General features: G+C 60.2%; 53 protein-coding genes and 2 pseudogenes (1 of these 55 running past the window's edge). 17 read left to right on the top strand and 38 right to left on the bottom strand.

What is annotated here, in order from left to right:
- The 3 genes in view from WG29040_RS14130 to WG29040_RS14120 are tightly spaced (at most 1 nt apart) and all read left to right on the top strand, a layout consistent with a single transcriptional unit that may run on beyond the window.
- Window positions 1-429, top strand: the 3' end of a protein-coding gene (locus tag WG29040_RS14130; protein WP_003442359.1) for an ABC transporter permease. 489 nt of this gene lie to the left of the window's left edge; only the last 429 of its 918 coding nucleotides appear in the window; the start codon falls outside the window, past its left edge; the stop codon is at window positions 427-429.
- Between the two features lies 1 nt (window position 430).
- A complete protein-coding gene (locus WG29040_RS14125; protein WP_003442357.1) occupies window positions 431-1,258 on the top strand; it encodes an ABC transporter permease in 828 nt (275 codons plus the stop codon).
- Window positions 1,251-2,723: an aldehyde dehydrogenase family protein gene (locus tag WG29040_RS14120; protein WP_060781804.1), complete on the top strand. Its 1,473-nt coding sequence runs from the start codon at window positions 1,251-1,253 to the stop codon at window positions 2,721-2,723. The genes WG29040_RS14125 and WG29040_RS14120 overlap by 8 nt, the downstream gene beginning before the upstream one ends.
- A gap of 43 nt (window positions 2,724-2,766) precedes the next feature.
- Here WG29040_RS14120 and WG29040_RS14115 read toward each other — a convergent pair whose 3' ends face one another.
- A complete protein-coding gene (locus tag WG29040_RS14115) occupies window positions 2,767-3,594 on the bottom strand; it encodes an aminoglycoside phosphotransferase family protein (RefSeq protein WP_127196358.1) in 828 nt (275 codons plus the stop codon).
- Window positions 3,595-3,609: 15 nt separating this feature from the next.
- Window positions 3,610-4,299, bottom strand: a complete 690-nt coding sequence (locus WG29040_RS14110) for an HAD-IA family hydrolase (protein WP_127196357.1) — start codon at window positions 4,297-4,299, stop codon at window positions 3,610-3,612.
- A gap of 170 nt (window positions 4,300-4,469) precedes the next feature.
- On the opposite strand from WG29040_RS14110, the gene WG29040_RS14105 reads away from it, so the two are divergent.
- Window positions 4,470-4,823 (top strand): hypothetical protein, encoded by a 354-nt coding sequence (locus tag WG29040_RS14105; protein ID WP_256681552.1) that lies wholly within the window; start codon window positions 4,470-4,472, stop codon window positions 4,821-4,823.
- A gap of 64 nt (window positions 4,824-4,887) precedes the next feature.
- Here WG29040_RS14105 and WG29040_RS14100 read toward each other — a convergent pair whose 3' ends face one another.
- The 25 genes and pseudogenes from WG29040_RS14100 to WG29040_RS13980 all read right to left on the bottom strand — a co-directional run bounded on the left by WG29040_RS14100 (window position 4,888) and on the right by WG29040_RS13980 (window position 34,875).
- Window positions 4,888-6,012, bottom strand: a complete 1,125-nt coding sequence (locus WG29040_RS14100; protein WP_127196356.1) for an OmpA family protein — start codon at window positions 6,010-6,012, stop codon at window positions 4,888-4,890.
- Window positions 6,013-6,033: 21 nt separating this feature from the next.
- Window positions 6,034-6,474 carry a type VI secretion system baseplate subunit TssE gene (tssE, locus tag WG29040_RS14095; RefSeq protein ID WP_127196355.1) on the bottom strand — a complete coding sequence of 147 codons (441 nt, stop codon included), beginning with the start codon at window positions 6,472-6,474 and terminating at the stop codon, window positions 6,034-6,036.
- Between the two features lie 3 nt (window positions 6,475-6,477).
- Window positions 6,478-7,014: a type VI secretion system lipoprotein TssJ gene (gene tssJ / locus WG29040_RS14090; RefSeq protein WP_127196354.1), complete on the bottom strand. Its 537-nt coding sequence runs from the start codon at window positions 7,012-7,014 to the stop codon at window positions 6,478-6,480.
- Entirely contained in the window at window positions 6,995-8,086 is a 1,092-nt protein-coding gene (gene tssG / locus WG29040_RS14085) for a type VI secretion system baseplate subunit TssG (protein WP_127196353.1), read from the bottom strand. Before tssG ends, tssJ begins: the two co-directional genes overlap by 20 nt.
- Window positions 8,050-9,816 (bottom strand): type VI secretion system baseplate subunit TssF, encoded by a 1,767-nt coding sequence (tssF, locus tag WG29040_RS14080; RefSeq protein ID WP_127196352.1) that lies wholly within the window; start codon window positions 9,814-9,816, stop codon window positions 8,050-8,052. Before tssF ends, tssG begins: the two co-directional genes overlap by 37 nt.
- A gap of 56 nt (window positions 9,817-9,872) precedes the next feature.
- Entirely contained in the window at window positions 9,873-11,465 is a 1,593-nt protein-coding gene (gene tssA, locus WG29040_RS14075; protein ID WP_127196351.1) for a type VI secretion system protein TssA, read from the bottom strand.
- A 50-nt stretch (window positions 11,466-11,515) separates the two neighbouring features.
- Window positions 11,516-14,848 carry an ImcF-related family protein gene (locus tag WG29040_RS14070; protein WP_256681551.1) on the bottom strand — a complete coding sequence of 1,111 codons (3,333 nt, stop codon included), beginning with the start codon at window positions 14,846-14,848 and terminating at the stop codon, window positions 11,516-11,518.
- Complete coding sequence (locus tag WG29040_RS14065; protein ID WP_127196350.1) at window positions 14,832-15,965, bottom strand: hypothetical protein; 1,134 nt, start codon at window positions 15,963-15,965, stop codon at window positions 14,832-14,834. Before WG29040_RS14065 ends, WG29040_RS14070 begins: the two co-directional genes overlap by 17 nt.
- Window positions 15,962-16,219 carry a PAAR domain-containing protein gene (locus tag WG29040_RS14060; protein ID WP_060693285.1) on the bottom strand — a complete coding sequence of 86 codons (258 nt, stop codon included), beginning with the start codon at window positions 16,217-16,219 and terminating at the stop codon, window positions 15,962-15,964. Before WG29040_RS14060 ends, WG29040_RS14065 begins: the two co-directional genes overlap by 4 nt.
- Before the next feature lie 28 nt (window positions 16,220-16,247).
- On the bottom strand, window positions 16,248-16,763 hold the full coding sequence (locus WG29040_RS14055; protein WP_127196349.1) for a DUF3304 domain-containing protein: 516 nt from the start codon (window positions 16,761-16,763) through the stop codon (window positions 16,248-16,250).
- Window positions 16,751-17,266 carry a DUF3304 domain-containing protein gene (locus WG29040_RS14050; RefSeq protein ID WP_127196348.1) on the bottom strand — a complete coding sequence of 172 codons (516 nt, stop codon included), beginning with the start codon at window positions 17,264-17,266 and terminating at the stop codon, window positions 16,751-16,753. Before WG29040_RS14050 ends, WG29040_RS14055 begins: the two co-directional genes overlap by 13 nt.
- Window positions 17,254-17,769 (bottom strand): DUF3304 domain-containing protein, encoded by a 516-nt coding sequence (locus WG29040_RS14045; RefSeq protein ID WP_165878360.1) that lies wholly within the window; start codon window positions 17,767-17,769, stop codon window positions 17,254-17,256. Before WG29040_RS14045 ends, WG29040_RS14050 begins: the two co-directional genes overlap by 13 nt.
- A gap of 37 nt (window positions 17,770-17,806) precedes the next feature.
- On the bottom strand, window positions 17,807-20,098 hold the full coding sequence (locus tag WG29040_RS14040; RefSeq protein WP_127196347.1) for a DUF2235 domain-containing protein: 2,292 nt from the start codon (window positions 20,096-20,098) through the stop codon (window positions 17,807-17,809).
- Complete coding sequence (locus WG29040_RS14035; protein ID WP_127196346.1) at window positions 20,086-20,601, bottom strand: DUF3304 domain-containing protein; 516 nt, start codon at window positions 20,599-20,601, stop codon at window positions 20,086-20,088. The genes WG29040_RS14040 and WG29040_RS14035 overlap by 13 nt, the downstream gene beginning before the upstream one ends.
- Entirely contained in the window at window positions 20,589-21,110 is a 522-nt protein-coding gene (locus WG29040_RS14030) for a DUF3304 domain-containing protein (protein ID WP_127196345.1), read from the bottom strand. Before WG29040_RS14030 ends, WG29040_RS14035 begins: the two co-directional genes overlap by 13 nt.
- A gap of 5 nt (window positions 21,111-21,115) precedes the next feature.
- Complete coding sequence (locus tag WG29040_RS14025) at window positions 21,116-21,916, bottom strand: DUF4123 domain-containing protein (protein ID WP_127196344.1); 801 nt, start codon at window positions 21,914-21,916, stop codon at window positions 21,116-21,118.
- Window positions 21,913-24,315, bottom strand: coding sequence for a type VI secretion system Vgr family protein (locus tag WG29040_RS14020; RefSeq protein WP_127196343.1), 2,403 nt, complete (start codon window positions 24,313-24,315; stop codon window positions 21,913-21,915). The genes WG29040_RS14025 and WG29040_RS14020 overlap by 4 nt, the downstream gene beginning before the upstream one ends.
- A gap of 2 nt (window positions 24,316-24,317) precedes the next feature.
- Entirely contained in the window at window positions 24,318-26,966 is a 2,649-nt protein-coding gene (gene tssH / locus WG29040_RS14015; protein WP_127196342.1) for a type VI secretion system ATPase TssH, read from the bottom strand.
- 144 nt (window positions 26,967-27,110) lie between these two features.
- Window positions 27,111-27,602: an Hcp family type VI secretion system effector gene (locus tag WG29040_RS14010; RefSeq protein ID WP_127196373.1), complete on the bottom strand. Its 492-nt coding sequence runs from the start codon at window positions 27,600-27,602 to the stop codon at window positions 27,111-27,113.
- Between the two features lie 177 nt (window positions 27,603-27,779).
- Window positions 27,780-28,184 (bottom strand): annotated as a pseudogene (locus WG29040_RS24555) (OmpA family protein); the annotation flags it as partial.
- A 1,163-nt stretch (window positions 28,185-29,347) separates the two neighbouring features.
- Entirely contained in the window at window positions 29,348-30,028 is a 681-nt protein-coding gene (gene tssL / locus WG29040_RS14000) for a type VI secretion system protein TssL, short form (RefSeq protein WP_127196341.1), read from the bottom strand.
- Window positions 30,025-31,380: a type VI secretion system baseplate subunit TssK gene (gene tssK, locus WG29040_RS13995; RefSeq protein WP_127196340.1), complete on the bottom strand. Its 1,356-nt coding sequence runs from the start codon at window positions 31,378-31,380 to the stop codon at window positions 30,025-30,027. The genes tssL and tssK overlap by 4 nt, the downstream gene beginning before the upstream one ends.
- Window positions 31,381-31,404: 24 nt before the next feature.
- Complete coding sequence (gene tssC, locus WG29040_RS13990; RefSeq protein WP_165878359.1) at window positions 31,405-32,946, bottom strand: type VI secretion system contractile sheath large subunit; 1,542 nt, start codon at window positions 32,944-32,946, stop codon at window positions 31,405-31,407.
- A gap of 35 nt (window positions 32,947-32,981) precedes the next feature.
- Window positions 32,982-33,485 (bottom strand): type VI secretion system contractile sheath small subunit, encoded by a 504-nt coding sequence (tssB, locus tag WG29040_RS13985; RefSeq protein WP_127196338.1) that lies wholly within the window; start codon window positions 33,483-33,485, stop codon window positions 32,982-32,984.
- A 604-nt stretch (window positions 33,486-34,089) separates the two neighbouring features.
- Window positions 34,090-34,875: an enoyl-CoA hydratase gene (locus WG29040_RS13980; protein WP_127196337.1), complete on the bottom strand. Its 786-nt coding sequence runs from the start codon at window positions 34,873-34,875 to the stop codon at window positions 34,090-34,092.
- 196 nt (window positions 34,876-35,071) lie between these two features.
- Here WG29040_RS13980 and WG29040_RS24550 point away from each other — a divergent pair, with 196 nt between their 5' ends.
- Window positions 35,072-35,206, top strand: coding sequence for a hypothetical protein (locus WG29040_RS24550; RefSeq protein WP_256681550.1), 135 nt, complete (start codon window positions 35,072-35,074; stop codon window positions 35,204-35,206).
- Between the two features lie 63 nt (window positions 35,207-35,269).
- Here the strand turns inward: WG29040_RS24550 and catA are convergent, their stop codons facing one another.
- The 3 genes and pseudogenes from catA to WG29040_RS13965 form a co-directional block, all read right to left on the bottom strand.
- Complete coding sequence (gene catA, locus WG29040_RS13975) at window positions 35,270-36,199, bottom strand: catechol 1,2-dioxygenase (RefSeq protein ID WP_003442346.1); 930 nt, start codon at window positions 36,197-36,199, stop codon at window positions 35,270-35,272.
- 51 nt (window positions 36,200-36,250) lie between these two features.
- On the bottom strand, window positions 36,251-36,541 hold the full coding sequence (gene catC / locus WG29040_RS13970; RefSeq protein ID WP_003442344.1) for a muconolactone Delta-isomerase: 291 nt from the start codon (window positions 36,539-36,541) through the stop codon (window positions 36,251-36,253).
- Window positions 36,542-36,551: 10 nt separating this feature from the next.
- Window positions 36,552-37,698 (bottom strand): annotated as a pseudogene (locus WG29040_RS13965) (muconate cycloisomerase family protein).
- A gap of 122 nt (window positions 37,699-37,820) precedes the next feature.
- Between WG29040_RS13965 and WG29040_RS13960 the strand changes: the two are divergent.
- Together WG29040_RS13960 and WG29040_RS13955 are read left to right on the top strand one after the other, a co-directional pair.
- Window positions 37,821-38,705, top strand: a complete 885-nt coding sequence (locus WG29040_RS13960; RefSeq protein WP_003442340.1) for a LysR family transcriptional regulator — start codon at window positions 37,821-37,823, stop codon at window positions 38,703-38,705.
- Between the two features lie 189 nt (window positions 38,706-38,894).
- Complete coding sequence (locus WG29040_RS13955; RefSeq protein WP_127196336.1) at window positions 38,895-39,131, top strand: hypothetical protein; 237 nt, start codon at window positions 38,895-38,897, stop codon at window positions 39,129-39,131.
- Window positions 39,132-39,217: 86 nt separating this feature from the next.
- Here the strand turns inward: WG29040_RS13955 and WG29040_RS13950 are convergent, their stop codons facing one another.
- On the bottom strand, window positions 39,218-39,790 hold the full coding sequence (locus WG29040_RS13950) for a chorismate mutase (protein ID WP_127196335.1): 573 nt from the start codon (window positions 39,788-39,790) through the stop codon (window positions 39,218-39,220).
- Between the two features lie 259 nt (window positions 39,791-40,049).
- On the opposite strand from WG29040_RS13950, the gene WG29040_RS13945 reads away from it, so the two are divergent.
- The 3 genes from WG29040_RS13945 (at window position 40,050) to WG29040_RS13940 (ending at window position 41,586) form a co-directional block, all read left to right on the top strand.
- Window positions 40,050-40,595 (top strand): DUF4410 domain-containing protein, encoded by a 546-nt coding sequence (locus tag WG29040_RS13945; protein ID WP_003442335.1) that lies wholly within the window; start codon window positions 40,050-40,052, stop codon window positions 40,593-40,595.
- 114 nt (window positions 40,596-40,709) lie between these two features.
- Complete coding sequence (locus WG29040_RS24335) at window positions 40,710-40,886, top strand: hypothetical protein (protein WP_165878358.1); 177 nt, start codon at window positions 40,710-40,712, stop codon at window positions 40,884-40,886.
- 67 nt (window positions 40,887-40,953) lie between these two features.
- A complete protein-coding gene (locus WG29040_RS13940; RefSeq protein WP_127196334.1) occupies window positions 40,954-41,586 on the top strand; it encodes a hypothetical protein in 633 nt (210 codons plus the stop codon).
- A 249-nt stretch (window positions 41,587-41,835) separates the two neighbouring features.
- On the opposite strand, the gene rclC is transcribed toward WG29040_RS13940, so the two are convergent.
- Both rclC and WG29040_RS13930 read right to left on the bottom strand, forming a co-directional pair.
- Window positions 41,836-42,411 (bottom strand): reactive chlorine resistance membrane protein RclC, encoded by a 576-nt coding sequence (rclC, locus tag WG29040_RS13935; RefSeq protein ID WP_003442333.1) that lies wholly within the window; start codon window positions 42,409-42,411, stop codon window positions 41,836-41,838.
- Window positions 42,412-42,589: 178 nt separating this feature from the next.
- A complete protein-coding gene (locus WG29040_RS13930) occupies window positions 42,590-42,931 on the bottom strand; it encodes a carboxymuconolactone decarboxylase family protein (RefSeq protein WP_003442331.1) in 342 nt (113 codons plus the stop codon).
- A gap of 109 nt (window positions 42,932-43,040) precedes the next feature.
- Here WG29040_RS13930 and WG29040_RS13925 point away from each other — a divergent pair, with 109 nt between their 5' ends.
- Window positions 43,041-43,946, top strand: coding sequence for an AraC family transcriptional regulator (locus WG29040_RS13925; protein WP_127196333.1), 906 nt, complete (start codon window positions 43,041-43,043; stop codon window positions 43,944-43,946).
- A gap of 174 nt (window positions 43,947-44,120) precedes the next feature.
- Here the strand turns inward: WG29040_RS13925 and WG29040_RS13920 are convergent, their stop codons facing one another.
- Window positions 44,121-44,708 (bottom strand): TetR/AcrR family transcriptional regulator, encoded by a 588-nt coding sequence (locus tag WG29040_RS13920; RefSeq protein ID WP_177412979.1) that lies wholly within the window; start codon window positions 44,706-44,708, stop codon window positions 44,121-44,123.
- Window positions 44,709-44,857: 149 nt separating this feature from the next.
- Between WG29040_RS13920 and WG29040_RS13915 the strand changes: the two genes are divergently transcribed.
- From WG29040_RS13915 to WG29040_RS13895, 5 genes are all read left to right on the top strand, one after another.
- Complete coding sequence (locus tag WG29040_RS13915) at window positions 44,858-45,958, top strand: alkene reductase (protein WP_127196332.1); 1,101 nt, start codon at window positions 44,858-44,860, stop codon at window positions 45,956-45,958.
- 39 nt (window positions 45,959-45,997) lie between these two features.
- Window positions 45,998-46,786, top strand: coding sequence for an SDR family oxidoreductase (locus WG29040_RS13910; protein WP_127196331.1), 789 nt, complete (start codon window positions 45,998-46,000; stop codon window positions 46,784-46,786).
- Between the two features lie 82 nt (window positions 46,787-46,868).
- Window positions 46,869-47,738 carry an alpha/beta fold hydrolase gene (locus WG29040_RS13905; RefSeq protein ID WP_127196330.1) on the top strand — a complete coding sequence of 290 codons (870 nt, stop codon included), beginning with the start codon at window positions 46,869-46,871 and terminating at the stop codon, window positions 47,736-47,738.
- A 46-nt stretch (window positions 47,739-47,784) separates the two neighbouring features.
- Window positions 47,785-48,783, top strand: a complete 999-nt coding sequence (locus WG29040_RS13900) for an NADP-dependent oxidoreductase (protein ID WP_127196329.1) — start codon at window positions 47,785-47,787, stop codon at window positions 48,781-48,783.
- Between the two features lie 274 nt (window positions 48,784-49,057).
- Complete coding sequence (locus tag WG29040_RS13895; protein ID WP_127196328.1) at window positions 49,058-49,957, top strand: alpha/beta fold hydrolase; 900 nt, start codon at window positions 49,058-49,060, stop codon at window positions 49,955-49,957.
- Between the two features lie 214 nt (window positions 49,958-50,171).
- Here WG29040_RS13895 and WG29040_RS13890 read toward each other — a convergent pair whose 3' ends face one another.
- Together WG29040_RS13890 and WG29040_RS13885 are read right to left on the bottom strand one after the other, a co-directional pair.
- Complete coding sequence (locus WG29040_RS13890; RefSeq protein ID WP_003442316.1) at window positions 50,172-50,546, bottom strand: tautomerase family protein; 375 nt, start codon at window positions 50,544-50,546, stop codon at window positions 50,172-50,174.
- A gap of 6 nt (window positions 50,547-50,552) precedes the next feature.
- Window positions 50,553-50,888 (bottom strand): carboxymuconolactone decarboxylase family protein, encoded by a 336-nt coding sequence (locus WG29040_RS13885; RefSeq protein WP_003442314.1) that lies wholly within the window; start codon window positions 50,886-50,888, stop codon window positions 50,553-50,555.
- 107 nt (window positions 50,889-50,995) lie between these two features.
- On the opposite strand from WG29040_RS13885, the gene WG29040_RS13880 reads away from it, so the two are divergent.
- Window positions 50,996-51,880: a LysR substrate-binding domain-containing protein gene (locus WG29040_RS13880; RefSeq protein WP_127196327.1), complete on the top strand. Its 885-nt coding sequence runs from the start codon at window positions 50,996-50,998 to the stop codon at window positions 51,878-51,880.
- A 105-nt stretch (window positions 51,881-51,985) separates the two neighbouring features.
- Here WG29040_RS13880 and WG29040_RS13875 read toward each other — a convergent pair whose 3' ends face one another.
- Both WG29040_RS13875 and WG29040_RS13870 read right to left on the bottom strand, forming a co-directional pair.
- Window positions 51,986-53,617 carry a sensor domain-containing diguanylate cyclase gene (locus WG29040_RS13875; protein ID WP_127196326.1) on the bottom strand — a complete coding sequence of 544 codons (1,632 nt, stop codon included), beginning with the start codon at window positions 53,615-53,617 and terminating at the stop codon, window positions 51,986-51,988.
- 358 nt (window positions 53,618-53,975) lie between these two features.
- A complete protein-coding gene (locus WG29040_RS13870) occupies window positions 53,976-56,375 on the bottom strand; it encodes a membrane-bound PQQ-dependent dehydrogenase, glucose/quinate/shikimate family (RefSeq protein WP_127196325.1) in 2,400 nt (799 codons plus the stop codon).
- Window positions 56,376-56,474: the final 99 nt, after the last annotated feature.

The raw sequence follows: 56,474 nt of genomic DNA, 5'->3' as shown, positions 1-56,474 counted from the left end.
CTGATCAACACCCCGTGGGCGGTGCTGATCGGCATCGTTTACGGCTACTTGCCGCTCATGGTGTTTCCGATCTATGTCAGCCTGGAAAAACTCGACAAGCGCCTGCTGGAAGCCTCCGCCGACCTGGGTGCCAGTGCCTTTGAAAGCTTTCGGCGCATCACCCTGCCACTGAGCGCACCGGGGGTGATTACCGGGGTGATGCTGGTGTTTATCCTGCTGATGGGCGAGTTCCTGATCCCGGCCATTCTCGGCGGCGGCAAAGTGTTCTTTCTCGGCAACGCGCTGGTCGACCTGTTCCTGCAATCGCGCAATTGGCCATTTGGCAGTGCGCTGGCAATGACTCTGGTGGCGATGATGCTGGTGATCATCGGTGTGTATCTGAAACTGGTGGCGCGCTATGGCGGCCGTCCTGTCGACTCGGGGGTGTGACATGTGGCTGCGCAGCTATTCGACATCGTTGTATCTGTTTCTCTACGCGCCGATTGCCCTGATCGTACTGTTCAGCTTTAACGCCGGGCGCAGCGGCCTGGCATTCGAATGCTGCTCGGTGCAATGGTTCGGTCGCGCCTTCGGCAACCCGTTCATCATGGAGGCGCTGGCCCATAGCGCATTCATTGCCTTGACCAGCGCGGTAATAGCCACCCTGTTCGGTACCCTGGCGGTATTCGGCCTGCAACGGGCCGGGCCCAGGGTGCGGCTGATGTTCGATGCCCTGACCTATTGCGCGATCATCGTACCCGGGATCGTCATCGGCATCTCGACCCTGATTGCCTTCATCAGCCTGTTCGACTTCATCAACCCGTTGCTGGCCAGCTGGATACCTGCCGCGCCGCGCCTGAACATGGGCTTTGCCACGGTCATTGCGGCGCACTCATTGTTCACCATGGCGCTGGTCATGGTGATTGTGCGCAGTCGCGTCGACTCCCTGGACAAAGCCTTGCTGGAGGCCTCGGCCGACCTGTATGCGCCGCCGATGCAGACGTTCTGGCGGGTCACGCTGCCGCAGATCAGCCCGGCGATCATGGCCGGGTTCCTGCTGGCATTCACCTTCAGCTTCGACGATTTCATCATCGCCTTCTTTGTCGCCGGCTCCGAAACCACCTTGCCGATTTACATCTTTTCCTCCATTCGCCGCGGCGTGACGCCGGAGATAAACGCTGTCTCGACCGTCATTATTTGCCTGTCACTGTTGCTGCTGTTCACTTCCCGTCATCTGCAAAGCCGCCGTACCAACAGCCAGGAGTCTCAGCATGCGTGATCAGCTTTATATCAACGGCGAATGGGTGGGTGCGGACCTGGGGGGCTTGCTCGACGTCATCGATCCGGCCACCGGCCAGGTTTTTCACCGGGTCGCGGCCGGCACTGAAGAAGACATTGATCATGCCGTGCGCGCAGCCCGCCGCGCGTTCGACAGTGACTGGGGCAAAACCAGCGGCGCCGAGCGCGGGCAATGGCTCGACGCCCTGGCCGATGAACTGCAGCACCACCAGCAGGGACTTGCCGAGCTGGAAGTGCGCGATAACGGCAAGCCGCTGCCCGAAGCCCAGTGGGACGTTGGCGATGCGATTGGCTGCTTTCGCTATTACGCGGGGCTGGCCCGGGAACTGGATCAGCAACAGGATCAACCGCTGCCATTGCCCGATACGCGTTTTCGCTGCCGGATCCGCCATGAACCGATTGGCGTGGCCGGGCAAATCATCCCGTGGAACTACCCGTTGCTGATGGCGGCATGGAAGGTGGCCCCGGCATTGGCCGCCGGCGCCACCCTGGTGCTCAAGCCCTCGGAACTGACTCCGCTCACGGCCCTTGAACTGGCCGCTGCCGCAGACCGTATCGGCCTGCCGGCCGGGGTCCTGAACATCGTGACCGGGCTTGGCACTGACGCCGGTAGCCCCCTCACCGAGCACCCGGCAGTGGACAAACTGGCCTTCACCGGCAGCGTGCCCACCGGCTCGAAAATCATGACGGCGGCGGCTCGCAGCATCAAGAACATCAGCCTCGAGCTCGGCGGTAAATCGGCCTTTATTGTGTTCGACGATGCCGATATCGATGCCGCCGTGGAATGGATTCTGTTCGGCATTTTCTGGAATCAGGGTCAGGTGTGCAGCGCCACCTCACGCCTGCTGGTGCAGGAAAGCATCGCTGCGCGGTTAATCGAGCGGCTGGTGGAGGAAACCCGAAAAATCACCATCGGCCCCGGCCTGCAACCCGGGGTGTTGCTTGGCCCCCTGGTGAGTCAGGGCCAATACGACAAGGTCCTGGGCTACATCGATCAGGGGCTCGCCAGCGGCGCTCGTCTGCTCACTGGCGGTCAGCGCCCCGGGCATCTGCAAGAGGGCTATTTCATCCAGCCGGCAATCTTCGACGAACCGGGGCATAACAGTATTCTGTGGCGTGAAGAAGTGTTCGGGCCGGTGTTATGTATCAAGCGCTTCAAGACCGAAGAGCAAGCCGTGCAAATGGCCAATGCCAGCCGCTTCGGCCTCGCCGCTGCCGTGATGAGTGCCGACCTGCACCGCACCAGCCGGGTGGCCAACCAGTTGCGGGCGGGCATAGTCTGGGTCAACTGCTCGCAACCGACCTTTGTCGAAGCGCCGTGGGGCGGCATGAAACACAGCGGCATTGGCCGCGAACTCGGCCAGTGGGGGCTGAACAATTATCTGGAAACCAAGCAGGTGACCGAGTACATCGATGACCGGCCGTGGGGCTGGTATCTGAAATAACCGCCATGGGCACCCTGCCTGTTGCAGGCAGGGTGCCCACGGCTCACTCGATCAGGCCCAATGCCGATCCCGCCAGTTTCGCCACTTGCATCACGCCATCCGGATCTTCATGGTCTTCAAGCATCCAGCTCGCGGACAGCCCTGCCCAGGCAAGGACCCAGCGCAACAATCTGCTGCGCTCAATACCGCTGGCGGCTGCCACGATTTCCAGACGCCGGGCAAAGCGGCCTGGGGCCAGCGCACTGTGGTGATCGGGGTTGCAGAAAATGTTGGCGTAATCGAATCCGCGTTCTCCGAAGAGCCCCTTGGGGTCGATGGCCAGCCAGCCGGCCGCGCCGAAATCGAGCACGTTGCCATGGTGGACATCGCCGTGCAGCACCCCGACGTCCCGGGGACTGGCCAGCAGTTCGCGGGCACTGGCGGCGCAAAGCTGCAGAATGCCGCCGTGGGCCGCCGCTGCGCCCCATAGCGACTCGAAACGCTGTTGCAGCGGGACCAGAGCCGGAAGCGGCTTTGGCGACGGTTTATGCAAACGGCCGATAACCCTGCACAGAATGTGCGTGGCCTGATCATCGGCGTCGTCTGCGACCATCCCCGCAAGCGTGGCGCGGCCCTGGGCACGCTGCAACAGCAACGCCTCATGGTCATGGGCCAGCACCGGTGCCGCTCCCTCCCCCGCCCACCAGGCCATCAGCTGAGCACCGGCCTGCTCTTCGGGCTCTTGCGAGACTTTAAGCATGGCCGGCTGCCCGCCCTGGCTGACAGGCAACAAATAACCATTGCGCGAAGCAAAGGCCTCACCCTCGATGGTCAGTTGCCATTGCTCCAGCCAGGGCGTGAACAGGTCGTGATTCAATTCTGGATTATTCACCCGGGCTCCTGATTCTCAGCGCAATGGCGGCAAACCATAGGCGGCCAGATCAACATCCGCCAGCTTGCGCAAAATCTGGTCGGCGTGCTGGTATTTGCTGTCGGCCATGGCTTCGTCGGGCACCGCAATAGCGGCCATGTTGGCGGCCTTGGCGGCGGTCACGCCAAAGGGCGAATCCTCGAACACCAGGCAATCCTCGGGTGCCACGCCCAGACGCCGGGCAGCCGTCAGAAAGATGTCGGGCGCAGGTTTGGCGGCGCCGACTTCAGGGTCGTCAGCGGTAACAATGGTGTCGAACAAGTCAAACCATTCGCGGTGCAAGGTCGTCTTGTGCGCAAGGGAATGGCGCGACGAACTGGTGCCCACGGCAATCGGGATGTTATGCGCCCGCAAGTGCCGCACCAGCGCTTCGGCCCCCGGCATGCCCAGGGCCTTGGGGAAACGCTCGCTCAACAGCGGTTCGCGCACGAGCAGAAACTCATCCACCGTGAGCGGCAACTCCAGGGCCTTGACCAGAATGGCCGCCAGGTCCCGGGCACCGCGACCGATGATTTGCTGCTTGATCTCCCAGCCATAGGTGCGCCCGTAGCGCGCGGCGATAATCTGTGTCACTTCGCTGTAGATACCCTCTGTATCCAGCAACAAACCGTCCATATCAAAAATTACGGCCTTGATCGGGCCCACAGCAGTACGCGGTGCGTTCATCACAACAGATCCATGCAAGGGACTAAAAGGATTCAGCACAATAACGGTCCGGCTTGCCTGAATGCCAGCGGCAACAGAAATAAGTCGCGGCTTCCATCGCTGGCGAGCCAGCTCCCACCAGGACTGGCTGCTCCACCGAACCTAATTCCCCGGCTACAGTCAGATAGTGCATGCATCTACAGTCAACCGGGGCGCATTTCATGGACACCTTCAAGCACTTGCTCAACAACTGGGAAGCAAAAGCCAGACAGACCGGCGAACGGGTGGAATACACCCTGACCCTGGATAAACATGACCTGATCAAAATCAAGGCGCTGGCCCAGGCCTATGGCCTGGATGAAGCGACCATCACTGAGGGGCTACTGCACTCAGCAGTCAAGGAAGCAGAGAAATCCATGCCCTATGTACAGGGCTCGGAAGTGATCCGGGTTGAAGACGGTGAAGAGGTCTATGCCGATGCCGGCAAGACGCCGGCATTCGTGGCAGCGGAACAGATTTTATCCAAGGGCCTGGGGCTCAGTTGATACCTTCCCGTCATCAGTGCGCAGCGGGACCGGAGGGCGCAAGGCGCCCTGATATACCTGCCGCCTAGGCAGACGGCCCGCAAACACCGGCCTGCGCCACCAGATGGATGTCCACCCTGCGGTTGGCGGCTCTACCGGGCGCAGTGTCATTGCCGGCAATCGGTTGCCGGCCGGCCACTCCCTGAACCGCAAAACAGTCGTCGGGAATGTCACCCATGCGCTGCATCCAGTCGCGCACTGCCGCAGCGCGCGCGTACGACAGTTGCAGGTTGTGTTCGGCGTCGCCCCTGGTGTCGGTGTGCCCCACGATCATCACCAGCCAGCCAGGTTGCGCCTTGATGCTGTCCAGGGCATTGATCAGCACCCTGGTGGACCCGGGCTTGAGCTCGGCGCTACCGGCATCGAACAGCGACAGACTGTCCAGGCGTACGGTATCGGGCAGGCGCTGGCGTTGAGCCTCAGCCGCGGTGATCTGGCTCCACCACCATAAACCGCCGGTCAGCGCGGTGATGGCGACCGCCGCAAACAGCCACAGGGCAACACGGCTCCTTGCAGCAGGTGGCACTTGCGGCATCGGTCTGGCTGGCAGGATCACCACCGGAACCGCCGGCATCACCAGTGCCGGCTCGGCAACCAGGGTCGACAGCGGTAAAATTGCGCCCGAGCGAGTGCTGGGCTGCAGGCGCTGTAGCAGGCTGCCAACCTGATGCCGCAACCCCTGCAACGTGACCAGAGGCACTTGCCCCAGACTCTCCAGCCGACTGGCCAGGCGCTCCAGCTCAGTGTCCAGGCGCTCAAGTGCAGGCAGCAGATGCGGGGTGATTTCCTGACAGCGCAACAACGGCTGCAACTGGGCAAACAGCCAGCCCAGGAGATCCAGGCGCACAGTCGCCATTGGCGGCCACAGGGCTTGCCATTCGCTGCACAGTGCCTCGAGCAGCACCACCCCTTGCGCCATGCCCTCCAGGCCGTAGCGCTGGCTGCGGGCCAGGGTGAAAGCGGCGAGGGTTTGCAGCTCGGCACCGTTGTTGTGAAACAGCAACAGGCATAACTGCTCGACCCTGGCCCAGTCCACATCCGGACATGCCGGATGGCTCAGCCTCGCCAGTTCGTCGCGCAAGGCAGTAAATTCACTGAAACCGCGCGGATCACCGCCCACGCGAATACGCATTTCAAATAACGCCGTCATCCTGCTTCCCTTGCGTGAGGTTTACAGCTGCGACAGATAGTTCTGCCGCTTCAAGTGACGCACCAGCACTTTGCCTGCGGGCGCCAGCGTGGTGCCGAAAGTCACCCGCCCGCCCTCTTTCAGTTGCGCATGCAGGGCATATTCCAGATGACCCGGCCGGCTCTGCGCCAGCAATTCAATGCTCAGCGCTGCCAGACGCGGCTCGTACTTGAGCAGAGTCTGGACCAGCGTGCCCATCAGCCCGTGGGCGGCGGCGGGCAAGCCTTGCAGGGTCAGCCCCATGTCCGGCAAACCGTAGTCCGGCAGGTGACTGAGGGACCCGGCCCGGCTGTTGAGGATGCGTTGCAGGTTGTCCAGCACTGACAGGGTGTGCTGGTCTTCCTCCGGGACGCGATACAGGTCCAGCTCGCCGTCGAAATTCTGCAGGAGCATTTCGTAAAGCGAAGGGTTCAACTCACCCATGGTTCACTCCTGCGCCAACGGTTGTAGCGTCAGCCGGTTATTGCCCAGCTCGATCATCCGTGACCGTTCCGGGTCCAGATCAGCGCGGCTCAGGGTCAGGCGCCAGGAACCGGTTTGCCGGTCGGGGGTACGGAATAACGCCACCACCGTCACGAACTGCGCGTCCTGCTCCAGCGGCATGCTCAGTTGTGCCCCCTCTGCGGGTTTGACCACCAGCGCCCGTTGCTCCAGCAGATCGCCCTGCAGCAGGCGCTCGGCATCGCTCAGCACGCGGTCATAACTGGCCCGCTCCAGTGCGCGCGGGTCGCGCAGTTGATAGACCCGCACCATGACCGGTACCGACAAGCCCCCCATGTCCGCCTGATCGGTGTTCATCGCCACCCGCCCGTTAAAGTCCAGGTGCAGGGTTTTCACTTGCTTGTAGAACGTCGCCCGGGCCACGGAAGCGCTGGTGTCGCTGACTGCCTGGGTCAACCCGCATCCGCCCAGCAATGCTGCGAGCGCTGCCACCGGCAATAAATTAAAAACGGTACGTGACATGCTGCGTCTCTCTGTCCTGGGGATTGTTGTGCAGGCCTTGGTAACGGCCCAGATTGATGGTGATGATCGGCGCCGCCGCCACTGGCCGGGCTGCTGCGCCCAGAACCCCGGTCATGCCCAGCAGCACTGGCGCGCCGCCCAGTACCGGCCGGGGCAGACTGGGCAACGGTAGCGACAGCTGCAATTTGGCAGTGCAACGCCAGCCCAGATACACCCGCAGCAACACCAGCAAGTCGTTGTGCAACGGATTGCCCGGCAACCAGCTACGGGCTTCGTCCGGGTCCTCGGTGAACAGCCCCAGGTGCAACTGACTGTTGACGTCATGCCCGGCACTGCCCAGCGGCGTGCCCTGGGACAAGCTCACCGGGTGACCGGCCGACAGGCTGGCCGGCTGCTGCAGGGCCACTTTCTGTGGCCAGTGCGGGGTTACCCGGGCCTCGGTATTGGGGGCCAGTAACTTGACCAGAGCGCTGATGCCCTCGGCGTTACGGGTTGGCAGGCGCATCACACTGAGCAGCGCCAGGAAGCGCGATAGCGGCGTGGCGATCTGCTGGGCCGTGCCGGGGATCCCCAGGCCGATCAGCCCCAGCAGGCACTGCGAAGTTGCATCACTGCCTCCGGCCTCGAATGTCGCCGGATAGGAGTACTTGCGCCAGATGCGATAGAACTGGGTGAATATCCGGTGATTGAAAATGTCCAGAAATCCCTCCAGTGCCTCGTGGCCCTCGCGGCGCCGGGCAATATCGTCGACAAAGCTGGTCGGCATCGGCGAATCGACACCGTACAGTCCCAGCAAGCGGGTACGCACCGTGGCCGGACGTTGCGGATGATCCTCGTCGGTTTCGATAGCCTTCAGTTCCCCCGCCGCAAATCCCATCCCGGGATCGGGGCGAAAACGCACCGGGTCATCCGCCGGATGGGCGCTACTGCCCAGGGGCCGATGGCCGGGTAATGCCTGTTCCAGCAACTGGCAAAAACGGTACAGATTGGCCTCGGCAACCCGACCGTCCAGTGCTTGCAACAACCCGGCGGCTTTCAGCCGGGAATACGCTGACTGTGGTTCTCGTTCCATCGCAGGCACTTTCCGGTTGGTTGCAGGATCAGCGTGAGCTGGTTGAACAAATGAATGTCGGCATACAGGCCGAAGAAGCGATGGAGCATTTCGCCGAACAGGCTGATGTCACCCTCCCCCGAAAAGCCGTTGGCATCGAGGGTGACTTCGATATCCACCCCGCGCAGCAGATAGCCTTTTTCGAAGCGCTGCACCAGATGATGACGAACCTCGACTATCGCCTCCAGGCGACGCCGGTTCAGCTCGCAGCCGCTCCAGTCGTACAGCGCCAGGGTGCCGCGCAAGACTTCGGCACTGTCGAGCATCGGCAAGAAATTCGAGCCCAGGTGGCTGAGCACCCGCCAATGAAAACGGTCCCCGGCAGGCGGATAGCACGGCAGGCTCGGTGCACACAGATTGCGCACCCGCAAACCGCTCTGGGTCGATTGCACCAGAGTGTCGAGCAAGGTGCTTTGCAACGCCTTGCGCGGTAGCAGCCCATTGGTGCCGGTCAGGTGCAACGACAGGCTGTCGCCGCTGCTCAACTGATCTTTGTCGAAGCCGTCGCCGCCCAGGATCAGCCAGGTGTCATGCAGGCCCCTGGCAGAACGCTTCAAACGGGTATGGAAATAGCGCTCCGGCGCATCGTCGCGCAGCATCCCGCCTTTGTGCCGAAAACTGCTGAACGGCACATAGTCCCGGCGCACGGCATTCTTTGACGAAGTGACCTGGTCGACCGAATAAATTTCCGTGTGTCCGTCCTGCATCCGCATCGGCCGCAACAGGTAGTCGCTCTGCAAGGGAGCCAGGGTCAGCGGGTCGGCCTCCAGCGGGAACAGGTTGATCACCGGCACGCTGTGCAAGCGCAGATGCTCGCTGCCGATCCTGAACTCCTGCGGCCATGCTTGGCGCAGCACCACCTCCAGTTCAAACCAGGGCATGGAGTCGTCCAGCTGCAGTTGTTCGAGGCCACAGAGGGTCACGAACATGAACTTCTGGCGAAAGCCAAAGTACTCCAGCAGCAACTGATAACCGCTGAACGCACTGTCGCCCTTGGGCCACAGGCGGTCCTCGTCGGCGAAGCCCTTTGCCGCAAAATGCCCTTCCAGCGGCTGGCGCTGCTGCTCCGGCAGGCGCACATACAATGCCTGCGCGTTCAGGGTCAGGGCCTGGTGCAGGGCGCAGGCCAGCGGCGCGTCGGCATTCAGATACAGGGGCAGCCGGCGCAGGTCGATCTGGTTCCAGCTGCTCAACCTGCCGAGGGTAAAACGCAGGCGCAGCAACGAGCGCCCGTCCGCCTCAAAGTCCAGGCGCAACGACTCCAGGGCCAGCGGTTGTACGGTCAGGTCCTGGGTGGTGGTGTAGCGACAGCGGGTGCGTTGCGGGCCGACGGGACGGGACAACACTTCAAAGCCCCTGGCGATCCGCTCGCTGTGCTTCATCTGCACAAGATCGGGCACCAGTTCGATCACCGACAGCGAAGGAATGGTCCGTAAATAATGGGGCCACAGCAGGCTGACCAGACCTTCGGTCAGCTCGGGCAAGTCATCGTCGAGCTTCTCGCGCAAACGCCCCATCAAAAACGCAAAGCCCTCGAACAGGCGCTCCACATAGGGGTCTTGCGCACCCGGCTTGTCCAGATTGAGCTGGGCCGCACGGTCCGGGAATGCCTCGGCGAACTCCTGCCCGGCTTCGCGCAGGTAACGCATTTCGGCGTCGAAGTAGCGCAGTGTCAAATTGTCCATGCTCACACACATATTCCAGAGAAAAGAGAGTCGGGGTCTGCCGACCTGTGGTTGTGGCGACGTCAGCCCTGGCCGCAGAGCACGCCAGCTCGTACTGGATCAATCACCACCAGCGCGGCCAGCAGCGATTCGGTACGCCGGGCCAGGGCCGGTTTGTCGGCATCGCTGCGCTGCGCTTTTAAACGCAACTGCTTGAGCAGGCGGGCCTTGACCTCGAAGTGCAGCTGCGGCTCCCACACCGCCAGGGTGTGCTGCTGTGCGGTAGCGTCCAGCTCCGCCAGCAGGTGCATGGCCAGGTCACTCTTGCCGTATTGCTCTGCCACCCGCGCCATCAGCAGGCGCAACAGCCAGCGCTGACGCCCGGTCTGCGCAGCGGGCCGATCCGCCAGCCAGGCCAGCGCCGCCTCCACTCCGTCACTGTCAGCCTGGACTCTGGCTTCGTCCTCCAGCGCCAGAATTTCGGCGTCCGGGCTGTTCAATACCGCCACGGGTGCCGGCAGCCATTGCTGCGCCTGATTGCCACTGACGTGCCGGGTGATCCAGTCGCGGGTGGTCTCGTCGGCGAAGGGGGTTGCGTCGCTCCACAACAACAGCTCCAGGCCCGGCAAGCGCTCGAGAAACATCCCCAGATCACGCTTGACGATATCGGCCCAGCGGTCCTGAGGCGCCGGTTGTTTGCTCAGCGCCTGATACAGGTACCACTGCAAATCCAGCCAGAAATGGTTCACGCCCTCGGCGTATACCCGCTCCACCTGATCGAGCAATTCAGTCCAGTTCTGTTGCAGATGCAGGCGCTTGAGTTGCGCCCGATAATCACCCCGCGGCGGTGCCAGACGGGTCTTGCCAGCGGCTTCCTGAGGCGGGGCCTGCTGCACCGTGTCCCAGCGCAGGCTCTTCATCAGGCGATGGGCCGCCAGCCAGCCGTGGGGTTGTTCGCGCAGATACCCGGCCAGCGCCCGACCACTGTCCAGCAGGTCGCGTCCGGACTTGATGACTGTGGCGGTCGGCGTGGCGACCGGTCCGCCGGCGCCGTGATCTGCACTGTGCTGCGGCACCAGCGCATCTACCCCGCCGGACCGGATTAACCGGGCGGCCAACGCGCCATACAACGCCGTCAGTGCCGGACGCTGTTCCTGGGGCCAGGCTTCAAGCCCGTGCTCCAGCCAGGCCAGCGCCGCGACCGTTCGTTCGGCCTCGCTGCGCACCACCTCGGGGTATAGCGACAGACTGTCCAGCACCTTGGCCCCGGCCAGCCATTCCACGGCCAGTTTGCGGCTGTTGGGCCGTACCGGCAGCACCTGGGCGGCGTAACGCTCCAGCAACGCCGCCAACAGGCTCAGGCCATCGGCAAGTCCGGCCTCACCGTCCTTGTGCAACCGTGCCCACAGGTAATAAGTCGCCACCCGCAAGTCCTTGCAACTGTGGGCAAGCAGCTTGTGCGCCAGTTCAACCACCCGTTCGGTATCGGCTCCGGACAGCTTGTTGACCTCCTCGCGCATGCGCTGGAAATCATCGTCATAGCCCGGGTCCTGCCCCACGGGTGAGTCCGCGTTGATGGGCTCAAGCCAGGGTTGCCAGCGTTCGGCCTGGCTGCGGGCCAGGGCCAGAGGGTCGCGCTCGCCCAGGCACTGGGTAATCAATGTATTCAGGCTCATTCAAGGCTTCCTTTCTGTGTACAGGGCATTGCAGAGCATGTGGTCGCTTTTCACAGGGTTTTGGCGTCGCTCTCGCCAAGGAATATCTGCCCCGGCAGGCTGAAGTCGCGCAGCTTGAGCAAAGCCAGCGGCCCGGCATCCAGCTCGGTTCTCAGGTGCCAGGTCAGGCCCAGGCCGTCCGGGGCATCGAGCTCCAGCCGGTAGCGGCTGTCTGCATCGTTCAGGGGCGTGACCCGGGCTTGCTCCAGCCAGCGGATCAGCCCCCAGGTACCCGGATAATCACCAAACAAACGCTCGCCGGTATGCACGCTGGTCCAGCTCAGGCTGGCTCCCGGACGGTCACTGCTGCCCGGCCAGCTAAAGCGCTGCCAGAACTCTTGCTGATTGAAGTAATGATGCTGGGCACCGTTGAAAATGAAGGTGGTCTGCACCACATCCCTTACCGGTTTGCCCTGCAGCTCGAAGCTCAGGCCCATGCCGCCGTCGGTATAGATCACATCCGCCAGCTGGCTCAGCTGGTTGATCGCCGCCAGAAACTGCGGGTTGAAACGCAGGCCCTGGGCATGCCGCGGGTCGGCCATCCAGCGACTGCCTTCCTTGCGCAGGACACCGTTCAGCTGGCTGTGCAGAAAGCGTTCGATGCGCCCGGAGTCAGCCCGGATCATCTGCCCCAGCATCGGCAGCGAAGCATCGCTATGGGTATCGGCAAACGGATAGCGCCCGGCAAAGGCGGCCTGCCAGTCGCTGACAATCGCCCGCTGCCACTGACGGTTGAGCCCCGCCGCCGAGGGTTGCAGCACCCGTTGCCAGGCCTGCTCCAGCGGCTGCACGAACAGAGTCTGGGCGACGCCGTTCCACTGCGCCCCCAGGCTGGCTGCGAGCAGACTGCCGTAGGACTGGGTGTCCGTGAGGTCGATGCTCTTGCCCTGGAACACGGTCTGCGCCAGGGCCTGGGTCATGGCCTGCGGATCGGGCGCGGTGCTCACTTGCTGCAGTTTCAGGCGCACCCGGGTAACCCGGGTCAGGAACGCCTGCAGGCTCAAGCGCTGGGCGTTGCCCTCAGGGTCGTTGCCCAGCAGGCCCAGCAGCGGACCGAACGTGGCGTCCAGCGGGCTGCCCGGGCCCCGGGCTTGCTGGTCGATCGCCTCGACCTTGTCCTGACTCATCAACTGTTGCGCCGACTTCATCAGCGAATCGGCCAGGGCCTGGCTACGGGTCCCGGCCTGTCCCTGATAGGCCAGGGTGTTCATCAGGGCAATCAGTGGCGACTGGCGCACATCGCTCATCAGGCTCAATTGATCGATCACTTGCGCCAGGCTGGCAGCCTGCTGCCAGCGCAGGCTGTTGAGAAAATCCAGCCAGGCGTTGGCGTAGTCCTGAAAGTAGCGCTCAGTGAGGCGCTCGCGCAGTTGCTCCGGGGTCAGCTCATGGGCGATCTCTGCCTGCCGGTCGCTGAGCACCCAGTCGATTTCCTCGCGCCGCGTCTGGGCGATCTGCTCAATCGCCCGGCGCACCTGACCGTCCCAGGCCTGGCGGGTGAACACCCCTGGCACCCGCGCCGCAGTAGAGAACAGCGCCGCGGCGTCGGTTTCAGCCACCATCTGCTGCAAGCTCAGATCAGGGTAGTGCGGGGCCGCCGCGTCGAGCACCTGACGGTACAGGTGAGTGTCGGCATTGCGCTGGCCCAACTGGCCCAGCAGCACCTGGCGCGCCTGGGCCACCAGCCCCGGATCGGCTGCGATTGCCCACTGCGGATGCGCCGCCAGATGGTCGCCATAGAACTGCCACAGGCCCGGCCCCAGCGCTTGCCAGAGCCCCGGCGACACGTCGTCACGCAGCGGTTGACCATGGCCCAGCGCCTGGCGCAGAAAACCGCCATCGGCTTGTTCCGGGCGCGCCAGCATCAGGTACGCCTTCAGGTGTTCATAGGCGCCCCGGGCCTGTTCGGCCCGCTGCTCGCTGCCCGCCGGCAAGCGGATCAAGGCTGTGAGCCGGTGCTGCAGACTGGCCGCCGCCGGGTCACGGAGCAAGCCCTTGCTGGCCTCGACATAGTGCGGCCACAGGGCATCCAGCAGGCTCTGGTTCTGGCTCAGGCCAAACCCCAGATACCAGGGCACACCCTGCCTGGCGCGGTACTCCAGACGTGCCAGCTCACGCACCAGATCGTTGAACGCACCCAGTTGCTGGTCCGCATTGCCCGGCTGCTGCAACGCCGCCAACGAGCTTTGCACCTGGGCGATCTGCACCCGGTTGCTGACAAACGACAGCAACAACCCCGCGCCCCACACCAGTGCCAAACCCAGCGCCAGAGCATAAGCAGCGCGCGGAGCGCTCCAGCCCAGCCGCCGGCGCCCGGCCCTGTCGCCCAGCACCCCGTGCCACGCCGCAGGCGCCAGCCAGTCATGTTTCGATTCATGGCTCGGGGCCGCCAGCGGCAGACTGAACCACAACCCGCGCACCGGCAGGCCACGGCCGCAATCGCCAGCCAGCCGCGCCAGGGTGCGCCGCCAGCGGGCAATGCCCCCGGCCTGCAAATCCCGCGACAGGCGCAGTAAAAAATCGTGACTCATGTCGGTGTGCATCTGCTCCAGCCCTTCGCGCCGCAAAGGCTCAAGCAGGTTATTGAGCGAAGTCTCCAGGGCTGCGGCGCTGTCTTGTGCCGGCAACCAGCAACCAACCTGCTGCAGCTTGCGCGAGGGCTGCGGCCAGGCACTGGCGCAGACCTGCCACAGGTGCAACGGCAACTGCCAGTGCAGGCTGCGGGCCAGGCTTTGCAACTGCCGTGCCCCCGAGATGATTGCCCCGTCATCGGCGGACTGCTCCGCAGTCAGTGCCCAGACCACCCCGTCCAGGGCACGCCAGCGGCTGAGCCCGGCCCAATTGCGCTGGAATGCCTCTGTGGCCAGCAGCGCGCTGCCACCCCACAACAGCACACAGCCCTGCCCCTGCAACCACTTCTGCGCGGCCAGGGTCGGGGCCACGGCCTTGATCTCTGCCGGCTCACCCACCACCAGCAACAGCCGGACCCTATAGCGCCAGAAGAGGCCGTATCGGGTTCGCAGATATTGAGTTAACTGCGACTGGTGATCCGGCGTATCCGGTTCCTCGGGAAGTGACAATGGCGACCACCGGGAGCCGTATACCAGCTTGCGGATCCCGCGCAGTACAATCTGCCAGGTAATGAGTGCCATACCGAACAATAAGGCCCACAGCGACAAGCCCTTAAGCAGCAGTTCTTGCATGACGGCACGACTGCTGACCCGGGGCTCCATCAACCACCACCAGATCATCGCGCCCGCAGCCACCAGCACCGCCAGGATCACGGCAACCAGTAAGGCCGTACTCCAGGGTGAGATTTTTGGAGAATCAACTGTTTGAGTCATGGGGGTGCACGATTCCAAGGGCCAGAGTGTGATGAGGGTCGTTCGCCAGCCAGGCGCAAGGCTCCTGATGCTGCTCGACATACCAGGCAGCCAGCGTTTGGACGACCATGGCCTGCAGGCTGTCCAGGAGGCCAAAATTGGCGTCTTGCACGTGCTGCCTGGTGTTCCAGCCGGTCGCAGACAGATCAGGCACATTCGGCTGAGAAAACGACACGCAGATTGGCGTGGGTGCCGCCAGCTCGCTCTGTTGTAGCGCTCGCCTGGCGACCGCAGGGAGGGAGTCCGTATCTGCCGCAAACCATTCGCCTCGAGAAAAGCCTACGCCGCCTTCCGGGCCAAGCACCCATAACACTGCGGCTTCGCCTGCCGGCAAGCGGCTCTGCGGCTGCAAAGGCGAAGACTGGCAACCGGCACAGAGAATGCGGGCGCTGGCTGGAGCCCCCTGCAATTGATCTATAAGCGCATCCAGGCTCTGCATTCCCTGCCACGGTTCGGGCCGCTCGGGCAGATGAACCTGCGCCGAACACCGTGCCATCTGCTCGACAAATGCTTGCCAGGCCGCCAGTGAACCCTGCCAGTAGCAACGTAATGGCTCAAAGGCTGAATCATCAGTGCGCTGCTGCTGCCACTGTAGAGCGAGCAAAATCGCCAGATTGCACTCACGTTCGGCGACATCTTTCCCAAACACCTGACCCAGGCGAATCGTATGACCTTCGTCGGTTTTAGCCGGTAAGGGAGGCCGATGGGCCGGACTGAACAACTGCAGCCCGTGTTGCGATTTGGTACATGTCGCGCCTAACAGCACAGACTCCACCAGCGCGACCTTCTCTCTATGGCGCTTCCACCAGGCCTCACTTACTTGCTGCGCCGCCTCGGCATAACACAGTGCGTTATGCCGATTGAAGCGCACATACACCACGCGCAACAGCAGGGCCAGCATCCATAGCAGCACTGTTAAAGCGCCACCGACAACCGCCATGCGCGGCTCGATAAACGAACCCAAAGCCACACCGGCACTGCCCGACAGCACCAGCAATGCAACAGCCCATGCCAACCAGCGCGAATACACCGGCGCCGGTGCCACGGGATAGGCGGCAAATTCGGGCGCGGTATTCATGAAGCCACCAGACTGTCTGGCATGGAACTGACCAGCGTGCAGCCGCAAGCGCTGCGATGACCGTGCAATGCCGCCGGCCGGTCATTTATATGCAGCAGATCACTGCCTTCGGCGATCTCGGTCCGGCCGTGCAGATTGCAGTGCACCGCATCGCCCTGACAGGCAATCGGCTTGCCGTGACACTCGTAATGTCCCTCCAGCACTTCGCCTCCATATTCTCTTAACGTGTCTCCCTGACGGATCACCGGTTTCATCGCCACATCTCCAGATATAGGCTGCACATTACTTCGGACATGATTGAGGCTCCGGCAAGTGCAGTGGCGTTTTGATCGGGTATTCGGGGCTGCCGTAGGCGTAGCAGGACGTAGTGACCTGGAGCTCATCGCACGGCAGAAAGTGCACGGTCAGGCCGCAGACTTTTTGACCGGTGTAGTCGGGGACGGGGACTACTTTGCTGAGTTTGCGTTTTTGAGAATCAATCTCCGCCTCCCACGCCAAATACTTAGGCCAATCTCCAGTTCCGGGGTATCCCTTTGAACTGCCCGCACCTGTTTCCCAATCAATACGCACCGTCAGCCCCGGCTGCCAGCGCGACGGTGCGCTGTAACAGCAACCTCCCCCGCCCCCCTGGTACGGGCCGATAATGTCGAGGCCCGAACGGCCGTCCACACTGAAGCGGTTGATCGCCCAGTGGGTGTGATTGATGGCTTCGAGCGTGCTGGCCTGAGCGCTTTGCACGAGCACAGCCCCGACCACGGCGCAGATTCTGGCGAGCAAACGGCTCTTTATTGCGGACATGACTGAGGCTCCGGCAAGTGCAGCGGGGTCTTTATCGGGTATTCGGGGCTGCCGAAAGCATCACAGGACGTAGTGACCTGGAGCTCATCGCACGGCAGAAAATGCACGGTCAGGCCGCAGACTTTTTGGCCGGTGTAGTCGGGGACGGGGACTACTTTGCTGAGACGGCGAGTTTGCGCGTCGATCTTTTCAACCCAAGTTAAGTATTTAGGCCAGTCGGTATAGCCAGGAGAGTCATACGCGTAAGCCACACCCGCTTCCCAATCAACACGCACCGTCAGCCCCGGCTGCCAGCGCGACGGTGCGCTGTAACAGCAACCTCCCCCGCCTCCCTGGTACGGGCCGATGATGTCGATGCCCGAACGGCCGTCCACACTGAAGCGGTTGATCGCCCAGTGGGTGTGATTGATGGCTTCGAGCGTGCTGGCCTGAGCGCTTTGCACGAGCACAGCCCCGACCACGGCGCAGATTCTGGCGAGCAAACGGCTCTTTATTGCGGACATGACTGAGGCTCCGGCAAGTGCAGCGGGGTCTTTATCGGGTATTCGGGGCTGCCGTAGGCATCACAGGACGTAGTGACCTGGAGCTCATCGCACGGCAGAAAATGCACGGTCAGGCCACAGACTTTTTGGCCGGTGTAGTCGGGGACGGGGACTACTTTGCTGTGCTTTCGCGTTAATGCATCATTTTTTTTAACCCACGCCAGATACTTGGGTCTATCAGCAAAACCGGGAAAGCCATCGGCGTAAGCAACACCTGTTTCCCAATCAACACGCACCGTCAGCCCCGGCTGCCAGCGCGACGGTGCGCTGTAACAGCAACCTCCCCCGCCACCCTGGTACGGGCCAATGATGTCGATAACCGAACGGCCGTCCACACTGAAGCGGTTAATGGCCCAGTGGGTGTGATTGATGGCTTCGAGTGTACTGGCTTGAGCGCATTGCACGAGCACAGCCGTGGCCAAGGCGCAGGCAATAATTGCGCGGCACTTCATGGCGCTGGACATGGTTTTGACTCCTGACGCCGGGCGGCGAAAGACAGACTCAGGCCTGAGCATCGTTTGCCTCCCCGACCTTGGCATGCTGGGCTGCCCAGTGCGTATCGATGGCTTGCTGGGCTTGTGCCATTCGTTGTGCATCCATGACAACCGCAGGTCCCGGAGCCGGCAAGGGCGTGGGCCCGGCGAGCATCGTCGCTTGCGCTTGAGAGTTCAGCGCGATCTCCCTTCTGCCGGCGTCGCCGAAGAACACCATGCGCTCACGGAAATAACTGCCCATCGGTTCGCGCCCGAACGCATAGAGGAACCAGGCCCGGGAGTCGTGGACCTGATCGTCGAACAGTGCACGCAACAGCCCCGCCGGCTGTGTTGCGTTGGCGGTTTCGTCTACCGGGCCACGGTATTTTTCGTTTGGATGATTATGGTAGCCAGCCGGTGGTGGAAACAGCTGGCTGACCCTGGCCCGCCCGGCCGCTTTCATCTGCTGGTACTCGATACGCGCATCGACGGTGATGATCTGCAAAACGATCACCGCCGGGGAGTAGGCCGGTAGCAATCGACTCAGGCTGGAGACCAGATGCTCGGGGTCGCGGTAGGCCGCACCGAACTCTTCGGCAGCTTCGCGCAATTGGGTTTGGCCGATGTCCGCATCGAAATCCTTGACTCCGGGTGCCAGCGGTTTTTTTGGTTCGCGCCCGAAACGCTCGCGGGCCAATTGCTGGAGGCGGCTCTCTGCGACTTCTGCCTGTTTTTTGTTGCGCGCGCTCCTGGCTTGCTCGCGCACCGCTTTGTCCGCCTGGGTATCACTCGCCTCACGGTAGAAAGCCTGCTGCTGCAAACTGGCAAAGGCATAGCGGTCGATGCGCCAGGCGGTGATCCAGCCCAGCTGTTCACGGGCGGCCTGTTCCAGGGTGCTGGTGGACGTGAGGGGTTGATAGCGTTCTGTTTGCTCAATGGGTAGCGGTTGGGAAACAGGGGGCAGATCCAGAGTTAGCTGACGCCAGGCGTTGAAGCGGGTGACCAGGGGCTGAGCAATATCGAACCCTTTCACTACATCAAATTCCATCGCCCGCCATAGCTCATGACGCAACCCGATTGGTAACGACTCTTTCGGGACTTTAAAGGGCGCCCCGTGAGCAAAAGCATCTGCATACAGATCATTTAGCGCGATTTGCGACAGCAACAGCCCATCATTCTCACCAGTGGCCTTCCCCTGATCCCCAGGCGGATACCCTCCCCCAAGATCCGAATGCACTCCCGGATAGACCACTTCCACACTGTTCACCGGGTAACCACCGCTCTCGCGACGGATCGACTCCAGCGGAAAACACAGGCGTTGTTCATGGCTGGCAAACAGGTGCAGGCACCGTTTGACCAGCCCGCCACCGGGCAACTGCTGATTGCCGTCGGCCCAGCTCATATGGCCGTTCGCTACCGGCACGATGTCGGCAATGCCTACCGAGGCCACCGTATCCAACAGCCCCAGATACTCCACGCTCAGGGGGATCTGCAAATCGTCCAGTTTCAGGTACGGACGCTGACGCATCAGCTCGTTCAACCAGCTGACAAAGGCCCGCGCTGCTGCCGCCCCCCGGGAAAAACCATAGACATACAGCTTGATGCCCAACAGCTTCGGAGCGCCGGGGTGCGGCTGTTCCAGTGCCTGGCGCAACGGCTTTTCAATCAGCTTGAGCTGTTTGTTAAACACGCCGGCACGGTTGGCCTGGCCGTTTACGAACTCCAGCCCGGGCAAGGTGCCCATGGCCCTGACCGCCGCCTGCAGGCTCGCGTTGTCCAGTCGCGGCAGACCCAGAGTGCGGCGCAGGGCATCGATCAGCATCAGCAAGCCCCAGTTGATCCGCTCTTCGCCAAACCAGGCGCCGGCCAGGCCCAGGGTGGTGTAATCCAGGTCGCCCACCTCGGCAAACGGCGTCCCCACGCCGGGCATGTAGTACTTGAAGTACTGGCCATTGCCGGTGCCTGCCGCATCGATCAGGCGCCCGGCCCTGTCACTGTGCGCGGTACCACCGGCATGCCCGTCACCGACCGTGGCGCGAAACAGCCGCGCGATATTGGTCGGGTGCGGCGTACCGGCCTCGTACAGATCGTGGTTGAGGTTATTGCCGGTGCCGTCGAAGAACAGGCTGATATGCAGGGTTTTGCAACACGGCGGCGTGACCCGGTAACCGGCCGCCAAACACAGGGCATCCTGATAGCCCCGTTCCTGCTCGCACTGACGCAGGATATTCTGTTGCACCTGTTCGACACGGCGCGGCAAACGCCCTTCCAGCGGAAACGGTGGCGGCAGCCAGACACCGGCATGTTTCACTTCGGACATGATTGAGGCTCCGGCAAGTGCAGCGGGGTTTTGATCGGGTATTCGGGGCTGCCGAAGGCGTTGCAGGACGTAGTGACCTGGAGCTCATCGCACGGCAGGAAGTGCACGGTCAGGCCGCAGACTTTTTGACCGGTGTAGTCGGGAACGGGGACTACTTTGCTGAGTTGGCGTTTTTGGGCTTCTATTGACTTTTTCCAGGCTAAAAACTTTGGCCAATCTCCAGTTCCGGGGTATCCCTTTGAACTGCCCGCCCCCGTTTCCCAATCAATACGCACCGTCAGCCCCGGTTGCCAGCGCGACGGTGCGCTGTAACAGCAACCTCCCCCGCCACCCTGGTACGGGCTGATAATGTCGAGGCCCGAACGGCCGTCCACACTGAAGCGGTTAATGGCCCAATGGGTGTGATTGATGGCTTCGAGTGTGCTGGCCTGAGCGCTTTGCACGAGCACAGCCCCGACCATGGCGCAGATACTGGCGAGCAAACGGCTTTTTATTGCGGACATGACTGAGGCTCCGGCAAGTGCAGCGGGGTTTTGATCGGATATTCGGGGCTGCCGAAGGCGTAGCAGGACGTAGTGACCTGGAGCTCATCGCACGGCAGAAAATGCACGGTCAGGCCGCAGACTTTTTGGCCGGTGTAGTCGGGGACGGGGACTACTTTGCTGAGTTGGCGTTTTTGGGCATCGATGTTGTCAAGCCAGGTGTAGTATTTTTCCCGATCCGCAAACCCCGGAAAACCCTCGGAGCTGCCGACTCCTGTCTCCCAGTCAACTCTAACCGTCAGCCCTGGCTGCCAGCGCGACGGCGCGCTGTAACAGCAACCTCCGCCGCCACCTTGATACGGGCCGATGATGTCGATACCCGAACGGCCGTCCACACTGAAGCGGTTAATGGCCCAGTGGGTGTGATTGATGGCTTCGAGCGTGCTGGCCTGAGCGCTTTGCACGAGCAAAACGCCAACTAGCGTACCGAGCAAGACGCTGCGATACCTGCCGTCCCTGGATCCGGGCATAAGGTTCAATTCCTGTTTTGTCCTGGGCAGTGCGCACTGAGCTCGCGCAACCTTTCCAGGGTGTAGGCTTCGCGTTGCGCAGTCAGCAGCAACCCGTCCCGGGTGGCGTCCAGCATTGCCGCGAAGCAAATCTGAAAGCGCTCTTCTGCGCCCCCTTCACACGGCAAGGCATCGGCAAGACTCAACATCGCCAGCGTGGCATCGCTGGCGCAGCAAAGGGTTTCCAGCTGGCTGTCGCTCAGTTCAATGGGGGCGAAGTCTTCGGGCCATTCAGGGGTCTCGGGGGCACCCAAAAGCCGTTCGGCAAGACCGTCGCGATCGAGCCAGCTCCAGAAGACCGCCGGACGCAACAATTGCTGCTGTTGTTCGGGTTCAAGCACATGACTGAAAAGCAACGGAAACAGACGCGGATCGTAGTAGCGCAACAGGCCGGAACAGCCACCATTACTCGCTTCCAGGCAGCGTCCGAGATGGTCGGCCACGAGCTGAAAAGGCCACAGGGATGCCAACACCAGCAACTGCGAACGACCACCCAGCGCTTGCACCAGCCCCACCAGCCACTGGCGCTGCAGGGGCTGCGCCAGATCGACCCGCACCAGCAATGGCGCCTCATCCTCCAGGCCGGCCTCCGGCATCCCGGTGAATAATGAGTGCCATGGCAACGAAGGCTCGACACTCAGAACACTGGGGAGTAACGCGGTGTCAACGGCGGCCTGATCAATAATGATATCCAGGCTGGTGATGCTGACGTGTGCGCAGCAAACCTCCAACAGCTCGATCCAGGTACCCCGATCAACAGAACTCATGCTTGTGCCCCTCGGGACACAAAGCCCTGTGCCGCGGCAGTGGCTTTTTTCAGGCACTCCTTGCACACCGAACCGGGTAACTCAGGAAGGGGAAATTCTTCACTGGTTGCCGGATTCAGGCGGTGCTGCCCTTTAACGCTGATCACCCCCGGGCCATGGATCTGGATCTCGCCTTGCGGCGTAATACGGATATAGGCACCACCACAGCCCAGAGTGATGCCATTCTTGGCCGTCAGTTGCAGATGGCCCTGAACCGACTGCATGGTGATGTCCTGTTGGGCAATCAGATTCAACACGTCGCCGTGGGATTCGATTTCCAGCGGCCCCTTGCCGGACACCAGGCGCAGGCCTTCCTGCTGAGCCAGCAGCGAGATGGCCTGGTTGGCATGAAGAGACAGGCGCTGGGCGGCGGCCAGGTTGATTTCGTCGTTGCTTTGCACATACAGCGCGTCGCCGCTTTTGAGCAGCAGGCTGGCGGGGGTCACTGCACCGATGCCCTTGGGGGCGCTGAGTAGAATCGCCGGGGCGTCGAGCTCTTTGGCGCTGTGCTGAAACTGCTGCAGACCGTCAACGGCAGGCGGGGGGCTGTGGTGGGCCCGGGCGATGATTTGCCAGTCGGCCATTTGCTGTTTCGCACCCTGCACCAGGCTGGTGGCCGATTGCATGGCCAGCACCTCGCCCTGGGCCTTGGGCTGCGCGTCGGCACTGATAAACATGCCGCTGCCAGCGCGGATCGCCCCTCGCCCATCGGTGCGCAACTCAAAGCCTTCGCCGCGCTTGTGCTTCTGCGCATCGACCAGGTGCCCGAGGTTCAGCTGGCTCTTGCCGCTGTGCTCGGTACTGAGCTTGATGTGCTCCTGCCCGCGCAGGTCTTCCATGCGCAGCTTATTGTTGGCTGACGTGCGCAACACGTTGCGCGTGTAGTCGCGTTTACCCAGCGTCACGTGATCCGGGTGCTGGTTGTCGTGCAAGGCGTGGGCGATGTATGGCCGGTCGGGGTCGCCCTGCTCGAAAGCCACCGCCACTTCGGTGCCGGCAATCAGCGGCAGGTGCAGGCCGTGGGTGTCACCGGCATAGGGCCGGGCCAGGCGCAGCCACAGGCTTTCGGCGCCGGGTTTCCAGCTGTCGCGGTCAAACAGGAAGTTGACCTTGTAGCGCCCTTCGAGGTCGATGTGGGCGTAGGGGTAGTGTTGTTGCGGGCTGGTGACCCGCGCCGGGACGGTGCCGGCGATCTGTGGCTTGGGCTCGAGCGGCGGGCGAAAGCACAGGGTTTGCGAGTACGGGATGGCTTCAAAGCTGACTTCGAGGCTGCGGTCGCGGGCCGCCCGGGTGATGACTCGAGTGATGACTATCCGCGGCAGGAAGGCCTGGGGCGGGCCGCCGTTGATGGTCAGCACCTGGCCGGGCGCCAGGGTGACGCTGCTGCTGATGCCGCTGAGCCGGGTGCGGCTGTTGAGGTAGCGTTCGTGGCGGATGCGCGCGTAGAAGTAGCCGCTTTCGGTTTGCAGGTCTTCGTCAAAGGCGTAGCGGTCGCCCATTTCGGTGTAGGGCTCGGCGTAGTGGTAGGCCTCGCCGTAGGTGCCGCCGGCGCCACGGGTCTGGTCGAGTTCGCCGTCGAGACGGGCGTGGATGTTGCGCGGGTCATAGGCGCGGATGTTGACGTGGCGCTCCACCACCTGGTGGCTGGACTGCAGCCCCCAGACGCTGTCATGGCCGCTGCTGCTCATGCCCGAAGGCGCCAGGTAATCCACCTCGACGTCGAACTGGTAGAAACGCTGGTGATCGTGAAATTCCACCACGTCGATGTTCAGGCGCTCGTCGCGGGTGAAGCGGTACCAGATGCCCACCTCGGCCAGCAGCCGCGAGATAAAGGCCAGGTCGCTTTCGTCGTACTGCAGCACTTGCAGGCGCTTGGGGTATTCACGCACCAGGTTGAAGAAAAAATCCTGGCCGCGGAAGTCGTGACGGCTGCGCAGGATGCTTTCGACAATTTCCGGCACCGTCTGGTACTGGTAGATGCGAAATTGCCGGCCGCGACCCAGCAGCGCCAGACGCGGTTCGAGGGTGATTTGGTAACGGCCTTCATCGCGGGAGCCGGACAGCCGTTTGAAGCCGCTGACCACCCCGTTCAAGACCCGCAGGGGCCCGGTCTCGGGCAGGCCGAACGCCGGGTAGCCTCGGGTTGGCGGCGCACCGAACAGGCTGAAACTGGCCTGTTGCCCGAGCAGGGTCTGGGCCGCGATATCAAGGTCGCTACAGGTAAATTCAATCCGGTAGTTGAACACTTCGCTCAGGCCCTCGCTGCCCTCGAAATCGAGAACATCGAGCAACTGGGCAACATCGTTTACCAGCAGTATGTGGCGGCTGTGGTCGAAAAAAGTGCGCACAAAAGTAGACATGCTCAGGCCTCCATGACGCCGCTTGACTGCGCATCCGCGGCGTCAATGAAACGCAGGACAATGCCGTCTTCAGCGTTGTGGCCAAGGTGCACGCCAAGGGTTTTCTGGCGGCCAGCCTGACGTTGCAACAACTGCTGGCTGAGCACCGGCAGGATTTGCTGGTTGAGCAGGCTGTCGATGTTGCGCGCCCCGGTGTCCGGCAGCAGGCAGGCCTCCACCAGGGCCTGGTTGAGGGCGGGGTCGATCCGGCACTCAAGGCCGTAGTGACGCTGCAGGCGCCGGGCAACCTGGCCCAGCTTGATTGCGACGATGCGCTTCAGGGCATCGGCTTGCAGCGGGCGGTAGATCAGGGTCTGGAACCGCGCCAGCAGGGCCGGCTGGAAGTGTTCACGCAGGATCGGGCGCAGCATCTCGTGCAGGGTGCTGTCCGGCGCGTCTGGGGACTGTTGCAGGCAGGCTTGCAGCTGATCGCTGCCCAGGTTTGAAGTCATGAGGATGACAGTGTTGCGAAAGTCGATTTCGCGCCCCTCTCCATCGCGCATGCAGCCCCGGTCGAACACCTGATAGAACAGGTTGAGCACATCGCGATGGGCCTTCTCCACTTCATCCAGCAGTACCACGCTGTAGGGGCGCTGGCGCACGGCTTCGGTGAGCACGCCCCCCTGGCCGTAGCCAACGTAGCCGGGAGGCGCGCCCTTGAGCTGGCTGACGGTGTGGGCTTCCTGATACTCCGAGAGGTTGAGGGTGATCAGCGATTTTTCGCCACCGAACAGCCGGTCAGCCAGGGCCAGGGCCGTTTCGGTCTTGCCGACGCCACTGGTGCCCACCAGCAGGAACACGCCCAATGGCGCTTGCTCGTCGGTCAGACCGGTTTTGGCAGCACGCAGACGCCGGGCCAGTGCGCCAAGGGCGTGATCCTGGTCGATCACCTGCCCGGCCAGTTGTTGTTCCAGTTCCAGCAGGCTGGCCTGCTCGTCCTTGAGCAGACTGCCCAGGGGGACGCCGGTCCAGTCGGCAATCACTTCGGCCACGCTGCGCACGTTAACGTCCAGGGACAGCAAGGGCTGATTGCCCTGGACTGCACTCAGCCGTTGTTGCAGGTGCAGACAGACGTCCATGGGCGGCGGCTCGGCCTGGCGGGCATCGAGCAGTTGCCGGGTAAGGTCGAGTTCACGGCGGTATTGCTCTTCAAGCCCGGCTTGCTGACGTTGCAGTTCGGCCTGTTGCCCAGCGATGCTGGCCAGGCGCTCGGCGGCGGGGCTGCCACTCAGGTGCCGGTCTTGTTCAAGGGCCAGGTGCTCCAACTGCAGAGCGTTGTGCCGGGCCTTGAGACGTACCAGTGCCTGGGGCTCGCAGTCCAGGCTCATGCGCACCCGGGCGCTGGCGGTGTCGAGCAGGTCGACGGCTTTGTCCGGCAACTGGCGGCCGGTCAGGTAACGCCGCGAGAGGTTGACCGCCGCCTGGACCGCCGCGTCCTGGATGTGCACACCGTGGTGGCTGGCATAGCGGGCCTTGAGACCACGCAGCATCAGGCAGGCACTGGCGTCGTCGGGTTCGTCGACCGTGACCTTCTGAAAGCGTCGTTCCAGGGCGGCATCGCGCTCGAAATATTGTTTGTACTCGCTCCAGGTAGTGGCGGCGATGGTGCGCAATTCGCCGCGCGCCAGGGCCGGCTTGAGCAGGTTGGCGGCATCAGCAGCGCCGGCCTGGTTGCCGGCGCCGATCAGGCTGTGGGCTTCGTCGATAAACAGCAGAACCGGGTGCGGCGCTTGTTGCACCGCCTCAATCAGGTTTTTCAGGCGTTGTTCGAACTCGCCCTTGACCCCGGCGCCTGCTTGCAGCAACCCCAGATCCAGGCTGCGCACGCTGACCGGCTTGAGGCTGTCTGGCACATTACCCTCACTGATGCGCAATGCCAGGCCTTCCACCAGCGCCGTCTTGCCCACCCCGGGTTCGCCCACCAGCAGCGGGTTGTTCTTGCGCCGACGGCTGAGGATATCGATGACCTGACGGATCTCGTCGTCACGTCCGAACACCGGGTCGATCTGCCCTGCCCTGGCTTTGGCGGTGAGGTCCTGGGTAAATTTGTCCAGTACCGCCAGCTGCACTTGCGCCTGGTCGCTGGTGGGCACGAGCGGTATCTCGATGTACTCCACGGCTGCCTGTTGCAGGATCTGCGGACGCTCTTCGGAGTGCTGGTCGAGCAGCCCGGACAACTGCTGCAGCTGGCCAGCGCTGATGCTGAACAACGGCCAGGCCGCCTCACAAGCGAGCAGCCCGGGGGTTTCCAGCAGCGCACCGAGCAGATGCACCGAACGCAGGGTGTCGTGGTTGCCGTCCAGGGAAGCTTGTAGCCAGCCGTTCTTGATCAGCTGTTGCAGCCTGGCACACAGCTGCGGCTTGCTCTGCACTGTGCGCGGCAGGCTGTCGAGATGCTCTAGCAGACCGCGCCAGAGCGCATCCATATCCCATTCATGGCGACGGGCGATCAGGGTCAAGTCGCCCTCGCCCTGTTCCAGCAGTTTGAGCAGCCAGTGCTCGATGCTGATCAGCCCATGGCCGCGGCTCTGGCACAAGGAGGCCGCTGCACTCAGTGCCTGGGCGCAATAGGGGTTGAGACGGCGAAGCAAACGAATGGCATTCTGGGCCATGGGGTACATCCCTGTTGTAGATTTTCGGCAGGTCGGCAAAGGCACATGCAGTTCGATGTGCTTGGCTCAGCCCCCCACGAACGGAGGCTCGACCCTGCACACCGCAAACCTGCCGGCGGTTACCCGCCGGCAGGTCTAGTCGCGTCAGACGCTCGGACGCTCGCTCCAGGAATCGGAGTGAACGATGTTGCCGTCCTTGAAGGTCCAGATGATCTTCTCGTAGCGCAGCTCAACCTGTTCCAGGTGGTTGTGCTTTTCCTTGGCGGGGTCCTTGATGTCGTGCATTTTCGGCGCGACCTTTACCACCTTGACGTTTTCCAGGGTGGTGTTGAAGTACTCGACTTCCTGCCCCGCGTCATCAATGCGGTACCACTTGAACTCGGCGCTCTTGAGGGTCTGGCCGGTGCCCACAGCCCTGTACAGGTAGGGGCTGGAGGCATCGATTTCCTTGGTGAACAGAAACGGGGTGTGGATCCGGGTGCCGGTGAGCTTGCCGGTGTTGTTGTCGGTGGGGATATACAGGCTGTGGTCCTGGGCCAGCACCTCAATGCTGCCTTCGCGCTTTTGTACGTCCACCGATCCCTTGATATCGGCACCGCCGTCATCTTTCAGCCACAGGTAAACGGGAATCGCCATGTGAAGCTCCTTTTTCAACATTACCAGCCGCGGGATGCGACCGGGGGGGGGAATGGCCGGCCCCGCGGCGGGCAGCACGCAGGCCCCCGCTTGCGGCACCAGACGAATATCGACACGACGGTTGGCGGCACGTCCGGCCACGCTGTCATTACTGGCCAGGGGCTGGCTGGCGGCATAGCCCCGGACGGCGAAACAGCTGTCGGGGATGTCGCCCATGCGTTGCATCCAGTCGCGTACCGTCGCCGCACGGGCCCGGGACAGCTCAAGGTTTTGTTGCGGGTTGCCACTGGCATCGGTATGCCCGTCGATGACGATCAGCCAGCCCGCCTGGACCTTGAGGCTGGCCAGGGCACTGATCAGTACCTTGGTCGAACCCGGTTTTAGTTCGGCGCTACCCGTGCCGAACAGTGACAGGCCGTCCAGCCGCACCGCAGGCGCGGTGTTGGTGTTGGTGAGCACGGGTGCAGGTGAGCGATGACTGGCAATGGTCGCCAGCACCGGCAGGCGCAGGATTTCGCCGCGGTACAGGCCCAGGCCCAGTGCCAGCGGTTCGCCCTGGCGGTAGTAGCTATCCAGGCGCATGGCGTCCTGTCGCAACACCGCAACAGCGTTTTCGCCCAGGCCGGTTTGGTCAGGTCCGCCCTGTTCGCCAGAAGTAATGGCTGTGTAGCGGCGCAGATCGTCACTGACCTGGCGCAGCAACAAATTGTTTTGCCAGGCCGAGCTAGTCATGGCCATGACAGCGGCCAGCACGAACAACCAGCATGCTGCGACACCCGCCCACAGATTCGTGGAGCGCCGGGGCCGCAGCGCCAGCAGATTCAGCAGCGGGTCGGGAAACGGCAACCGCGCATCGACGCCCGCCAGCGATGGCCCGGTATCACTCAAGCCGGTCCTTTCGGCCAGCCATTGCTGCCACAGATTACCGACAGCGGTGCACGGCAGCTGCGCTACCAGCGTGAAGGCACAGACCAGAGGCTGGCTGCCATCGCGGGTATCCAGGTGTGCCAGTACCGCGCGCCTGAGCCAGGCCGCTGCACTGCCGACCTGGACTGCATGGCCCAGGCGTGAGGCGTAAGCGGCGTTGTCGGGGGCACGCTGCTGCCAGTCGGGCAGGTTGCTGCAGGCCCCGGTTTCATATACACGAGGGGCAGGCTGCCCGGCTTCCCAGCTGAACCATAGGTCACTGTCTTGAGCCGTCTGCAGATAGCTGACCAGCATCAGCGGCAGAGTAATGCCACGCTTGCGGCACCCCGCCAACTGATTGCCAAGGCTGCGCACCCGGCCGGCCAGCTCTGCGGCGTCGCGGTGTTCGCCAGGATTGACGATGAACATCACGCTAAGCTGTCCAGCCCATTGCGGGCGCCGGGCCAGAATCGCCGAGCTCAAGCTCAATAGCTGATCCGCAGCAGGTACTTGCACATAGCAGCCCTGGGCCGTGGTTCGCAGGGCCAGTTGCCCGGGCGAACCGAACAACCCCTGTAGCCCGTCGCCACAGACCAGCACCACGGGCTGTTGCCAGGTAGCGGGCGGCAGGGATATATCACCGGCCAGCATCAGACGCCGGCGTTTGCGGGCAAAACGCCGCCCCGTAAGACTCCAGGCCCGGGCGAGCACAGCCACTACCAGCAGGACAGCCACGGCCCTTATCCAGCCGGCGAGTGGGATCAGCCACAACAGGGCCAGGCTCAGTGCTGCGGCCCACAGCCACAGGCTTCGTGTCAGCTTGAGGGTCATCACTGCCATCACCCCTGGCCAGGCATCAGGGTCTTGATCAGCTCATCCAGCCAGTGATCCAGCCCCCACCAGACACCGACCAGCAACAGGGTCGCCGCCAGAATATGTACCCATGGCGAATGTAATCGGCGCAGGGAGGACACTGCCTGGCCTGGCGCCAGTGTGGTGATCGCCTGGTGCAGTTGCAGAGGAGCCACCCGGGCATTCAGGTCGGCCAGCAGGCGCTCGCGCTGTGGGTCATTGAGGTCGCGGTAGCGGCCCTTGAAACCGAGCATCAGAACCCGCTGGAATGCCGTCAGCAGCAGCACGTCCGGCGCGGGCTGGAACAGGGCTTCGCGCATCTCTTCATAGAGAAACTCACCGGCCTGGTGGCTGCTGAAAAAACGCGTCTGCAAGGACTGGCTTGCCCAGTCGGTATGAGCATTGCCCCTGGCGCAGCCAAGGGCAGCTTCATCCAGCAAGGCGCACTGGGCGTGACTGATCAGATCGACACTGCGCCTGCTCACACCAGCCTCTTTGAGAGCCTGTTGCACCTGCTCGACCTGGCGCTCGCAGCGCTTCCACACATCCGGGCTTTGTTGCATCGAAGCGCCCTGGCGCAACTCGATCACCAGCAGGTAGCTGTCTTGCAATAACGCATCCAGATCCGACGCGCTCAGGGTGGTATTTTTGTCGTTGCTCAGGTTCATGCGCGCAGTACCGCAAACAGTTCAAGCTTGATGTCGGGCAAAGTGCTCGGCACGTAAAAGGCGCAGGTCCCTTCAGCCAGCATCGCCCGCCCGCTGGCGTGGCCAAGGTCGAGGGCGAAGTACTGGTTTTCCAGGCGCAATGGTATGGCCGCCGGCACATGACTGAGGGGCTGCAACGGCACGCCGTCGAGCGCAGCGTTGACCAGGTGATCGACTTCATCCGGGGGCCCCACCTTGCACAGGCGCGGGAACTGGCTTTGCAACTGTGCTGCCGGCATGCGGCAACGTACCGAGAGGTAGAAGTCGACCCCGTCCGGCTCACGCAGGCGCCCGTCGTTGAGCGTCACCTGCCAGCGATTGGGCCCTGCTTCGTCCAGCTCCAGGGCAATGACCCGGGAGGGCAGGCTGGCTTCGAGCAAGGTCGAAATGGTGCACATCAAAGGCGCAAAAACACTTTCCAGCCGGTCATGCCGATAGGCGGGTATCTGGTCGATATCGTGTTCCAGGGAAAAGGTCATCAGGCTACCGGCCAACTTGACCAGCTCCAGGTACACCTGCTCGGGATGCCGCGCAGGATGCGCCTTGAGGTCGGCCAGTACCGGCTGATAGGTGTTCAATGCGCTGAGTAGCCAGAACAACGACACATCGGCCACGGCAAAATCCGCCATGCGCTGGTTGCTCTCGCGACGCATGCCCATCAGCCGTTGCCGCTTGGCCGACAACTGGGTCAGCAGGTTATCCAGCCGGGCCAGCAGCCCCGGATGAGCCGCGAAGCTGAGCAACGGCGGCACATAGTCAGGATCGAGGATCCAGGCGCCCTCCCCGTCCCGGGCCAGACGCACCACCGGGCATGTCAGGTACTCGGCATTCTCGTCATCAGCCAGGCGCAGGCTCAGAACGTGCTCCATCACACCCACCGACTGCACCTCGTCGGCATAAATATCCTGCACGGATCGCCAGTCCTGACGATAACGGGTCGGGCGGTCGGCCCTGGTGCCTTCGAACAGACAGTTATTGCCATTGGCCTGCTCCAGCGGCAAGGCCAGCACCAGGGTCGCGGCCCGGGCGCTGGCGGGTAACAGCCGGGCCAGGTCCAGGGCCGGCGGCAGCCGGTCCACATGCTCGCAATCGATCAGGGTGCCATCAGCCATGCGCACTCGCATCCGGGTCGCCTTGAGCTTGCCCAGGCGCAAGGCCTGCAGGTCGAACTCCACCCCCCGAACCCCCCAGGGGTGAATCAGGGCCAGATGGGCCAGTTGTTCATTGGCCCAGGCCTCCCAGCGCGCCTGTTGCTGGAATTGTTGCGGGGACAGCAATGCCCCCGCAGCCCACAGGGGGCGGTCGATCTTCATGACAGCGTTTCCCCGCGAAGTGACTCAGGCTTTTGCCTTGGGCATCTGCGAAACCAGCGACAAATTGACGTCCATACCTTCAACCTGAAAGTGCGGCACCGCGTACAGCTTGACCCGGAAGAAGCCGGGGTTGTCCTCGATGTCTTCCACCGTCACCCTGGCATCTCGCAGCGGATGAGAAGCCTGCAGGTCGTCTCCCGGATCACTCATTTCGGTGACCAGGCCAGCGATCCACTTGTTCAGCTCCAGCTCCAGCAAACGACGGTCCTTGGTGGTACCGATGTTTTCGCGCTGAATCAGCTTCAGGTAGTGGGCGATACGCGACAGCAAGAAGATGTAGGGCAGACGGGCATTGATCCGGCTGTTGGCCGTGGCGTCGGCAGTGTCATACAGCGCCGGTTTCTGCGCCGAGTTGGCGGAGAAAAAACAGCCATAGTCGCGGTTCTTGTAGTACGACAGCGGGATAAAACCGAGATTGGCAAATTCGAATTCGCGGGTTTCCGGGATCATCACTTCGGACGGGATTTTCACCTGGTTGCCCGTACCCAGGTCGTACAGGTGTATCGGCAGCCCGGTTACCGCGCCCCCCGATTGCGGACCGCGAATCTGCACGCACCAGCCGTTATTGATAAAGCTTTTCACCATGTTTGCCGCAAAGGCGAACGAAGCGTTGGTCCACAGGTATTTTTCGTGGTCCGGGCCCTTGACGCTTTCGATGTAGTTGAAGCTGCGCACCGGAACGGTGTCCGGCCCATACGGCAGGCGTCCCAGCACGCGGGGCATGAGCAAGCCGATGTAACGGGAATCGTCGCTGTCGCGGAATGACTTCCACTTGATGTATTCAGCCCGGTCAAAGTAGTTGCCGATATCCTTGATGGCGGCAACTTCTTCCATTGACTGCTTGCCGAAAAACGCCGGCCCGACAGAGCCGATAAATGGCATATGGGCAGCTGCCGCCACTTTGGAAATATTGCGCAGCAGGGCAATATCCTGCGGGCTGCGGTTGAACTCATAGTTGGAAATGGCTGCCGCAACCGGCTCGCCACCCGGGGTGTCGTACTCCTGGGTGTAGGTATGCAAATACAGCCCGCTCTGGGCAATTTCAGGAGCGTCTTCGAAGTCCTGGACCAGATGCTCCTTGCTGATATCCAGCAGTTCAATCCGCACGTTCTGGCGAAAATCGGTCTGATCGATCAACGACTTCACGCCGCGCCAGGTCGACTCGACACGCTGGAAGTCAGGATGGTGCAATACCGCATCAAGTTGCCGGCTGATCTGTGCATCCAGGGACGCTATATGTTCATCCAGCAAGTTCTTGTCCAGACGCTCGACTTTATGCGACGACTGTTTTAGCAAATCCAGGAACACACTAACCGCCGCAGTTACCCGTTCATCTGTCGAGACTTCGGACAACGCCTCGGCATTTTGAAAAGTTTCGATACCTTCGAGTTCGGTGACCGGGTTGAGATTGATTTTTCCGAACAAGGCCCCATAGACACCCGGACTGCTGTCCGTATCGCGGGTTTCAGTTTGCTTTGCGGGGACGGATGATTGTTCTACCGACATGACGATTAACTTCCTTATTAACGAACCGAGGGTAATTAACGATTTTGTTGTGGGGCCAGAGCGGCCAGCTCGGCTCGCAGTTCATTACTCAGCGCGTCATCCTTGAGGATGCGTTCCAGTTCATGGCGAAAGGTGGCGTTGTCCAGCAGGTTGGATTTGAGGTCACGCAACAGATTGCGCATTGCCAGCAAAGCCCGCAGCTGCGGGATTTGCCGGGCTACCTGTTCAGGCTCGAAGTCTTTCATGCAGTGGAAACTCAACTCGACAGGGCTGTCGCTGCTGTCATCGGACAAGGTATTGGGCACTGCCAGTTTCAGCCCTGGAGAGAACTCGCCCAGCACACTGTCGAAATTGTTTTTGTGGACATTTACCTTGCTTCTTTCTGACAGCGTGCGCTGCTCTTTACCGTTACTGTAATCCCCCATCACCATCAACTTAAGTGGCAGTTCGACGCTCTTCTGTGCCCCGCCCGTATGTAAATCAAGTTTGATATTTATCCGCGCCTTTGGCACTTCATCCTGAAAGCTGCTTGTAACCATAAACCCTCCAGACACACGTCTACGAGACAGAAAAACTCCATCACACACCCGGGAGATTCCGGGTAACCGTTATAGTGGGTCTGCTGCGCGACAGGAAGCCGCCAAGTGCCCGGCGCGGATTCTAATCAACCAACAAGATCAATAACAAACACTTAATAACTTTCAGTTACAAATACTCACTTATTCTTATAAAACCAACTTTCTTCTATAAGACATTCTTTGAAAACATAAGAAATATCCTATCTAGTCCTATATAAAAACAACTGACTGGCCTACTCCACCGCCCCCGCAGTTACAGTGGCAAGGGTGCCGGCGGTCAAAGCTGCCGGGGCGTGCTCATGACTCCTGTGCTCAGGTGATGCTAAAGGCAAGGCTCATTAGTCATGCCAGGCTGTGCTGATCTGCAGCAGAACGGAGTGCGTGACGGACCGGTACGCATCTCTGTGGGTGTGGAAGGTATTGAATACATCAAAGCAGATATCAAGCATGCGCTGCCTAAGGCAACAACAGTCGACAACACTGCTGTTGCAGTTACGCCTCTGAAAAAATCTGCACAATCACCGGTGCTGGATGAAGACAGGGAATGCGCCGTGGAAGGCGTCCCTCACTCGCCGATAAAGTTGGCTTTACGCTTTTCCAGAAAGGCGTGGGCGCCCTCTTTTTGATCCTTTGAATCAAACAATAGCTGGAACGCCTTGCGCTCCAGGATCAATGCGCTGTCCAGCGACATATCAGCGCCCGCCAGCATCACTTCCTTGATCTGCGCCACCGCCAGTGGCGGCAATGCGGCGATTTCTGCGGCCAGTTCAAGGGCCCGGGGCACTGTTTGAGCGTCGCTCACCACCTCGCTGACCATGCCTATGGCAAGCGCTTGCGGCGCAGGCACCAGGCAGCCCGTGAGCGCGATGCGCATGGCCTGTACCTTGCCGACCGCACGGATCAGGCACTGGGTACCACCGGCACCCGGCATCAGGCCCAGCTTGACCTCTGGCTGACCGAAGCGCGCCGACTCACCGGCCACGATGATGTCGCAATGCATCGCCAGCTCACAACCACCGCCCAGGGCAAAACCGTTGACGGCAGCGATGATCGGCTTCGGACAACGACTGATGGCCTCCCAAAGGTATTCGGTGTGCCTGAGGTAGATCTCGATGGCGCTGGCGTGGGCGAACTCGCGGATGTCGGCCCCGGCAACAAAGCACTGCTCACCACCGGTCAGGACGATGGCGCGCACCCGCACATCGCTGGCCAGCGCACGAAAATGCACGGCCAATTGCTCGCGCACGGCACTGTTGAGAGCGTTCTTCGCTTCAGGACGGGAGATCTGCACCACTGCCACGCCATCATTGCGGACTTCCAGGGTCACGACCGGTTCTTGTCGGGAGTTCATTATTGTTTTCCTCTCGATGCTGTTTCGTTATACGAAACTGGATACCAAAAAAGTCGCTCATCATAAGTAAGCTCTCAAACCGCTGTAAACCAACAGGTGGGCCGCCGGCCAGGCGAGTGTGTGTGCCCTGGCCAACAGGCATGGCCATGGGTGCATGTTTTCTGTGGCAGCCTTTGCGCAGTGCCGAAAATCGCCTGTGGGAGCCTGGCTTGCCAGCGTCGGGGTGGTGGCGCGATTGTCTTCGACGATGGGCCTGTACCTGGCAGCGGATTACAACACCAACACCCTGGAGGGTGTCGGTGGTAACGCGGGGGTTCGCCTGAGCTGGTAAAGGGCAGAACCGGGCTCAGGGTTCAGCGAGATGCTGAACAGAGTCAGGGGACTTTTGAGGTGATCAGTCCTCTAGCGCGCGAACCCGCTCCTGGCGCTGCTGCTCCTGGGGCTGAGCAGAGGACTGCAGGGTGAAATCGAATTCGATTTCGGCAAACTTGCCGCTCACTCCATGTTCGGCTGCGCGCTGCTGGTCATCGCTGAAGCTGATTTTGGCGATCAGTTCATCGCGTGTGGCGTAGGCAAAGTCGTCATGCAGGTACTGGTCGCCATCGAGGTTGATCTGGGTCGTGAGGTGACGATGATCCGCAGCAGAAATAAAGAAGTGGATATGCGCCGGGCGCTGCCCGTGACGGCCCAGTTGATCGAGCAGTTGCTGGGTCGGACCGTCCGGCGGGCAGCCATAGCCTGACGGCACGATGCTGCGAAAACGGTAGCGGCCTTCGGCATCGGTGACGATTCGCCGACGCAGGTTGAACTCCGACTGACTGGCATCGAAATAGGAATAGGTGCCGCCCGTGTTGGCATGCCACACATCGACCACCGCACCGGCAAGGGGCTCGCCAGCGGTGTTTTTCACCTGGCCCTGCATGAACAGCTGAACACCCGGGTCGACGCCGTCATCCAGTCGCGCCTCGAAGTTGGACAGTGGCGCGCCCGCTACATACAGCGGGCCTTCGATGGTGCGCGGGGTGCCGCCGGACTTGCCGGCCTGCTCGTCTTCGGCGTCCATCAACAGGTCCAGGTAATGCTCCAGCCCCAGGCCTGCCACCAACAGCCCGGCTTCCTGACGCGAGCCCAGGACGTTCAGGTAGTTCACGGCTTTCCAGAACTCTTCCGGGGTCACGGCGAGGTCTTCGATGATGTTCACTGAGTCACGCAGGATGCGGCTGATCAGGGCTTTGACCCGCGGGTCGCCCCCATCGTTGTGCAGACCGCTGGCCTCGTCGAGAAATTTACGGGCGCTGGCAGTATGGGAAATCTTGGCGTTCATGGTGGTTCCTCATCTTGTAATTATTGGCGTAACTGACCGGGTTCCCAGGACTCAGCGGTCGTCCTCACGGATGGACGAAGGATGGCGACACATTGCAGTGACTTCGATAGCCATGTACGGGTACAGCGGCAACTGCATCAGCAGGTCGTGCAACTCCTGGACGCTGTCGACATCGAACACGCTGTAGTTGGCATAGAGCCCGGCAATGCGCCACAGGTGACGCCACTTGCCCTGATCTTGCAGGCGCTGGGCCAGAGCCTTCTCGTCCGCCTTGAGCCGGGCAGCCACCTCGGGGTTGATGTCGAGCGGCAGGTTCACGGTCATTTTTACGTGGAACAACATAAGGCTCTCCTTAGACTTGAGAAACGGCGGTGGCGGTTTTGTCGCGACGGAAAAACGCCAGGCGCTCTTCATCGAGGGTCAGGCCCAGGCCCGGGGTTTGCGGAACGTGAAGCTCAAAGTCGCGATACAGCAGCGGCTCACTGAGAATATCTTCGGTCAGCAACAACGGCCCGAACAGTTCGGTGTCCCAGGCCAGCTTGTTGAGGGTAATAAAGGCATGGGCCGAGGCCAGGGTGCCGATGCCGCCTTCCAGCATGGTGCCACCGTACAGGCTGATCCCCGCCGCCTCGGCAATGCTTGCGGTGCGCAGGACTGCACGGGGGCCGCCGTTCTTGGCGATTTTCAGGGCGAAAATCGAAGCAGCACCTTCCCGCGCCAGGTTGAACGCATCTTCCACGCTTTCGATGGATTCGTCGGCCATGATCGGCGCCGGGCTCATGCTGTTCAGGCGCACCATACCCGAGCGGTTGTTGCGCGAGATGGGCTGCTCGATCAGGTCGATGCCATTGCTCCCCAGAATTGTGCAGGCGCGCAACGCCACAGATTCGTCCCAGGCCTGATTGACATCGACCCGCACACCGGCGCTCGCCCAGGGCCTGTTTGATGGCAATCACGTGGGCCAGATCGCGGTTGACTTCACCGGCGCCGATTTTCAGTTTGAAGATGCGGTGGCGCCGCAGGTCGAGCATTTTTTCGGCTTCGGCAATATCTTTGCCGGTGTCGCCGCTGGCCAGGGTCCATGCCACCGGCAGTGAATTGCGCACCCGTCCGCCCAGCAGTTCGCTGACCGGCAGGCCCAGACGTTTGCCCTGGGCATCGAGCAGTGCCGTTTCAATACCTGATTTGGCAAAGGTGTTGCCGCGGATGCTGCGTTCCAGCCTCAGCATGGCGGCATTGATGTTGCTGCTGTCCTGACCCAGCAGCAACGGCGTGAAATGCCGGTCGATGTTGGTTTTGATGCTGTCCGGGCTTTCGTTGCCGTAGGCCAGGCCACCGATGGTGGTGGACTCGCCAATGCCCTCGATGCCATCGGCGCAGCGCACACGAATCAGCACCAGAGTCTGGTTCTGCATGGTGTGCATCGCCAGTTTGTGCGGGCGTATGGTCGGCAAATCGACAATTACCGTCTCGATCGATTCAATGGCTGTTGCAAGCATGTCTATACCCGTCAGATTCTTGAAATTCCGGGACTGATTCTGGTACGGCTTTTTTCCCGATACCAATATAGAATTGGTCTGACTTGATACCTTTAAGGTATGGGACCTGCTCTGGAGTTTCTATGGAACTGCGTCATCTGCGGTATTTCCAGGTACTGGCTCAAACGCTCAACTTCACCCGCGCCGCCGAGCTGCTGCATATTGCCCAACCGCCCCTGAGCCGGCAGATCCAGCAGCTGGAAGAAGAGTTGGGGGTGTTATTGCTGGAGCGTGGCCGACCGCTGAAGCTGACCGCTGCCGGGCGTTTTTTTTACGAGCACAGCACGGCCCTGCTGGAACAGTTGAGCAAGGTCTGTGACAACACTCAACGCATCGGCTCCGGGGAAAAAACCTGGCTGGGTATCGGCTTTGCGCCATCGACCCTGTATGGCGTGCTGCCGGAACTGATTCGGCGCCTGCGCGGCGGCAAGTCGGTGGAGCTCGAACTGGGGCTTTCGGAAATGACCACCCTGCAGCAGGTACAGGCACTCAAGGCCGGCCGGATAGACATCGGCTTCGGACGTATCCACATCGAGGATCCGGCCATCGTCCAGAGCATACTCACCGAAGACCGCCTGGTGGCTGCCCTCCCCGCCGGGCACAGACTGCTGGCAGGGCCCATCAGTCTGCGCCAGCTGGCAGCCGAGCCGTTTGTGCTGTACCCGGTCAATCCGCGGCCAAGCTACGCCGACCACGTGATTGCCCTCTTCGATTCCTACGGCGTGAACATCCATGTCGCGCAATGGACCAACGAACTGCAAACCGCCATCGGCCTGGTGGGCGCGGGAATCGGCGTGACCCTGGTACCGGCCTCGGTGCAATTGTTGCACCGCGACGATATTGGTTTTACCCCGCTGCTGGAGGCCAACGCGACTTCACCGATCATCCTCAGCCGGCGCGTGGGCGACGTATCCCCCGGGCTCAATCATTGTTTGCAGGTGATTGAGGAACTGCTGCCGCAGCCTTGATCCGGCTGCCGGTTGCCCCTGTCACTTGCGACTAATGCCAAAGCACGAATTGTGCCGAGGCCCGGTAACGGGTATTGAATCCACAGTGGCAAACGATCAGGGATTATCAGCGGACAAGGGCTTGTCCAGTGTCAGGCAGCGGTTCATTGCCTGGGGCCTGATCCCGGAACCAACACCCAAGGACGCGTCATGGACAAGACAAGGATTGTACGAACAGATCTGTTCGAAGCCAGAAGCAGTACCGGCCGTATATACGAAATAGAGGAACTGACCACCCAAACCATGACCACCGGCGCGGATGGCACAAACGCCGGGTGGACGCAGAGCAGCAGGCATTACCAGGTCAGCAGTGGCGGCCACGCCCACAAACTCAGCCATACCGAGTTTCATATTCTGGCGTCAGGGGAAGAGGCTGTACGCATTTGAGTCGTGCTGGCCAACTTCGCGCAACCGGGCGCTACCCGACACCGCCCCTCCCCCGGCTGTATCGCCAGCCCCCGGTCACCCTGGTGTCATTTACCAGCGGTACACAGATCCCCGGTTGCCCGAATCAGTGCCAGTTCATGCAATTGATCCTTGGCCAGGCCTTTGCGCGCCTGAGCAACCCAGCGGCTGCAGTCCGGGGCATTGCGATACGCGGAGAAGGCACTGTAGTGCTGCAACAGCCGGGTTTGCAGTTGATCCAGCTGTGCCCGGATCTGCGTCGAGAGATCAGCCCGCGGGACGTCCGGAGCCTTGCCGGCGGCTTGCCATTCGGCCAGCAACCCGTACTGCACCAGCTTGTTGCCTTCGATCTGGGCAGCCAGCAGCTCGGCCACAGCATCCGGGTCCAATTGCCTGGCCGTGGCCAGTACCCGGGCGTTACCAATGACTTGCGCTTCGCGCGCACCGTCCTGCACCGGCTTGCCACTGTCCCACTTACTCAGGGCAACCTGGTCTGCGATGTTCAATCGCTCATTCATGGTTGCCAGCAACAACGGCAACGACTCGGGAGGCGCTGAAGCCGTGCTGGCCTGGGCGCTACCGATAAACAGACTGAGGGCAGTAATGCCGAGCAGATGAAAAAAACCTGGGCGGTTAGACATGCAACTGATCCTTTTCGCTGAATAGTCAAAACTGCAGAACAATACCTCGCCACGCCAGAACATGCTGTGTTGTTGATTCAAACCCTGGGCCGTCAGCAGACACCATCGTCCAGGGTATGGTCAGATTGGGTGATGGCGGTATGATGGCCAGCGAATACTCTGTCTGATGAAAAAAACAACCAACACCGCACTTTGGGCCGAGTGATCTGGCGCGGCGCAACCATTAGCTTTTTACTTTTTTTGTGAAGATGGAAGTTCAATGAACCTGACTAAACTCTCGCTTGCCCTGTCCTGCTGCGTAGCCATTTCGATGCTGGGCGGCTGCGCTGCCACTGTAAAAAGCAGCGGCACTGACACATTGGCAATCCGCGAAGCTGCCAAGCGCAACATCATCCTCGAGCTCCAGGGCAACACCAGGGTTGAGCAAAACAAGGACTGGCCGCGGTTGAAGGAAGAATGGAGCCAGGCCCTGCACGTTGAAGCGACCCAGGCCGGCTATGGCCTTGCCGAACCCCAGCCAATGAACCCTGTGGAAAAAGACGGTATCGGGCTCAGGATCAACGTGACCAACTTTCGCTACCTGACACCCGGTGCGCGTTATAGCGCCGGCGTCATGGTCGGTAATGCCTGGATCAACTCATCGGCAGACTTTACAGACTTGAAGTCAGGCCAATTGATCGGGTCCCGGACCTACGACACTTCATCTTCAGCCTGGGAAGGCGTCATGTCGGCCATGACCGAAGAGCAGGTACAGGCTATCGCGCGGCAAATCATAAGTGACATCAAGCGTGCCAAGGCCCAGTGACCTGAACAGGCCCGGATCAACGCGCAGAGGTGGCGCAAAAGTCACACCCATGAAAAAGCCCGACTCGCGGAAGTTGGGCCAAATCATTGAAAAACATGCTCTGGACCGAGTGATTTGAACACTCGGGCCCTGGCACCCAATGCCCTCGCACACTCTCATAAGTCATTGGATGCTTATAAAAAGCGAGGTCATTCAATTGATGATGTTGATGTTGATGTTGATGTTGATGCTGATGCTGATGCTGATGCTGATGCTGATGCTGATGCTGATGCTGATGTTTCCATTAGATAAATCTACACCTCTATCGCGCACCGATTAAAATAAATAAAAATTTAAAAACCCTGCCTCAGGTGAGCCCATGAAAAATAGTGTGATTGCATCTATCCTGTTCGGCTCCGCGCTTTCTTCAAAGGTTTTGGCGAGCGGACTGGAAGTCGAGCACAGACTAATTGAGCAGCGCTGGTACACGTTCGAAGACGTGATAGAAAAGAGAAAGACCTATAACAGGGTCGATATTTCGCGAGGGTACATCGAATACTATTTCGAGGGCGATAAATATACCCCCCAGTATCCCGAAGAAAAATTGTCGCCGCTACAAAAATTCTATTCCAATCATGGCAGCGTTGGAACATATGCGGCGGCAGATTATGAAACCGCGCTAGACAAGGCGTGCATAGATGTTGTCTCTGGTTCTTTAGGCACATTTATAGGCGACTATCAAACCTCCAAAAGACCTGACAGGCAGCAATATAAACGCATCGTAGTCGGCATAAGGTCTTTAACGTACAAAGGCCCCGAGTACAACTTCAAGAGCCTTTCATCCTGGTCGCCTGTCGCGTTACCCAAGCACAACAGAAGCCTTCTTTGTGACATTTATGAAGTCAGTAGCAAAGAGAGTGATATGAAATACATTGTTTATGCTGCTTCCGTGACAAGCGCCATGTTTGACGAAATTCATGGGGCCCCACCGCCAGATAATAAGGACCAGTAATTATAAGTCTTCGCTCTCATGCTGCGGCCCCCATTGCTGCGGCATTGGCTGGGTCAACCTTGAGGCGGTGAACTGAATCATGGGTTTTGCGCAATTGGCTCAGCTACGTGACCGACTTCGGGCTGGGAAGGAGCAAGTGCTGTCTGGCACGAAGAGCGGCAATTGTCCGGAAGCAGCCCTCGTGACAGGCTGCTTACGGCCAGAGCAGCCGCTCAAGGGTGCCTGGAAAAACCGGGGCGATTCAGAAAATCAGGAGCGCCTCTCTTGCAACAACTGGCGAGCGGAATCAGCCATTACCGGTAGAGCGCCGGCCAGCATCAAGACGTCTTTGAGCACCAGACGTCCTGCACCAGACAGGAAGGGAAAGCCGTGTTCAGCATCACCGAGATCCGGCACCCAGGCTTCAGGTGTAGTGAGCAGGAAGGTCAAGGTCACCAGCGGCGTACCGAACGCCAGTGCCCCTCCAAGCAGACCGGCGCGTCGCGAGATCGGGTTGGAAAGCACAAGCAGACCGATCAGAATTTCTACAAAACCCAGTCCGGTGGAAAAGACGTAGGTGTTATTTGCGGTCTGCCAAACGCGCTTGTCCGCATTCAGTTCACCCTCGTGCGTGAGGTGTGCCTTGTAATCCTCGGGATGTTCGTAAAAAAACGACATGAACGGGCTGTTGGCGACAAATGGGGTAATACTGTCGGCCTCGTAAGGCGCGAATTTGAGTGCCCCGATCCACAAGAAAACCATGGCGATCGCCAGTCTCATGAGGTGTGTGCCGAGGGTGTCGAGCTTGCTGATAAATTGCAGCCATGTAGTGAATGAAGCGGGCATCAGACTTATCCGAATATGTGGAATGTGGAGCCAGTCTGAGGCTTAGCCTCGAGACGCTTTTGTGCGTCATGCTCAAGTTATTGTTAGATCGTCTCAACAAGTTGCTGACGTCCGGAGGTATACAAGTAAGCCCCGGCACGTTGAAGTGTCCGGGGCCGGTGGAGTTATGGCGTGTGCACTATTTTTTCAAGGTGTCGTACGCTTCAAGCGCGCGCAGTGAAAAAATGTAAGCGGCGCCTGCGTTCAACGAGATCGCAGTGGCCAATGTCGCGGCCACTTCCTCGCGGCTCGCACCAGCCTTGATCGCCGCATCAGTGTGAGCGGCAATACAGCCGTCGCAGCGTGTAGTGACGGCGACTGCGATGGAGATCAGCTCGCGGGTCTTGGCGTCGAGCACATCGTTTTCGGCAGAGGCATCACCGAGGGCCATGTAGGCTTTGACCATCTTGGGATTACTTTTGCCCAGCGCGCCGAAAGCTTTCTGGATGGAGGGCAACAAGTCGGACCAGTTATTGAACATCGCATTAACTCCTGAGGAGGTTGGGTGTAGTGTTTAGCCTCGTTTAGTGTATGCACTGGTCCGATTTTGATTAGTTCGATACGCTCTGTTTTTTATGCGATGCGCTCAAATGAATTCAATCGACAAGCTCATCAGCCTTGCCAATGTTCGTGGCAGTCTGGATTTACGTTGCCAATTTCAGGGTGACTGGGCTCTGGAGCATGAGCAGGAAGCGCTGGGTAAAGCGCCATACCACGTTGTGCTGTCGGGTGAGTGTCGGGTGGAGCTTCCAGACGGTCAGCGTCTTTCTATGCGCGCCGGCGACGTTCTATTGCTGCCCAGTGGTGCTGCGCACGTGCTGCATAGTCCGGGGAAAGATGTTGCGCCAACACCGCCAAAGCGCATCAGCGCTGGCGTATTGCCGATCCATCGCATTGGCGGCATGAGTGCGGATCTGGACATGCTCTGCGGCTGCTTTCACTTCAACCGGACTTCGCTGCTGTTTGCTTCATTGCCTGAGTACCTGTTGATTCCCAGCGGCGTGTTCCCGGCAGATGGGCCATTACCGTCGCTGGTCGATATGCTACGAGGGGAAGCAGACGGTGGTCAGATTGGAGCAAGATTTTTGCTCGATGCTCTTTCTCAAGGGTTATTCACCCTGATCCTTCGCGCCTATCTAGTAAGCCATGGCCAAGACATCGGTACACTTGCCTTGCTCAGCGATAAACGTCTGGGACCCGCTTGGCAGGCGATGTTGGCTAATCCTGCGCACGAGTGGACCATCCAGAACCTGGCCGAGATCGCGTGCATGTCCCGTGCATCTTTCATGCGCACGTTCGTTCGTGTGGCTGGTGTGTCGCCGTGGGTATTGCTTACGCAAGTCCGTATGGAATTGGCGTTCAGCCTGCTGAGTCATTCGCATCTGGGTTTGAAAGATATAGCGTTGCAGGTTGGTTACCAATCGCAGGCGGCATTCAGTAAAAAATTCAAGGAGGTTTATGGGGCGCCGCCAGGGAGAGTGCGCCGCGAAATTTAGTGCTTAAACATAGACTGGAAAGACCGAAGATGGCCGATAGCAGCCTGTTACGCAGGGCTGATTCCGGCCAAAAGCTGTCATTCGCGCCCCATGGTTCTGGACTCAAATTGACTCTCTGCTCCAAGCAAAAACATCGCACTTCTACTGAAGCTACTCTTTCAATGAGCGCCGTCTCTACACCGGCTCCACGTCATCGACCGGCAATGAAGCAATCATTTCTGCCCGGCACACCTCAAGTATTTCATCAGCAAGTGCGGAGTCATCCGGGCAGGCGCGCGACAAAATAATCGCGCCGACGGCACGTGAAAGCAGGTCGATCATTTTCTTTCTGCCCTCACCCGGCTCAGGATCCGTTCCTGTCGGGTATTTAGCTTCTAGCGTCTGCAGAATGTGTTCTATGCCTTCGGCAAACGTCGCTTTCACATCGTCCGCCTGACGCGCCGCGTCGCCACACAGCGCGGCCATCGTGCAACCACTGCCGCGTCCGTCGCGATGCTCTCTAGTCACGTAGACGTTGATGAAGCCCGGAACATCCAGCGCTTGGGCGGCGGTCAGCGATTTGGCCAGACTGCACGCCGAGGCTTCGGCCATCAGGTCTGCTTTCGACCCGAAATGTTTGTAGAAACCACCATGGGTGAAACCAGCGGCCGCCATGAGATCAGCAACGCCGACGCCGTCAAAGCCCCGCTCACGGAACTGCTGTGAGGCGGTTTCAACGATGTGCTCTCGATTTGCCTGCGCCTGGGCCTTGGTTACTCTCACTTGCAATACCTCGTGTTTCCCGGGAAATCCTGAGTCCGATGATACATAGATGTTACCCATAATCAAAATTGTTGACAGTTTAGATTTCGATCATCATCCTAATTGCCTGCACCACTGATCTTCATCAACGGGCACGGAAGATTCATCAAATGACCAAGCGGACTCTGTTCACTCCTTACACCCTAGGCAGCCTCTCGCTATCGAACCGCGTCGTTCTCGCGCCGCTGACACGCAACCGCGCCGGTCAAGGCTTGGTCCCTAGCGAATTCGCGGCGACCTATTACAGCCAGCGCGCCAGCGCCGGCTTGCTGATCAGCGAAGCCACGCAGATTTCCCGGCAGGGCCAGGGTTATCAAGACACACCGGGAATCTACACTCCGGCACAGATCGACGGCTGGCGCGCCGTGACTGATGCCGTGCATGCCAAGGGAGGAAAAATCTTTCTGCAATTGTGGCATGTCGGCCGCGTCTCGCACGTCGACCTGCAGGAAAACGGCGCTGCTCCCGTGTCCCCTTCCGCGCTGCGCGCCGCCACCAAAGTGTTCGTCAACAACCGCTTCGAAGACGTCTCCGAGCCTCGCGCACTGGACATCAGCGAACTGCCGGGAGTCGTCAGCGACTTCCGGCAGGCGGCGGCCAATGCGATCGTCGCTGGCTTCGATGGCGTGGAAATTCACGGTGCCAACGGCTACCTGCTCGATCAATTCCTCAAGGACAACGCCAATCTGCGCACCGATGCTTACGGCGGCTCGATTGAAAATCGTGCGCGTCTGTTGCTCGAAGTGACGGAGGCTGTGGTTAGTGAGATCGGTGCCGACCGCACCGGCGTACGCCTGTCACCAGTGTCGCCGGCCAATGGCGTATCCAGCAGCGATCCGCAGGCGCAATTCGATTACGTCGTAGAACAACTCGACGCCCTCGGCGTGGTTTACCTGCACGTGGTCGAAGGCGCGACCGGCGGCCCGCGTGACGTGGCGCCCTTCGATTTTGCCGCCCTGCGCCAGCGCTTCAAAAACACCTACATCGCCAACAACGGCTATGACCTCGATCTGGCCACCTCGCGGCTCGCTGAAGACCAGGCCGACCTGATCGCCTTCGGTCGCCCCTTCATTGGCAACCCGGATCTGGTGGAACGCCTGAAACGTGGCGCGCCGTTGTCCGCGTTCAATCCCGCCACCCTCTATGGCGGCGGTGCGGCAGGCTACATCGATTACCCGACACTGGCTGAATCGAGCGTCAGCGCAAGCTGAGCCCGTTCTGTTTCTCATATCCTGAAAGAGAGATACCCCATGAGCACTCGCCCAACTGTTTTGATCACTGGCGCCTCCACCGGGATTGGCGCCGTCTACGCCGAACGCTTTGCACAACGCGGCCACGATCTGGTGGTAGTTGCCCGCGATCGGGCGCGCCTGGATGCACTGGCCGCGCGCTTGCGCAGCGAACACAACGTCACCGTCGATGTGATCCCGGCGGACCTGACTCAACCCGGCGATCTGAGCAACGTTGAAAACCGTCTGCGCGACGATGCCCGCATCGGGATCCTCGTCAATAACGCCGGCGCTGCACTGTCCGGGCATTTCGTCGAGCAAAGCACCGATAAAGTGGCGCAACTGGTCGCCCTCAACACTACGGCGCTGGTGCGGCTCGCCAGCGCCATCGCTCCACGCCTGGCCAAGGCCGGTGAAGGCGCGATCATCAACATCGGTTCGGTTGTAGGCCTCGCACCGGAATTCGGCATGACGGTCTACGGTGCGACCAAGGCCTTTGTGCTTTTCCTGTCCCAGGGTTTGAGCCTGGAACTGTCGCCTCAAGGCGTCTACGTGCAGGCCGTGCTGCCGGCCGCAACGCGCACGGAAATATGGGATCGTTCCGGCGTCGACATCAACACCCTGAGTGAAATCATGGAAGTGGGCGATCTGGTGGATGCCGCTCTCGTCGGCTTCGATCGTCGCGAACCCGTGACCATTCCGCCGCTGCACGAAGCGCAGCGTTGGGATGCCCTGCAGGGCGCACGTCTGGGCCTGATCGGGCAAATCCGTCAGTCCGCGGTTGCTCAGCGTTACCAGACTCCAGAGTGATCTTCAGGTAGTGAGCATTTGGGGCGGATTCGATGCAAGCGCAAGGCGCTGCATCGAACCCGTCCAGAAATCGGGAGGCGTAATGAATTCAGCCCAGAAACATCCCCCTTCGGGTTCGCCAACGTCATTCATCAACGCTGCGAACCAATCGATCAGGGTCAACGGTATTCCATTCGCCTACCGCGATATCGGCCCCACTACCGGCGTGCCCCTTGTAATGTTCAATCATTGGGGCGCGGTGCTCGATAACTTCGATCCCGCAATCATCGATGGCCTGGCGCAAACCCGACGCGTCATCACCACCGACTATCGTGGCATCGGCGGCTCGGGTGGAACCGCGCCACTGACCGTCGGCGAGATGGCCGACGATGCCATTCAGTTGATCCGCGCCCTGGGGCTGGAAACCGTTGATGTGCTCGGATTCTCGCTCGGCGGCTTCGTCGCTCAGGACATCGCTCTGAAGGCGCCTGATCGGGTGCGGCGGTTGATTCTGACCGGCACCGGGCCGGCCGGCGGCAGCGGTATCGGCAAGGTTGGCGCGGTGTCGTGGCCATTGATTGTCAAAGGCCTGCTGACCCTGCGCGATCCGAAATTCTACCTGTTCTTCACGTCTACGGCCCACGGCCGTCGATCTGCCGCGCAGTATTTGCAGCGCCTGCAAGCCCGCAACAACAATCGCGACCAAGGCCCGACGCCCCGTGCTTTCCTGCGTCAATTGAAAGCGATCACCGCGTGGGGCAAACAACCGCCGCAAGACCTTGAACGCTTGCAGGCACCAGCACTGGTCGTTAACGGCGACACCGATATCATGGTGCCGAGCATCAATTCGTTTGAACTGGCCAAGCGTATCCCCAACGCAGAGCTGGTGATTTATCAGGATGCCGGTCACGGCGGGATTTTCCAGTACCACGTTGAATTTGTGGCCAGGGCGCAGGCGTTCCTCGATGCCTGACCACACACCGGCTACCCTCCCTACAACCGACAAGAGCCGTACCTCGATGAAAGCATTTCTTATTGATCGCTACGGCAAGCAACCCGGACGCCTCGGCGAAGCGTCAGCCCCTGAAGTGGGTGCCCACGACGTCTTGATCGAGGTCCATGCCAGCAGTGTCAACGTGCTGGACTCGAAGATCAGCACAGGCGAATTCAAGCTGATCCTGCCCTACTCGTTTCCGCTCATTCTGGGCAACGACCTGGCGGGGGTCGTGGTGACGGTCGGCTCGCAAGTGACACGTTTCAAACCAGGTGACGAAGTGTACGCTCGCCCGCCGCAAGCACGGATCGGCACGTTCGCCGAAAGGATTGCCGTGGACGAGAACGCGATCGCCCTGAAACCGGCCAATACCAGCATGGCGCAAGCCGCGTCCCTGCCTTTGGTGGCACTGACTGCCTGGCAAGTGCTGGTCGACACCGCCCGGCTGCAAAAGGGCCAGAAGGTGTTGATTCACGCAGGCTCCGGCGGCGTCGGCAGCATTGCCATCCAGCTTGCCAAACACCTGGGTGCCTTTGTCGCCACAACCACCAGCACCGCGAATGTCGAATGGGTCAAGATGCTGGGGGCTGACGTGGTCATCGACTACAAAAAGCAGAATTTCGAAAATGTCTTGCACGGCTACGACCTGGTGTTGAACAGCCTCGGCACCGATGTCCTGGACAAGTCACTCGCGGTCCTCAAACCCGGCGGCCAACTGATTTCCATCTCAGGGCCGCCCACTGCGCTGTTCGCACAGGAGCAAGGGTTATCCTGGCCATTGCAGCAGGTTATGCGCCTGCTGAGCTTCGGCATTCGGCGCAGGGCACGCAAGCAGGACATCAGGTACAGGTTCGTGTTCATGCGCGCCAACGGCGCCCAACTGCAACAAATCAGCGCGCTGGTTGAGGTGGGCATCATCAATCCGGTTATTGATCGAACGTTTTCCTTTGAATCAACGGCAGAGGCTCTGAAATACGTCGAACAGGGACGAGCCAAAGGCAAGGTCGTCGTTACGATCAAATGACTACCCGCCTATCAATGACGACTGTGCCCGAGCAATTTCAGCAGTAGAAATCGGGTTGCATGAGAGGCGTGCAAGTATGGCTAGCTCGGTATATCGCTGACGCCAAGGATTGCCGGTAGGGAGAGTTTCCTGATGCCTTTGTGCGCCGTTATAGTGGCCATACTTTTTCGGTCAAAGGAATGGCTATGAACCCGCCAAGCAGCCTGCCCGCCGGTGTAATCGGCGACCGCGACACTGTAAATGTCACGTCGCATTGCACGAAAAGGGGAACGCCATGCGTGCAGGCGTGATCCTTGCCGGGATTAGCACCACGCTGGCGCTGTTGTCTGCATCGCCAGCCCAGCCTGCACCCCTGCCGCCAGTCACAGTCAACCAGGGTGGTATCTCAGTGCTGGTACAAGGCTCGGGAACAGATATCATCTTAATTCCAGGATTTGCGTCGTCCTACGAAGTCTGGGCTGATTTGGCCTCCAGATTACGGCACAGCCACCGTCTCCATCTCGTTCAGGTAGCTGGCTTTGCCGGCTCGCCTGCCGTATCCAGTCCAGACGGGAGAGTCGTCGCGCCGACGGCCGAGGCGATCGCTGAATACATCCGCAGCCAGCGCATCGAGGCGCCGGTCATCATCGGTCATTCGTTGGGTGGTGAGGTGGCACTGATGGTGGGTGCGCGTCATCCCGATCAAGTGGCACGCCTGATGATTGTCGATGCGATGCCCTTCTATACGTTGCTCTTTGACCCCCGCGCGACCAGTGAAACGGCGACCCCGCAGGCTGCTGCGATGCGCGATGCAATGATGGCGGCAACGCCTGAGCAGGCGCACTCCATGCAGCAGGCCGCCATCGCCCGTCTCGCTAAAACTGAAGCAGTCAGGCCAGGCCTGGTCGCAGCGGGGATGAACTCGGACCGAAAAACGATGGCCGATGCCATGTATGAACTGATGGTCACCGACCTCCGGCCTGAGCTTGAACGCATCAAGGTGCCTGTCGAGGTCGTCTATGCCTACGACCTGCTTTACGGCGTAGAGGCATCCCAGATTGATGCAATGTTCCATAACGCCTATGCCTCGACCCCAAACATCAGCTTCAGGCGCATTGACGGCAGTTTTCACTTCATCATGCTTGATCAGCCAGAACTGTTCGCCAGTGCTGTCATCAAGTTCCTGAGCCGGTGAGCGACGCCGGGGTAGCTGGAGCGGTGAATCACCTTTAATTCGTTGCCGCGCTTGCAGGTCACCGATCGTCCGCTCCTGGCCGATTGCAGTCTTTCGTGACAGGCAGCAATCGGCGTGGGCGATCCCGGGCAATTTTCCGCCCTTTGCTGGAATCACGGAATCCCCGGGGAATTCAAAAATCTTCGTTCGCTCGCAGATCCCGTGATTGTTCCCGCTAGTTACCTCGCCCTCCTCCAAACGACCACTCATCGCCGGCCGTCGTGGTGATTATCACCATGACATCCTCTGCGTTCAGGCCCGTCGCCCGCCCCAACTTCTCGACCAGATCGCGGTAAAAACGCTGTTTGATCTCAACACTTCGAGGACGGCCTGCGGTAATCGCGATGAGCACAAAGTCATGGCTGCGCGGCCCGCCCTGGTAGTGGGGATCAAAGATCAGCTCGCCGACCTCATGTTGGTGAATGGCTTGGAAGCGATCCGTCATCGGTACTTCGAAGCTCTCGACCAAGGCATCGTGCAAACCCGCAGACAACGCCTGTAAATACTCGGCCGATTTCCCGCGGTGCAGTGAAACTCGTGTAAACGGCATCAACGGTTACTCTTGATGTTCTGGAAGGCAAGCCTGACGCTCACTGAGCAACTTCAGCGCCGAGGCGGCTGTCGGCCAACCGGAATAAAACGCCAGGTGGGTGATGACTTCGGCCAGCTCTTCGACACTCAGGCCGTTGTCCAGTGCACGCTGCAAATGGAACGGCAATTGCTCAAGTCGGTACATCGCCACCAATGCGGCCACCGTCGCCAGACTGCGATCACGGGGCTTCAATTGTGGACGCGTCCACATGTCACCAAACAAGACATTGTCGGTCAGTTCGGCAAACTTCTGCGGGTAGTTACCCTGCTGTTCCCGCCCCGTGACAATAGATGCGCTCATGATGTTTTACCCTGATGTCTCAATTGATGGAGGAAAACTATCAAGTCGCAACACTTCCGAATATCAGATTTAATAGCACCCATCATCCCGAATTAGTGGACTATTAAATGCGCCGACCAACCTTCGACCTCGACGTATTGCGCACCTTCGTCACTGGCGTGGAATTCAACAGTTTTGCCAAAGCGGCGGATCGTCTCGGTCGATCGACGTCTGCCGTCAGCGCTCAATTGAAAAAACTCGAGGAGCAGGTCGGTACGCCGGTCCTGGCCAAGTCCGGTCGCGGCTTGGTCTTGACCCCCACGGGAGAAACGCTGCTCAGCCATGCCCGCCGCCTGCTGGAGCTGAACGACGGCATTTTCCAGACTCTGTATGAAAGCCAGACAGCCGGGACCATCCGACTCGGGCTTCAAGAGGACTTCGGGGAGCACTTTCTGAGCGATATTCTGCGGCGTTTCGTCCAGGCTTACCCGAGGGTAAATCTCGAAGTCCGGATAGCCCGTAACGCCGAATTGCTTGCACGGGTCGAAAGCGCTGATCTTGACCTGGCCCTGACCTGGGACACCGGGCACCTGTCGCCTTACGCCACTCGCCTGGGTGAAGCACAGATGCACTGGATCGGAGCCCGCGATACGCCATTGCCGACGGACCTTCATCGCTCACCGTTGCCATTGATCCTGTTCGACTCGCCTTGCGTAATGCGCAGCGCCGCCACCCAGGCGCTGGATGCTGCGCAAATACCCTGGCGGATCGCCTTGACCAGTCCCAGCGTCGGCGGTATCTGGGCGGCCGTCGCCGCCGGATTGGGCCTGACGCTGCGGACCCGTATCGGGCTGCCGGGCCATCTAGCTGTAGTTTCTGGCTTACCCCCAGTGCCAAGCCTTTGCTATGTGCTTCACAGCGGTGGCGATGCCCCTACAGCGGCCACCCAACAATTGGCCGTATTGATCAAAACGAGCCTGCAAGAACAGGCGTTTCGTTTCTCGATGACCTAATGATCGAAGCTGCCCGAGGGTTCAATTCGAGCGATACGGATGGAAAATAACCAATCAGTGAGTTGATGGGCGGCCGCTTGGATATGTCCAGGATCAAGGGGCGACTCATTCGGATCCAGATTGAGGACTCGACTCCACGCGATTACGCCCCCCTTGTTTGGCACGATACAAGCATTCGTCCGCCCTCTTGAGTACGACCTCTGAGGTAGTAGATACGTTTTCACAAGTCGCGACACCGATCGAAGCCGTGATATGTCCAACACCCGAAATGTCGCATGTAGCGATTGCCTGGCGAATTCGCTCGGCAATCATGCTCGCCGAATCGATACCGGTCTCCGGCAAAATCAACAAGAACTCCTCTCCACCCGCTCGGCAAGCGAAGTCACCATTGCGTGAATGACTGAGGAGTGTTTGCGCAACCTGCTTTATCGCAACATCACCTTTGTCATGGCCGAAGGTGTCGTTTACCCTTTTGAAATGGTCTATATCCAGTGACAATATGGAGTATGTTCGGCCTGCCTGCTCCAGACCCAGCAACTCATCATTCATTGCTCGACGATTTGCCAGACCTGTCAGAGGGTCGGTAAGCGCCTGCTGACTTAGACGCCCCATCTTTGCTTGTAACAGGTACACACCGGTCAGCATCGCCTGACGGATAGAAAAGGCCTCTAGATACCATGCCTTCACGTTTCGAAGTTGGTCAGAGGCTTGCGTTGCAGCCAATTGCCCTGCGATCCTGGAAAGCTGGTCCAATGGCCGACAGATCATCAGAGCACCGATCCAAATCAGTACAAATCCGATCAATGCAGCAGGTAGCATTCCAAAAACCATGTCGCGCATCAACGTGTGCAAGGGTGCAAGGCTAATCTCGCGAGGCTGCTGTACGACGACGGCCCAACCGGCTCCAGGCACCTGAGCATATCCAGCAAGCATCGGTATGCCCTTGTAATTAGGCACGGCCACGGACCCGCTTTCGCCACGTAAAGCTGCATCCACGGTCTTGCTCCATCCGAGGGTCTCACCAATACGCGACGCATCAGGATGATAAAGTAGTTGACGATCCTGATCGGCGATGAAGGCAAATGTACCTTCATGGTGAAAATGCCGGCTGATTAACGTGTGAAGTACACTGTCCTGCTGCAGGTAAATCGAACCGCCTATGATTCCAATGTAACGGTTAGAGGAATCATGAATGGGTTCTGAGACGAATACGACCAGATTACCGGCTGCTGATTCATAAGCTGAGCTAATGTAGGGACGTTTCGCATCGATGGCTTTTCGAATCGTATCCGATCGCAAAGTTGAACCATTGATTTGCAGTGTGTCTGGGTACGCCTCCAGAACTTTGGCATTAGTATCGATAATTGCTATCGAGTTAAAATCTTCGTCCTGCTTTTGTAGGCGTACAGCTTCGGCCCGCAGTGCCTTGGTATTACCCCACTCCTTGCCCAACTCTTCGGCGCTGTAACGCAGATGGCTTTGTGCCGAATGAATGAACTCAGAGAGGCTTGAAGCTACTTTTGACGCGTAAGCACTGTTTGATTGCAGCGCATGGTCAATCAACGCATCCCGCTGCACTCTATATGCCGTGATCAGACTATTGCCCAACGTAGCCAGGACAGATAACAGTACGAGGGTGAAAATGAGCCAACGCAAGCCCAGAATCACTGCCGGCTGCCTCATGCTCACGTTCTCATCGGTGGACGAATCCTTGGGGTTGCCTGCTCTTGCCGTCATTGTCTACCGTGCCACCTCTATTAGTGTATGCCTGCTGCGAATAGCAGCTCTGCCAATATAATCTCTTATACATTTCGCGCCCTAAGCGCGCTTCAGACACTATGCATGAGCCCCGGCACTCTCTTAAGCTCAAGCGCTACGAGTTGAATCGCTCCAGATTTTCTAAATACATCGGAGTGACTGCTTCTGGCCAAAAGCAGACTAGCGGACCTATGAGATCAGGCGAAGTCCTCTGCTCGTAACAAGCACCACATTCAAGGCGTTATTCAGGCCGAAGCCGAACAACAACTGGCCTGGAACAAAAAAGCCCGCCTGCTGGGGAGCAGGCGGGCCATTTCAGTTAACGTCAATCAAGGCGTTATTTCTGGGTGATGCTGTCCGGCAATGCATAGGCAATGATGTAGTCACCGACATCAGGCGAGTGGCTCATGCCACCTGCGGAGATGACCACGTACTGCTTCCCGGTGGCGGGTGATTTGTAGATCAGCGGGGCTGCAACCGCGCCAACCGGCAGGCGGGCTTTCCATACTTCTTTACCGGTGGCCGAATCCAGCGCTCGCAGGTAGTAGTCCTGGGTGCCGGCGAAGAACACCAGGCCAGATGCCGTTGAGGTCGGGCCACCCAGTGTTGGCATGCCCAGCGGGATTGGCATGTGCGTTTTGATCCCCAGCGGGCCAGTGTCCTGGACGGTGCCCAATGGAACCTGCCAGACCAGTTTCTGGGTGTTGAGGTCAATGGCGCTCATGCTGCCGAAGGGTGGTGTGTTGCACGGTACGCCCAGTGGCGACTGCAGAATGTCGATTTTCACCCCGCCATAGATACCGGCGACTTGTGGGCGAATGGTTCCCATGAAGCCCGGGACTTCATCGGTCGACACGTTGAACTTCCTGGTGTCTTCCTTTTTGACCAGTTGCATCCGCAGCGGCATGCGCATGTCATTGACGAACATCATGCCGGTGTTTTCGTCTATGGAGATGCCACCCCAGTTCATGCCGCCCAGCAAGCCAGGCCATTCGATGTAGGGTTTTTCACTTGGCGGTGTAAACGGACCCAGGTAGACGGAGTCTTTGAACATGATCCGGCAATACAGTTGGTCGAAAGTCGTCACGCCCCACATCGACTTCTCGGTCAGCGGGTCGACACCAATGGTCGGCATCCCGACCGAGAACGGTTGGGTAGGCGACAGGTGCTCGCCTTCTGCTGCTGGAGAGGTAGGAACCGCACGTTCTTCAACTTCTGTAACCGGCTTGCCGGTACGGCGATCCAGTACAAAAATGTTGCCGGTCTTGCTGGTCTGGATCAAGACCGGAGTCTTCTCGCCCTGGGCGTTTTTGATGTCATAGAGCACAGGCTGCGAAGGCAGGTCATAGTCCCAGACGTCGTGGTGAACGATCTGATAAACCCATTTGGCTTTACCGGTTGATGCATCGACTGCAACAACGGCCGTGCCAAACTTCTCTTTAACCTGGTTGCGATCACCACCCCAGTAGTCGGGCGGGCCATTGCCCGTAGGCAGGTAGACCAGATTCAACTCTTTATCGTAGGTTGGAATTGTCCAGACGTTAGGCGTCTCCAGAGCGAACTGATGATCGTCTGCCGCTGTGTTCTTGCCCTCGGGTGCACCTACATCCCAGGCCCACACCAACGCGCCTGTCAGAACGTCGAATGCGCGCACGGCACCGGAAGGTTCGCCCGCCACAATGTCCCGTACCCAGCCACCGACCACGGTGAGGTGGCCCATGACAACCGGCAGCGAGGTGGGGTGATAGCGCTTGCTGTTTTCAGTCGGGCCCATGCCTTTCTTGAGATCGACATAACCGTTGTCGCCAAAGCTCGGGCACAGGGTGCCGGTATGCGCATCAAGCGCAAACAAACGGGCATCCACAGACGACACCAGAATACGCTGGCGGCACTGCTGCTCATTGCCATATGACGCCTTGACCTCAGCGCTCAGGCTGTCGTCTTTATCGATGTCGTAATAGCCCACGCCACGGCAGGTCACGTGCTCTTCGCTTTTGGCTTTGGGATCGAATTTCCAGAGCGGGGTCCCGGTATCACCGTCCAGGGCGGTTATCAGGTTTTCCGGGGTGCACGAGTACAGAACATTGCCGATCTGCAACGGTGTGTTTTCATCTACGCCCGCGCCGGCACCTGTGGTGCGACGACCTGTTCTGTAGGTCCAGGCAACCTGCAGGTCCTTGACGTTGTCCGGGGTGATTTGCGTGTAAGGAGCAAACCGTGTGCCCGAGGCATTACGCCCAAAGAACTCCCAGTTTTCAGGGGCGCTGTAGGGCTCTTCGGCCTTGGGTGCGTCAGTGGCGGCGACCGGGTTCGAGATCCCGCCGTGCGGGTAGAACGCAGCAATAAATGTCGCGACCAGTGCCAGGAATACGGCAAAACCGAACCGGTTAGCGGCGCGCCGGGTGCTCAGGGACGTGTCCGGCAACGCGGCGCCGACCCACAGACTGAGTGTCAGGATGATGGCCGGAATGACCAAGCGTGGCAGCAGTTCCCAATAGCTGAACTGACCCACTTCATAAAAGGCCCAGGCACAGGTCGCAAGGAATATGGCAACAGAGAGGGTGATAGCCAAACACTTGCGCAACACAAAGAGTGCCGCCAGTGCCAGATAAGCCAAGCCTGCGATCAAGTAGTAACTTGACCCGCCCAGCGCCACTAGTTTGATCCCGCCATAAATCAAAGCCAGTGCCACGGCAAATACAAACAGGGAAAACAGCACCCTCGCGATAGTGCTCATTGAGCGTCTTGAAGTTTGAGATGGTTGGTCATTCGTCATTTCGTGAATGCTCTATGGGTGAATACAAAACTGCCCGCACGCTGTGCGAACAGCTGGGTC

It is taken from the genome of Pseudomonas sp. PAMC 29040 (assembly GCF_003994535.1).
Taxonomy (GTDB): domain Bacteria; phylum Pseudomonadota; class Gammaproteobacteria; order Pseudomonadales; family Pseudomonadaceae; genus Aquipseudomonas; species Aquipseudomonas paraversuta.
This window is presented reverse-complemented; position numbering and strand designations above follow the sequence as displayed.

Coding starts and splice junctions, on each gene's coding strand:
- WG29040_RS14125 (WP_003442357.1), top strand. CDS start 431: ATGTGGCTGCGCAGCTATTCGACATCGTTGTATCTGTTTCTCTACGCG.
- WG29040_RS14120 (WP_060781804.1), top strand. CDS start 1,251: ATGCGTGATCAGCTTTATATCAACGGCGAATGGGTGGGTGCGGACCTG.
- WG29040_RS14110 (WP_127196357.1), bottom strand. CDS start 4,299: ATGAACGCACCGCGTACTGCTGTGGGCCCGATCAAGGCCGTAATTTTT.
- WG29040_RS14105 (WP_256681552.1), top strand. CDS start 4,470: ATGCATCTACAGTCAACCGGGGCGCATTTCATGGACACCTTCAAGCAC.
- WG29040_RS14100 (WP_127196356.1), bottom strand. CDS start 6,012: ATGACGGCGTTATTTGAAATGCGTATTCGCGTGGGCGGTGATCCGCGC.
- tssE (WP_127196355.1), bottom strand. CDS start 6,474: ATGGGTGAGTTGAACCCTTCGCTTTACGAAATGCTCCTGCAGAATTTC.
- tssJ (WP_127196354.1), bottom strand. CDS start 7,014: ATGTCACGTACCGTTTTTAATTTATTGCCGGTGGCAGCGCTCGCAGCA.
- tssG (WP_127196353.1), bottom strand. CDS start 8,086: ATGGAACGAGAACCACAGTCAGCGTATTCCCGGCTGAAAGCCGCCGGG.
- tssA (WP_127196351.1), bottom strand. CDS start 11,465: ATGAGCCTGAATACATTGATTACCCAGTGCCTGGGCGAGCGCGACCCT.
- WG29040_RS14070 (WP_256681551.1), bottom strand. CDS start 14,848: ATGACTCAAACAGTTGATTCTCCAAAAATCTCACCCTGGAGTACGGCC.
- WG29040_RS14065 (WP_127196350.1), bottom strand. CDS start 15,965: ATGAATACCGCGCCCGAATTTGCCGCCTATCCCGTGGCACCGGCGCCG.
- WG29040_RS14060 (WP_060693285.1), bottom strand. CDS start 16,219: ATGAAACCGGTGATCCGTCAGGGAGACACGTTAAGAGAATATGGAGGC.
- WG29040_RS14055 (WP_127196349.1), bottom strand. CDS start 16,763: ATGTCCGCAATAAAGAGCCGTTTGCTCGCCAGAATCTGCGCCGTGGTC.
- WG29040_RS14050 (WP_127196348.1), bottom strand. CDS start 17,266: ATGTCCGCAATAAAGAGCCGTTTGCTCGCCAGAATCTGCGCCGTGGTC.
- WG29040_RS14045 (WP_165878360.1), bottom strand. CDS start 17,769: ATGTCCAGCGCCATGAAGTGCCGCGCAATTATTGCCTGCGCCTTGGCC.
- WG29040_RS14040 (WP_127196347.1), bottom strand. CDS start 20,098: ATGTCCGAAGTGAAACATGCCGGTGTCTGGCTGCCGCCACCGTTTCCG.
- WG29040_RS14035 (WP_127196346.1), bottom strand. CDS start 20,601: ATGTCCGCAATAAAAAGCCGTTTGCTCGCCAGTATCTGCGCCATGGTC.
- WG29040_RS14030 (WP_127196345.1), bottom strand. CDS start 21,110: ATGCCCGGATCCAGGGACGGCAGGTATCGCAGCGTCTTGCTCGGTACG.
- WG29040_RS14025 (WP_127196344.1), bottom strand. CDS start 21,916: ATGAGTTCTGTTGATCGGGGTACCTGGATCGAGCTGTTGGAGGTTTGC.
- WG29040_RS14020 (WP_127196343.1), bottom strand. CDS start 24,315: ATGTCTACTTTTGTGCGCACTTTTTTCGACCACAGCCGCCACATACTG.
- tssH (WP_127196342.1), bottom strand. CDS start 26,966: ATGGCCCAGAATGCCATTCGTTTGCTTCGCCGTCTCAACCCCTATTGC.
- WG29040_RS14010 (WP_127196373.1), bottom strand. CDS start 27,602: ATGGCGATTCCCGTTTACCTGTGGCTGAAAGATGACGGCGGTGCCGAT.
- tssL (WP_127196341.1), bottom strand. CDS start 30,028: ATGAACCTGAGCAACGACAAAAATACCACCCTGAGCGCGTCGGATCTG.
- tssK (WP_127196340.1), bottom strand. CDS start 31,380: ATGAAGATCGACCGCCCCCTGTGGGCTGCGGGGGCATTGCTGTCCCCG.
- tssC (WP_165878359.1), bottom strand. CDS start 32,946: ATGTCGGTAGAACAATCATCCGTCCCCGCAAAGCAAACTGAAACCCGC.
- tssB (WP_127196338.1), bottom strand. CDS start 33,485: ATGGTTACAAGCAGCTTTCAGGATGAAGTGCCAAAGGCGCGGATAAAT.
- WG29040_RS13980 (WP_127196337.1), bottom strand. CDS start 34,875: ATGAACTCCCGACAAGAACCGGTCGTGACCCTGGAAGTCCGCAATGAT.
- catA (WP_003442346.1), bottom strand. CDS start 36,199: ATGAACGCCAAGATTTCCCATACTGCCAGCGCCCGTAAATTTCTCGAC.
- catC (WP_003442344.1), bottom strand. CDS start 36,541: ATGTTGTTCCACGTAAAAATGACCGTGAACCTGCCGCTCGACATCAAC.
- WG29040_RS13960 (WP_003442340.1), top strand. CDS start 37,821: ATGGAACTGCGTCATCTGCGGTATTTCCAGGTACTGGCTCAAACGCTC.
- WG29040_RS13955 (WP_127196336.1), top strand. CDS start 38,895: ATGGACAAGACAAGGATTGTACGAACAGATCTGTTCGAAGCCAGAAGC.
- WG29040_RS13950 (WP_127196335.1), bottom strand. CDS start 39,790: ATGTCTAACCGCCCAGGTTTTTTTCATCTGCTCGGCATTACTGCCCTC.
- WG29040_RS13945 (WP_003442335.1), top strand. CDS start 40,050: ATGAACCTGACTAAACTCTCGCTTGCCCTGTCCTGCTGCGTAGCCATT.
- WG29040_RS13940 (WP_127196334.1), top strand. CDS start 40,954: ATGAAAAATAGTGTGATTGCATCTATCCTGTTCGGCTCCGCGCTTTCT.
- rclC (WP_003442333.1), bottom strand. CDS start 42,411: ATGCCCGCTTCATTCACTACATGGCTGCAATTTATCAGCAAGCTCGAC.
- WG29040_RS13930 (WP_003442331.1), bottom strand. CDS start 42,931: ATGTTCAATAACTGGTCCGACTTGTTGCCCTCCATCCAGAAAGCTTTC.
- WG29040_RS13925 (WP_127196333.1), top strand. CDS start 43,041: ATGAATTCAATCGACAAGCTCATCAGCCTTGCCAATGTTCGTGGCAGT.
- WG29040_RS13915 (WP_127196332.1), top strand. CDS start 44,858: ATGACCAAGCGGACTCTGTTCACTCCTTACACCCTAGGCAGCCTCTCG.
- WG29040_RS13910 (WP_127196331.1), top strand. CDS start 45,998: ATGAGCACTCGCCCAACTGTTTTGATCACTGGCGCCTCCACCGGGATT.
- WG29040_RS13905 (WP_127196330.1), top strand. CDS start 46,869: ATGAATTCAGCCCAGAAACATCCCCCTTCGGGTTCGCCAACGTCATTC.
- WG29040_RS13900 (WP_127196329.1), top strand. CDS start 47,785: ATGAAAGCATTTCTTATTGATCGCTACGGCAAGCAACCCGGACGCCTC.
- WG29040_RS13895 (WP_127196328.1), top strand. CDS start 49,058: ATGCGTGCAGGCGTGATCCTTGCCGGGATTAGCACCACGCTGGCGCTG.
- WG29040_RS13890 (WP_003442316.1), bottom strand. CDS start 50,546: ATGCCGTTTACACGAGTTTCACTGCACCGCGGGAAATCGGCCGAGTAT.
- WG29040_RS13885 (WP_003442314.1), bottom strand. CDS start 50,888: ATGAGCGCATCTATTGTCACGGGGCGGGAACAGCAGGGTAACTACCCG.
- WG29040_RS13880 (WP_127196327.1), top strand. CDS start 50,996: ATGCGCCGACCAACCTTCGACCTCGACGTATTGCGCACCTTCGTCACT.
- WG29040_RS13875 (WP_127196326.1), bottom strand. CDS start 53,617: ATGACGGCAAGAGCAGGCAACCCCAAGGATTCGTCCACCGATGAGAAC.
- WG29040_RS13870 (WP_127196325.1), bottom strand. CDS start 56,375: ATGAGCACTATCGCGAGGGTGCTGTTTTCCCTGTTTGTATTTGCCGTG.